Origin of the sequence: Pseudomonas sp. UBA1879 (assembly GCF_002338065.1) — a bacterium.
Taxonomy (GTDB): Bacteria; Pseudomonadota; Gammaproteobacteria; order Pseudomonadales; family Pseudomonadaceae; genus Aquipseudomonas.
In genome coordinates, this window is sequence record NZ_DDHJ01000013.1 from 1 (window position 1) to 57,041 (window position 57,041).

Here is a 57,041-nt window from a genome sequence, read left to right on the forward strand (position 1 = left end):
GGCACGACGGCCGCGAAGCGCGACGTCTGTCAGCCCATACCCGCCTGACACTCTACCGCTTCGGCCCACTGCACATAGCACACCACCACCGGCATTTCATGCTCGGCGCAGAAGTCCAGCCAGCGCAGTTGGTTGTCTTGCAGTCGATCTCCCGGTCCTTTTACCTCGATCATCCGGTAACGGCGTTGGTCGGGGTAGAACTGGATCAGGTCGGGCATGCCCGTGCGGTTGGCTTTGATGTCCTGTAGCAATCGGCGGAACCAGCGTGTGAGGTGCTGTGCAGGTAAACAATGCAGCGCCTGTTCCAATAGCTCAGGGGTCAGGGTGCCCCAGAACACGAAGGGCGATTGCAGACCGAACTTGCTCACGTACGTGGTACGGATGGCGGCCAGGTAGCGCTCATCGTCCAGTTGCGCCAGGCAATCGTCGAACAGGCTCGCCCGGCGCTGATAAAAGTCAGGGCTGTACAGATCACTCGGCGCGCTGTGGAAGGGATGAAAGAACGCCCCCGGAAGCGGCGCGAAGATCGCCGGCCAGCACAGCAGTCCGAACAGCGAATTGACCAGCGCGTTCTCGACGTAGTGCACTTCGCTGCCTTCTTCGGCCAGGTGCTGTTGGATCAGCCGCTCGACGCTCTGGTCCGGCAGCGGAATCACACTCAGATCCAGCCGCGTGACCGCCCGCGTCTTGCGCTTTATCACCCCACCCTGCCCCAGCTTTTTCAATAGCCGTGGCTGAATCCGCGCGACATGCTGGGTTTCCTCGTCGTTCTCCGGCGCGGCGTGAACCTGCTGCAACAACGCCATGGCCTCGGCGTATCGCTCACTGCGTTCCAGCACGCGAATTCTGCGCACCCGCGCACCGGGGTAGCTGGCCTGCGCGTAGACGCTCAGCGCCAGCGGCCATTGCTGCTGACGTTCGGCCTGCTGACCGATCTTGAACAGCAGCTTGGCCCGGCGCATCGACAACCAGGGGTTGCTCGTCTGAATCGCCAACGCTTGAGTGGCGAGTTCTTCCAACTGCTCGGCGGCGTCCAGGGCCTGCCGACAGTTGTGCAAATGCAGGCAAATGTCGATGTCTTCGCGCTGAGTGATCCCGCGCGACTCCAGCGAAAACTCGACCTTTTCGTAGCGATAAATGCCCAGGTCCGCCAGCACGAATTCGGACCATTCCTGATAAAGGTTGCCGAAGTACAGTAAGCGCAACCGGTCGCACAGCGGCATGACCTGCAACGCGAAAATCACCTCGTCGACGCCGGAAAACCACTGATCCAGCGGCTGAACGTGCCCATGAACCGGCAACAAACGCTCCAGCAGATCGGCCTTTTTCTCGCTGGCTTTGACGTTATGGGCTTTGAAACATTGGCTGAGTTCGTCCTTGCGCAACAGGGCGAACAGCATTGCAAGATCCAGATGAGGTTGATCGTCCACCCAGCCACACGCTAACAAGGGCGCAGCGGCCTGGCGCGCATCACCGATCTCGGCATAAGTGAGTTTGCTGGCGCGAAACAGCACGCCTTTGCGCATGACCATTCTCACCAGCAGGGCTTGCGCGGGTTGCGGGAGCTGCGCGAAGTCGTCGATGAAACGCCGCTCTTCGTCGTCCAGCAGATCGTCGTACCGCTGGCCGATCCAGCTCAGCACCTGGCGAAAGTTCTCCAGGTAGTAGAACGGATTGTCGAGGGGAGATGGGCTCACGGCGCGATCACGTAACGGCTGACGGAAAGGCGTCAGGATACTGTTTATCCGTACAGATTCCAGCCCCTGCCCCGCTGGAATTTGCTGCGGCCTGATCAACGGCAGTGAAGCGCGGCGCTACAATCGGGGCCATCGTTTTTTTAAAAAAGGGGCCTGTGATGCCTTCCATTGCCACACCACGGGTGTATCTGGCCGGTTTCGACGTGTTCCGCGCCGATGCAATTGAACATGGGCGTTACCTTAAAACGCTGTGTGAGGCTCAAGGGCTCGAAGGGTTGTATCCGTTCGACAACGACGTCGAACAAGGCCTGCCGCCTCAAGACACCGCCACGCTGATCTGCCACGCCAACATCGCCATGATCAGACGCTGCGACGCCGTGCTGGCCAACCTCAATCCGTTTCGAGGCGTCGAGCCGGATTCGGGCACTGCGTTCGAAGTGGGCATGGCCGTGGCGCTGGGCAAGCCGGTCTGGGCGTATTTCGAGGACGCCCGGACCTTGCGCGAGCAGATTGGGCACGATGCGCAGGGTTTTGACGAGCAGGGATTTCAGGTGGAAAACTTCCAGTTGCCGAAGAACCTGATGCTCGCGTGCACCTGGGCGGGATTCAGCAAGACGGCGGAAGTGGCCGTCGACGCATTGGCAGAACATATCGCAACGTGTCGGCCAAAGGCGTAGGCCTGCGAAAGCCGGCCCTACGCCTCCGGCCAGGATCAACCGCTGAAAGCGGCAAGCCGTCCGATAGAGGGAAACTCACCCCAATGTCGACGACCCGATGTCCAGTTTGTCTGAGTCCTCGAACTCATCCAGCCGTAAATCGCCCAGGTCCAGATCCCCTTCCGGATCGCTGTCTTCATCGGCGTCCGCGTCGTTGAGGGGGGATTGGTCACCGCCGAAATGCGGGTCTTCTTCATTCATGAAAAACGCAATTCGCGTGTGGTCATGTAGCTGTGCCTGCATGGGTGAAGCCTCCTGCGGTCTGGAGAAAAGTGATTGCCATCGAGATCCAAGGCTACTCCCGATCGCCTCGGGATTACACCCAACTGAAAAACGAGCCGCCATCGTCGCGCAGCATCTGCACCATGCCATGGGCCGCGGGCGAGAGGTAACCCTCGCGGCGCAAGATGACGCAAATGGTCCGCGTCATGGTCGTTGCCTCCAGCGGCACTTCACGCAGGTATTGCATGTTCTTGCCATAGTCGAGGGTTTCGCGGGCGATGAAACTCAACAGACTTGTCTGGGCGATCAGCCTTGGCAGCAGGGAAATGGAGTTGGCCTCGATCTGCACCACGGGCAGTGGCAGATGATGACGGGCGAAGGCTTCATCGACCCAGATCCGCGACGATACACCCGACGGCGGCAGCACCCAGCGGTAGCTGCACAGGTCGCTCATCTGGAACGGCGCCTGGAAGATCGGGTGATTGCGACTGGCAATGACCACGGCTTCGTCGGTCAGGATCGGGTACGCCGTGAATTCGTCTTCGACGCTACGCTGGGCGCAGATGATCATGTCCAGATGCCCGGAACGCAGTTGCTCGCGAAGCATGTCGTCCTGACCGATCACCAGCTTCAGGGTGACGTCCGGCGCGCGTTTGAGCAGCGCGTTGGTCAGTTCGGGTAGCAGGTATTCGGCCATCGTCGCCGCGCAGCCCAAGCGGATCTCTCCCACAGCGCCGCTGGCGAAATCCCGCACCTCGCGTTGGGTCTGGGCGATGCTTTGCTGCAACAGCTTGCCTCGTGCCTGCAACAGCTCGCCAACCGGGGTGAGCTTGATCCTGCGGCCGTCACGCTGGAACAGCTTGGTGCCGAACGACTCTTCCAGGCGTTGAATGCTCTTGGTCAGCGCAGGTTGGCTGCGGTTGAGTTTTTCAGCGGCGCGCCCCAAGTGACCGAGCTCGGCAATGGTCTCGAAATACGTCAGGTCCCGCAGGTCCATATATCAACCAAAGTTATCGATTCATGATTATTAGAAAATAGACTTGATCAATGGCGATGTCGATACTGCCGGGCATTGGACGAATTCCATCAGGATAAGGCCCATGCTCTGGAGATCCTCGTTGTCGCGCCCCACCTCGTTGTCCCTTGCCACCCTGCCTGCCTTTGCGCAATGGCTGTTGCTTATCCTCCTGGCTGGCAGCGCCGGTCAAGTTTTCCGCTACTTCCACGTCCCCGCCGCGTTGTTCCTTGGGCCGATGCTGGTGGCGATCGGCTTCGGCGTGTCCGGTGCGTCGATTCGCCTCAATAAACATGTCTTTCGTCTGGGCCAAGGCTCGGTTGGGCTGTTGGTGGCGCATTCGATGACTATGGGTGTGCTGTTGACGGCGATGCAGTCGTGGCACGTCATGGTGTTCGCCACCTTGCTGACCGTTGCCTTGAGCGCAGCCGTGGGGATTGGCCTGGCGCGCTGGGGCGGAATTCAGGGCAGTACGGCGGCGTGGGGTACCTCACCGGGTGCGGCCTCGGCGATGGTGGCCATGTCCGAAGACTACGGCGCTGACTCGCGGGTCGTGGCGACCATGCAGTACGTACGAGTGGTGTGTGTGGTGATGGTCGGCGCGCTGGTCAGTCGGGTGATTGGCGCCGACGCCGGCGGTACCGACGCGCATGCCACCGAGGCCCTGCTGCAAGGGGTGAACCTGCTGAACCTGGGTCTGACCGTGCTGACCATTGTGGTCGGCGTCACCCTCGGCGCTCGGGTGCCGGCCGGGGCGCTGCTGGTCCCCTTGCTGCTGGGCGGCGCGCTGCAGCTGAGCGGCGTGCTGCACATCACCATGCCGAACTGGCTTTTGGCGATTGCCTACGGGGCCATCGGCAGCTACATCGGTCTGCGTTTCGATCGGGTGACCATTGCCTATGTCTGGCGTCGTTTGCCGGCGATGATCCTTGGCGCGCTGTTGTTAATCCTGCTGTGCGCGATCTCGGCGTGGATTATCGCGGAAATGATGGGCAAGGACTTCCTCTCGGTGTACCTCGCGACCAGCCCCGGCGGGCTCGACGCCATGGCCATCATTGCCATCGATACCCACTCGGACGTGGGCTTCGTTCTGGCCATGCAGACCCTGCGCCTGTTCGGCGTGATCGTCACCGGCGCCTACATCGCGCGGCAAGTGATTCGCGTGACCCAGCGGTTGGCGTGAGGGGAGACAGCATCCTGAGAGCCCACCTGCAGGAGTGCGCTTGCCCGCGAACGCGGTGTGTCAGCCACGTTAGCAGCCATTTGGCACATCGCGTTCCCGGGCAAGCACGCTCCTACGGCCTTCGGCCAAAATCAGACGCGTGGAGCACACCGTAATCCGCTTCTGCCAAAGGCGAAACCCCGACCGCGCCACTGTCCACTTGCAGCTTGCAGCTCACCCCTTACCGCTGCTTTTCACCGCTGCTGTTCCGCATCAAACACTTCGCCCCGCCGAATGATCGTGGCTTTGGCCAATAACGCTCCAGGCGCAAGCACAGCGTTGGCGCCGACGCGGCTACGGTCACCGATCAGTGCGCCGAATTTGTCGCAGCCGGTGGCACGCAAGCGGTCGTCGATGCGCACGCGCACTTCCTTGTCGTCGCGCTCGTTGCGGTAATTGCAGACGATGCTCCCGGCTTCCAGATTCACCCCTGCGCCCAGCACCGAATCGCCCACGAAGTTGAAGTGCGCGAGCTTGGTGCCCCCGAACACGAATGAGGTTTTCAGCTCGGCGCCGGGGCCGAAAATGCAGCGTTCACCAACCCAGCAGCCGCCTCGCAGATAAGCGCCGCTGGCCACGAAGCACTCAGGACCAACGATCAATGGCCCTTTGAGCACTGCGCCGTGTTCGATCACCGCCGTTTTGTGAACGGCGATGTCGCCGCGGATTTCGTAGTCTTCGCCCAGCGTCATCAGCAATTCGCGGACGATTTCGGGGGCGCGGGTAACCCATTCCCACGGCATGAGCGAAGCCCAGCGCGCCAGCGCCGACGTGTCGAGGGATTCGATGAAGTCGCCGATGCGGATCATTGCAGCCGCTCCAGGGCCGTCGCCAGGCTCTGGGCCAGCGGCAGAACCGGCAGCAGGGTCGCCTGATACGCGTGATACAGGTCAGGTTTGCCCGGCCAAATGTCAGCGCTCGGCTGATTGTGCGGGTTCAGCTCATGGCGCCAACTGCCATGCTCTCGGTCGATGAACAGGGTCTCGTTGAACTCCCAGAACGTGCGGTACCACCTCTCGTAGGGTTGCTCGCCCGTGCGCTGGAGTAACGCGGCCGACGCAGCGGCGGCTTCGGCATGGGTCCAGTGCAGGCGATGGCGCACCACCGGGCGATTTTGCCAATCCAGCGTGTAAACGATTCCAGGCGCGCCATCGACGTTCCAGCCGTAGCGGCAAGCGTTTTCGAACAGCCGACGGGCGTCTTCCAGCAGCCAGCCCGGAGTGTCCAGCTTGGCGGCCTGACGCGCCGCTTCCAGATGCAATACCAACCGCGCCCATTCGAACGCATGCCCCGGCGTCGTGCCGTACGGGCGGAAGCCGTCATCGGGCTTGTCGACGTTGTAGTCCGGCAGCGGCTGCCATTGCAGGGTGAAATGCTCGATGACCTGATGATCATTCGCCGCAGCGTGCTGGTGAATCACCCGCTCGACGATGCTCAGCGCCCGGTCCAGCCAGCGCGCATCACCGGTGACATCGGCCAGCGCCAAAAAGGCCTCCGTGCTGTGCATGTTGCTGTTGGCGCCGCGGTAGGCTTCTTCATCGCGCCAGTCGCGGGCGAAGGATTCGCGCATGGCGCCCTCTTCGTCGCTCCAGAAATGCTGGGAAATCACCTGAATTGCCTGCTCGAGCAAGGCCTTCGCGCCGGGACGCTGAGCCACCACCGCCGAGGAGGCAGCCAGCGCGACGAAGGCATGCAGGTAAGCGGCTTTGCCCGTGTCGCCGCCTTTATCCAGCGGCTTGTCGAACCAGCCGCCGTGCTCGGCATCCCGCAAAGGCCCGGCCAGCGCCGCGACGCCGTGGTCCACCAGCTCGGCGTAACCCGGGATGCCGTTGATGTGAGCGAGGGCGAAACTGTGGGTCATGCGAGCGGTGTTCATGGTTTCAGCGACCGCATCGGCAGGCAGCCGCCCCTGATCGTCCAGATTGCCGAAGCCCTGGGGCAGCCTGGCAGCCTTAGCGAACGCCAGCAGACGCTTGCCCTCCTGCGCCAGCCATGCGTGGTGTCCCGGGGCGCGCAACCAACTGCTGAAATCGCGATTCACATCATCCATTGCCTTGTCACCTATCTGCTCGGCAGGTTCTGCCCGCCAGGAATTATTAGACGGGGGAGATCATGCAAGCCAACGCCGGGTCAGGCAAGTGAATGAGGTGAATCCTTTAAGCCGGACAGGCAACGCAATCTGCTCGGCAGGACGGCGCCAGCCCCACAGGTTTTGCCTTGGCAGACAGGATCACACGCGAAACCGCGTCACCACCTGATTCAACTCCCCTGCCAGGCGCGACAGCTCGGCGCTCGATGCGCTGATCTGATTCGAACCGGACGACGACTGCAACGACAGATCGCGAATGTTGACGATGTTGCGGTCGACTTCCCGCGCCACTTGAGCCTGTTCCTCGGCAGCGCTGGCGATGACCAGGTTGCGCTCGGAAATCTGGTTGATCGACGCGGTGATCCGGTTCAGCGAGGCCCCCGCGCCCTGGGCGAGCGCCAGGGTTTCCGTGGCCTGCGTGCGGCTCACCAGCATCGAGGCCAGCGCGTCGCTGGAGCCGGCGCGCATGGTCGACACCATTTTGTCGATCTCCAGTGTCGATTGTTGAGTGCGATGAGCCAGCGCCCGCACTTCATCGGCAACCACCGCAAAGCCGCGTCCCGACTCACCGGCGCGGGCCGCTTCGATGGCGGCGTTCAGCGCCAGCAAGTTGGTCTGTTCGGCGATCGAGCGAATGACGTCCAGCACCTTGCCAATGTCCTGAGACTGGTCCGCAAGGTGTTGCACCAATGTCGAGGTGTGTTGCACGTTGCTGGACAGGTTTTCGATCGAATTCACGGTCTCGACCATCCGCGTCTGGCCGTCCTGGGCCGCGTCACTGGACTCGCTGGACGCTTGGGACGTCGACACCGCATTGCGTGCGACTTCCTCGACGGCGGAGGTCATCTCATTGACGGCGGTGGCAGCCTGTTCGATTTCAGCGTTCTGCTGATGCAGGCCGCGATGACTGTCTTCAGTGATCGAATTGAGCTCAGTGGCTGCCGACGCGAGCTGGCCCGCCGAGCTGCCGATCAGGCTCAAGGTGCCGCGCAGGTTGCTTTGCATCAGTTTCAGGGCAGTCTGCAGGCGCGTGACCTCATCTTTGCCCTCGACGTGGATGTCGTGGGTCAGATCGCCCTTGGCGACGAATTCCGCGGCGACCACTGCGTCCTCCAGCGGCCGAATGATGCTGCGAGTCAGCCACAAGGCCAGGATCACAGTCGCCAGCGCCGCGATCAGCACAAACCCCAATACCACGCTGCGCGACTGGCTGTACTGCGATTCGGCCGCCTGCCCTTCCCGTTCGATCTGCTGCGCATAAAAATCCGTCAGGTCGCCCAGCTGCGCGCCGGAGTTATCCACGGCGGTTTTCATGTCCACCAGCAGCAGCGTGTTCAAGGCTTTCGCATCGCCGCTCTCGGCCAGCATGAAGGACTGGCTCAGACCGCGTTGATAGTCGGCCAGAGTGCTGCGAAATTTACCGTACAGGGCTTTCTCTTCGGGGGTGTCGATGAATGCGTCCAGGCTCGACAGCTTGTCGTTCAGCACCTTGATTCGGGCGTCCATCTGACTTTTATAGGTGCCGACGTTCTTCGGGTCGGTGTCCAAGGCCATGCGCAAGGAGATTGTGCGAATGCGCAGCATCGCTTCGCGAATTTCGTTCACCAGCCGCGTGCTCGGCATCCAATTGCTCTCGACCGCGACCTCACTCTGGCGAATGGCAGACATCTGGTTCAAGGCAAACCCGCCCAATAGCGCGACCAGCAGGGAAATCAGGGTGAATCCGAGGCCCGCACGTCGGGCGATGGTGAGATTGCGTAGGTTCATGACCGTAGGCTCATTATTAGATTGGCAGGGGTCGCAAGTCATCGTACGACTACTGCTTATCGACCCAGACCAAGGGTTCTTGACTTGCCCTTTCATGAAAAAAACGAACGCACCTTCGAGAAAAACTTCGAACCTCACGGCGGTGAGCGGTCTAGACCTATGAATCGACCCCAATCAAATCAGAGGCCCGTCATGCACCTTGAAGGTTCCTGCCATTGCGGCGCGGTGGAGTTCAGCCTCACCAGCCCCCATCCTTACCCCTATCAACGCTGCTATTGCTCCATCTGTCGCAAGACCCAGGGCGGAGGCGGCTATGCCATCAACCTTGGCGGCGATGCCAAAAGCTTGAAGGTAAAAGGCAAAAGCAGCATTGCGATCTACCACGCGAAAATGCGCGACGGCGACAAACCCGTGCACATCAGCAGCGCCGAACGGCATTTCTGCAAGCAATGTGGCAGCGCGTTGTGGCTGTTTAGCCCGGAGTGGCCCGAGTTGATTCACCCCTTCGCCTCGGCGATCGACACGCCCCTGCCCATCCCGCCCGAGCACACGCACCTGTTGCTGGACTCCAAGGCGTCGTGGGTGGAAGTCCAGGCCGGGCCGAAGGATCAACAGTTCGAGCAGTACCCAAAAGAGTCGATTGCCGATTGGCACGAGCGCCTGGGCTTGGAGCGATAAAGGTGAAGCCGCTTCGAGTGGCACGCTGCGAGCTACAACTGAAAAGCCTGCGGTCCGCTTCGGCTCGTAGCTCGCAGCCTGGAACTCGACGCTTAAAAATCTGAAACTCTTGATCGGCCCTATCACTCCCAACAAAAAGCCTGGGAGGAACTGAACATGGCAATGCATCGAGTCGCTGGCCTGGCCGATCTTCGTCGAGATCGCGGGATTCAGGTTGACGTGGGCGAGACCAAGGTCGTGCTGGTACGCCATGGCGATGAAGTTCGGGCGTATCAGGCCGAGTGCCCTCACGCCGGTGCGCCGCTGGCCGATGGCGCGGTGTGCAACGGCCACTTGATCTGCCCGTGGCACAAGGCGGCATTCGCCATTTCAGATGGTCATCTCTGTGAGCCACCTGCGCTGAATGGCCTGACGCGTTACCCGCTGCAGCTCATCGAAGGTCAGATCCACGTCGACGATCAGCCTCTGCCCGTCCGGCACGCCAGCCGACCGGACGATGACCGTTGCTTCGTGGTCATCGGCGCCGGGGCAGCGGGAACGGCCGCCGCCTGTGCGTTGCGGGAAAAAGGCTTCAACGGTCGGCTGATGCTGGTCGACCGCGAAGCCGCGCCGGGCTACGACCGGACGGCACTGAGTAAATTCGTGCTGTCAGCGGACATGCGGCCCGACGAAGCCCCGGCCCTCCGTGATGACGCCTTTTACCACGACAACCACATCGAGCGAATTCAGGGCGAGGTCATGAAACTGGATGTCGTCAACAAGCGGCTGATCCTCGCCGATGGCCGCCGCTTCGAGTACGACGCGGCGCTCATCACCACCGGCGGCGAACCCCGCGCACTGCCATTGATCGGCGCCGACCTGCCCCAAGTGCTGACCCTGCGGTCCCGAGACGATGCCAGGAAAATCCTCGCCGCCGCCTCCCCGGGCAAACACGCACTCATCGTCGGTGACAGTTTTATCGGGCTGGAAGCGGCGTCGGCACTTCGCAAGCAGGGGCTCAACGTAACGGTACTGGCGCATCATGAGGTGCCGTTCGCCGATCAGGTGGGTGAGCGAATCGGCAAAGCCCTGCGCACGCTGCATGAACAAAATGGTGTGCTGTTTCGCACCCATGTGGACGTCAGCCGCTTCGAGGGCGACGGCCATGAAGGCAAAAGACAGCTGGAAGCGGCGGTGCTGAATACCGGCGAGCGGCTGCCAGTGGACCTGGCGCTGATCGGCATCGGCGTGACCCCGTCGACCCAGTTCATCGACGGTCTGCAGTTGCAGGAGGACGGTTCGCTGGCCGTGGACGCCGGGATGAAAGCCGGCAAGGACGTGTGGGCGGCAGGCGACATGGCGACCTTCCCGATCGACGGCCAGCCGCAACGCATCGAGCACTGGCGCCTGGCGCAACAACAGGCGCGTATCGCCGCAAGCAACATGCTTGGCGAAGACAAACGCTACACCGACGTGCCGTATTTCTGGACGTTCCATTTCGGCAAACGCCTCGACTATCTCGGCCATGCCGAAACGTGGGACGACATTGTCTATCTGGGCGAGCCAGAGCGCTTCACGTTCCTGGCATTGCTGTGCAAACAAGGGACGGTCGCTGCGGTGGTCGCGTGTGAGCGAGAACGAGAAGTCGCGCTCTTGGCTGAGCGAATGAAACAACCTTTATTCAAGGACGAGGCGCTGATGCTGATCAAACAGATGAGCGAAGCCGAATGACGGCGCCCGCCAAATGCCCCACGGGAGAGTCAACCATGCCTAAAGAATCGAACCGCGAAGATTTGAACCATGACGCTGAAAATGCCGGGAAGGTCGGCGAGCAGCACAAAGACGCCAATCAACAAGGCGAGCAGCCCCGTCACCTTGATCAGCCCGAGGAGCAAGACAAGGACACGGACCGTAACCGGAATAAACCCTGACCAGTGACTGAGGGCGGCGAGCGCCTTGGGTCGAGGGCCAAAGGTGCAGGTTCACGCGGGCGAACCGGTGGCAGTGAATTCATTCACGACGTGGCCTGACGCCGGACGCATGCCGGGTGCCAGATCCATCTTCGCGAATGCCTTCGCTGCCCGGAGAACAGTCACTCGCCAATTCGGTTCACCTACCCACGGCTCGCGGCCTGCTGCCGGTCACAACGGTGGCGGTGATGACGCTTGGTGACAGCCTCCGCGGGCTTCTCAACCTTCAACCACCATGCTTCCCCACGGCTCGGATAATCGATGTAGAACGGCTGGCCCATTTCTGGCGTAGTGATGGAAACGCTGCGATCCCATGCCAGTGCCAGAATCCGGTCGAAGGGCTCGTGCCAGGCGTGCATCGCCAGATCGAACGTGCCGTTGTGGATCGGCAACAGCCATTTGCCCCGCACATCGAGGTGCGCCTGGAGCGTTTCTTCCGGCTGCATATGCACATCTGGCCAGTCGACGTTATAGGCGCCGGTCTCCATCAGTGTCAGATCGAACGGGCCGTATTGCTCGCCGATCAGCTTGAAGCCGTCGTGGTAACCGGTATCGCCACTGAAGAAGATCCGCTGTTCATCGTTGATCATCACCCACGAGCACCAGAGTGTCTGGTTGCCATCGCGCAGGGTGCGCCCGGAAAAGTGCTGGGCGGGAGTGGCCACGAACTGAATGCCGGCAATGTCCGTCGACTGCCACCAGTTCAGTTGACGCACCTTTGCAGCGGGCACGCCCCACTCGATCAACGTGTCCCCCACGCCCAGCGGCGTGATGAAATGCGCGGTCTTGTCCTTGAGCACCTGAATGCTCATGTGATCGAGGTGGTCGTAATGGTTGTGCGAGAGAATCACGGCGTTGAGCGGCGGCAGGTCCTCTAGGCTGATGGGCGGCTGGTGAAAACGCTGCGGGCCAGCCCATTGGATCGGTGAAGCTCGCTCGGCGAACACCGGGTCAGTCAGGAAATAGCGATTGCGCAACTTGAGTAACACCGTCGAATGCCCCAAGCGGTACACCGTATTGTCCGGCGCCGCCAGCAATTGCTGCCGGGACAGCGGCTGAACCGGTATCTCGCCCACTGGACGGGTGTGACGAGGCTTGTTGACCATGGCGTTCCAGAAAATGCGCAGCGTCTTCAAGAACCCGGAGCGCTGCATCGGCTTGTGATTGCGGAAGCGGCCCTCCTCGCGTGAAGGGACCGGCAATGAAGAAGCGGTATCGAGGCGTTTTTCGATCGAGGCCATGAAAAGCTGACTCCATGAAACGGGTGGAGGTTTCGGCAACAGCGGACGCGTTGCAGGATGTTGCATAAGACACGAAGAGATAAGCGAGAGTTTGTAACAGGCTTTTACACTACACAGTGTAGTTTCAAGCTTGCACGAAGCGCAAAGAGAAGTAAACTGTTCGGTGTAATTTTCTGGCTGACGGTCATCTGTCAGCCTCACCTGCCAGAAGCGATGCCATGACTGCGCCCCAGAGACTGACCGACCGAAAACGTGAATCCATTGTCCTGGCTGCGATCGCCGAATTTCGCGACAACGGGTTCGAGGTCACCAGCATGGACCGTATCGCCGCACGGGCCGAGGTCTCTAAACGCACGGTCTATAACCATTTTCCCAGCAAGGAAGAGCTGTTTTCGGAAATGCTTCATCGCCTGTGGAGCTGTGCCGCCCCGCCCTCCGAGATGATCTACCGCCCCGAGGCAACGCTGCGCGACCAACTGCGAGAGATGCTCGACACCAAAATGAAAACCCTGGGCGACAGCAATTTCATTGACCTGGCCCGCGTTGCGATTGGCGCCACCATTCACTCTCCGGAGCGGGCGCAAGTCTGGGTCAATCGTCTGAACGAACGCGAAGAAACCTTCACTGTCTGGGTGCGCGGTGCCCAGCAGGATGGCCGCCTCAAGGCCGTCGAGCCGGGGTTCGCCGCGTCGCAGATTCATGCGCTGCTCAAGGCATTCGCCTTCTGGCCGCAAGTCACCCTCAACGAACCGCTGCTGACGCCCGAGAAACAGGCGTCAGTGGTGGAGTCGGCGCTCGACCTGTTCCTGTGCTGGTATGAAATACCGGCACCTGCCCCTCGCGCTTAACGCGCCCCTGCCGTGACACGCTCAATGATCTGCCGACGGATTTCCAGCCCTGGCGCAGCCTGCTCGATCGCATTGGCCAGCACGTTGGCCGGTGCGGTGTCCGGATGCCCGGCATTGAACGGCGGCGCCGGAGCGTATTCGAGCTGTAGCTGAATGAGCTGGGACTTATCGGCGTCGAAGAGTTCAGCAATCAGGGTCAGCGCAAAGTCGATCCCCGCGGTCACCCCGCCGCCACTCATCAGATTGCCATCGCGGACCACCCGCGCGTGGACGGGGATCGCACCGAATTTTTCCAGTAATCCGTGGGACGCCCAGTGGGTGGTGGCTCGCTTGCCATTCAGCAGCCCGGCCGCGCCCAGCACCAGCGCGCCGGTGCACACCGAGGTCACATAGCGGGCGGCCTGTGCGGTGCGACGTACGAACGCGAGGGTTTCCGCATCTTCCAGCAGCGGGTTGACGCCGACGCCGCCAGGAATGCAGATCACGTCCAGCGGCGGGCAGCTGTCGAAGGTCTGGGTCGGGATCAGACTCAGGCCGGTGCTGGACAGCAGCGGATCGAGGGTTTTCCAGACCAGATGCACGGTGACCCCGGGCATGCTGGCGAAGACTTCATAAGGCGCGGTCAGATCCAGTTGTTGCACGTTGGGAAAGGCCAGCAAGCCGATATGTAAGGTCATGAGGGTACTCCTGATGAGGTGACGTGGACGGATTCACTGTAGCCAGATAGGCTTTGGCGGATACGCCATTAAACCCACATTTTCCGCCAAACCTGACACCGAGCGCTGCCATGACCCTGTCGCCCCGACCTATTCATGTTCTTGCCTTCCCCGACGTGCAACTGCTCGATGTGTCCGGGCCATTGCAGGTGTTCGCTTCCGCCAACGAACACGCCGTGGAGCACGGTTTTGACCTGCCCTATGCGCCCGTGGTCATCGCCAGGCAGGCGGGCAGCGTGGTGTCGTGGGCCGGGTTGGGCCTGCACACGCAGCCATTACCCGAAACATCGTCCGACACGTTGATCGTCGCGGGCGGTCGCGGGGTTCACACGGCGTTGCAGGACCCGACGTTGCTGCAATGGGTGCGCGATCAGGCGGCGACCGCACGACGCGTGGCGTCAGTGTGCACCGGCGCTTTTCTGCTGGCGGAAGCCGGTTTGCTGGACGGGCATCGCGTGGTCACGCACTGGGACAGCTGCGAAGCATTGGCCCAGCGCTACCCGGCGTTGCAGGTCGATCCCGAGCCCATCTTCATTAATGAAGGCGCGCTGTGGACCTCGGCCGGCGTGACGGCGGGCATCGACCTGGCGCTGGCGATGGTCGAGGCGGATCTGGGCCGCAAAGTGGCGCTGGCGGTGGCCCGGGACCTGGTGGTGTTCCTCAAGCGACCGGGGGGGCAATCGCAATTCAGTACCGCGCTGTCGATGCAACAGGCCACCCGCAGTCAGGACAGCCGATTTGGTGACCTGCACGCGTGGATTCTCGATAACCTGGCCAGCGACTTGTCCGTGGCCACCCTCGCCGCGCAAGTGGGCATGAGCGAACGCAGCTTCGTCCGCCACTATCGCGCCCACACCGGTAACTCCCCGGCACGTGCCATCGAACAGCTGCGGGTCGAAGCTGCACGCCGCCTGCTCGGCGACAGCGCTCTGCCGATCAAACGCATTGCCGACCGCTGCGGCTTCGGCACCGAAGAAACGATGCGCCGCAGTTTTTTGCGTGCGGTGTCAGTGACCCCCCAAGCGTATCGGGAGCGGTTTAGCGCAGGGTGAGTGGCCTTACATTTTGAACGGAACAGCGCAGACACCGCGCAGTACGGTGGGAGTGAGCTTGCTCCCTAATGCTGCGGCTCGAACGACAAAAATTTATTGAATTCACCTGGGCCTTCGTAGGCAAGCGCAGTTCCGCAGGGTATCCACTTAGCCCGCTTTACAAACACATAGCGTCCGAAAAGAAATTAACTTTCATAAATTGATATTTTTATCTTGTTTCGTGTAATTTAATTTTCATCACGAACCCAGAGATAACAATAATGCCCGCCTGTGATCGTCGTCTTTCGACCCATGCTGCACCCCTTTTACCCTTCGCAACATTCACTGCCGAGACTGTTTCCATTGCTGAACCGCGGTCGGACTGACCTCCCCGCGCCGTCAGCGTCACCCTCACTTTCTCTGCAAGGAACCGTTGCATGCCTCCCTCTACCGGCCTGTCCCTGTTGATCTACGCCGCTGTGGCGATCATCGCCCTGATCGTGTTGATTGCCCGTTTTCGTCTCAACCCGTTCGTGGTCATCACGCTGGTGTCAGTGGGCTTGGCGCTGGTCGCCGGGATGCCGGCCACGTCGGTGGTCGCCTCTTATGAAGGCGGGGTCGGCAAGACCCTCGGCCACATCGCGCTGGTCGTGGCGCTGGGCACGATGCTCGGCAAAATGATGGCCGAGTCCGGCGGCGCCGAGCAGGTGGCGCGCACGCTGATCGACCGCTTCGGCGAACGAAACGCGCACTGGGCCATGGTCTGCATTGCTTTTCTGGTGGGTCTGCCACTGTTCTTCGAAGTCGGCTTCGTCCTGCTGGTGCCGATCGCCTTTACGGTGGCGCGCCGGGTCGGGGTGTCGATTCTCATGGTCGGCCTGCCAATGGTCGCGGGCCTGTCAGTGGTTCACGCGCTGGTGCCGCCTCACCCTGCCGCGATGCTGGCAGTGCAGGCCTATCAGGCGTCGGTCGGGCAAACCCTGTTCTACGCCATTTTGATCGGCATCCCCACTGCCATCATTGCCGGTCCGGTCTACGCCAAATTCATCGTGCCGCGCATTCAACTGCCTGACGAAAACCCGCTGGCGAAACAGTTTCTGGACCGCGAGCCGCGCGCACAGCTGCCCGGTTTTGCGATCACCATGGCGACCATTCTGCTGCCGGTCTTGCTGATGCTGCTGGGCGGTTGGGCCAATCTGCTGTCGACGCCGGGCAGCGCGTTCAACAGCTTTTTGCTGTTCATCGGCAACTCGGTGATCGCCCTGCTACTGGCCACCTTGCTCAGCTTCTGGACGCTGGGTATTGCGCAAGGCTTCAATCGCGATGCCATCCTCAGATTCACCCAGGAGTGCCTGGCACCGACCGCGAGCATCACCCTGCTGGTCGGCGCCGGCGGCGGCCTGAACCGAATCCTGGTGGACAGCGGCGTGACCAACGAAATCGTCAGCCTGGCTCAGGATTTTCATCTCTCGCCGCTGCTGATGGGCTGGCTGTTTGCGGCGTTGATGCGAATCGCGACCGGTTCGGCGACGGTCGCGATGACTACCGCGTCAGGCATTGTCGCGCCGGTGGCGATGGGCCTGGGCTACCCCCACCCGGAACTGCTGGTGCTGGCGACGGGCGCAGGTTCGGTAATCTTTTCCCACGTCAACGACGGCGGATTCTGGCTGATCAAGGAGTACTTCAACATGACCGTGGCCCAGACCTTCAAGACCTGGACCGTGCTGGAGACGCTGATTTCGCTGATCGCGTTCGCCTTCACCCTTGGCCTGGCGCAGGTGCTGTGAGTGGACATCCTTTATCAGATCCGCGCCCGGCAGGACTCATTCAGCGCCGGAGAAGGTCGCATCGCGAAGGTGATTCTGAGCGACGTGGCGTTCTCGGCCAGTGCCAGCCTCGACGAACTCGCGGCCCGCGCCGACGTCAGCAGTGCCACCCTGTCGCGCTTCGCCCGCTCGGTGGGTTGCAAGGATTTGCGCGACCTGCGCCTGCAGCTGGCCCAGGCCAGCGGCGTCGGCAGCCGTTTTCTCAAGCCTGAACAGGCGCCGGAGCAATCGGCGTTTTTCAGCCAGATCGTCGGCGACATCGAATCGACCCTGCGTCAGCACCTCGCCGGCTTCGACGACGCGCGCTTCAAGGCCGCCGTCGCCCTGCTCGCCCCGGCACGCATGATTCACAGCTTCGGCATGGGCGGCTGTTCCAGCCTGTGCAGCGAGGAATTGCAGACCCGCCTGGTGCGTCTCGGCTACCCCATCGCCGCTTGCCGCGACCCGGTGATGATGCGGTTGATCGCGGCGACCCTTGGCCCCGACCACAGTCTGGTTGTCTGCTCGTTGAGCGGACGCACGCCGGAACTGCTGGAGGCCGTCACCCTGGCCCGCAGCTACGGGGCGAACATCCTGGCGATCACCCTCCCCGATTCGCCGTTGTCGGCGCTGGCCGACGTGCTGTTGCCGCTGCAAATCGCCGAAACCAATTTCATCTACAAACCCACGGCGGCGCGCTACGGCATGCTGCTGACCCTCGACGTGCTGGCGACGGAGTTGGCGCTGACCGCCCCTGATGACAATCAGGAACGCCTGCGCCGCATCAAGCTGGCCCTCGACGATTACCGCGGTGGCGACGACGGCCTGCCGCTTGGAGACTGAACCATGCTTTACGACCTGATCATTCGCGACGCGTTGGTGATTGATGGCAGCGATACGCCGGGCTACCGCGCCGATGTGGCGGTGCACGACGGGCGCATCCAGCGCATTGGCGACCTGAGCGGCGTGTCGGCGAGCGAAGACATCGACGCCGCAGGTCGCGTGCTGGCGCCAGGCTTTATTGACGTGCACACCCACGACGACACCGTGGTGATTCGTCAGCCCGAGATGCTGCCGAAAATCACCCAGGGCGTGACCACGGTGATCGTCGGCAACTGCGGCATCAGCGCTGCTCCGGTCACGCTCGCGGGCGATCCGCCTGATCCGATGAACCTGCTGGGTCCCGCCTCGGCCTTTGCCTACCCGCGTTTCCGCGACTACCGCAACGCCGTGGACCAGGCGCGCCCGGCGGTCAACGTCGCCGCACTGATTGGCCATACCGCCCTGCGCAGCAATCATCTGGACGACTTGTTCCGCACTGCCCGACCGGCCGAGATCAGCGCCATGCGCGCGCAGTTGCGTCAAAGCCTGGAGGACGGCGCGCTGGGCCTATCTTCGGGTCTGGCCTACGCCTCGGCCTATTCGGCGGAGACTGACGAGGTCAAGCAACTCGCCGAAGAACTGACCGCGTTCGGCGCGGTGTACACGACTCACTTGCGCAGCGAATTCGAGCCGGTGCTGGAGGCCATGGACGAAGCCTTCGACATCGGCCGTCACGCCCGATCGCCGGTGGTGATTTCCCACCTCAAGTGCGCGGGCGCAGGCAATTGGGGGCGCAGTCCACAGCTGTTGGCGTCGCTGGAGAACGCGGCGCTGACTCATCCTGTGGGGTGTGATTGCTACCCCTACGCGGCCAGTTCGTCGACGCTGGACCTCAAGCAGGTCACCGACGCCTTCCGCATCACCATCACTTGGTCGACGCCGCACCCGGACCAGAGCGGGCGTGATTTGCAGGACATCGCAGCGGATTGGGGCCTGTCTCTGCTGGACACTGCATGCGCACTGCAACCGGCCGGCGCGGTGTACTACGGGATGGACGAAAACGATGTGCAAAACATCCTGAAACACCCCCTGTCGATGATCGGTTCGGACGGCTTGCCGGAGGACCCGTTTCCCCATCCGCGGCTGTGGGGCGCGTTCCCCCGGGTGCTGGGGCATTTCAGCCGCGATCTCGGCCTGTTTCCGCTGCACCGGGCGATCCACAAGATGACTGGCCTGACCGCCACCCGCTTCGGTCTGCACGAACGCGGCTTCGTGCGCGAAGGCTACTGCGCCGATCTGGTGCTGTTCAACCCGGACACCGTGCGCGACGTCGCCGATTTTAAAGCGCCGAAACGCGCTGCGCAGGGGATCGATGGCGTGTGGGTCAACGGGCAGCTGAGCTATGCCGAAGGCAAGGCGCAGGGTGAGCGGCAGGGACGGTTCTTGCCCCGCAGTGGATCGTTGGCCGCGGGATTTGCCCAGACCTGATCTTCGCGTCAGTCACAGCCGGCCTTCGCGCCCCCCCAGACAGCAACGCCATCCACCTGTGGCAGTGAGCTGGCCCACGAAAGCATCCTGTCAGTCACCCTCTCCGTGACCGTCCCGGCGTATTCGCGAGCAAGCTCACTCCTACAGGTCATCACCCGGTCCGGAAATCGGGGTGGGCTTGATGGATTGAGGTGCCTCAACAATCCACCAGCTTCAAGAGTGACGCAGAACCTGTAGGAGTGAGCTTGCTCGCGATATCAGTTGACCTGTCACTGCTGAGGTGACTGACACGGCCCTTTCGCGAGCAAGCTCACTCCTACAGGTCATTAGCCAGCCCGGAAATCGGGGGGGCTTGATGGATTGAGGTGCCTCAACAATCCACCAGCTTCAGGAGTGACGCAGAACCTGTAGGAGTGAGCTTGCTCGCGAAGGCATCCTGTCAGTCACCCTCTCCGTGCCAGGCTCGGCGCATTCGTGAGCAAGCTCATTCCCTCCGTGATCAACGGCGTCCAAGGATCAGAGACTGATGCCAACGATCACCCCAGGATCACCCCAGGATCACCCCTCGACACTCGCCAAAGCCGATGCTCACCTCTCCCTCTTTGCGGCAGCGGGCCGTAAGGATCACCTCGTCTCCCGCTTCGAGAAATGTCCGTGTTTCGCCGTTGGGCAGTTGCACCGGCTGTTTGCCGCCTGCGGTCATTTCCAGCAGGCTGCCGAACTGCCCCGCGTCTGGCCCTGATAACGTGCCAGTGCCGAACAGGTCCCCCGACTGCAATTGGCAACCGTTGACGCTGTGATGGGCGACCATCTGCGCGAAGGTCCAGTACATGTTCAGCGTATTGCTCAATGCCAGACGATGGGGCGGCAGGCCCTCTCTTTTCATCTGCGCCGTCAACAGCAGCACTTCCAGTTCCAGGTCCAGTGCGCCGTGCTGTTGGTCCTGCGCGTCGAACAGGTATTCCAGCGGCTGCGGATCGCCATCAGGGCGTTTGGGCTGCGCAGTGCGGAACGGCGCCAGCGCCTCGGCCGTCACCACCCACGGAGAGAGAGTGGTGCCAAAGCTCTTCGAGAGAAACGGGCCCAGCGGCTGGTATTCCCATGCTTGCAGATCCCGCGCCGACCAGTCGTTGAGCAGGCAGAAACCGGCAATATGCTCGCTGGCCGCAGCGATGCCAATCGGCTCTCCGACCTCGTTGCCCTGCCCGATCCACACCCCCAGCTCCAGCTCGTAGTCCAGACGCTTGCTGGGCCCGAACGAGGGCGCTTCAGCCCCCGGCGCGAGGGTCTGGCCGTTCGGCCGCTTGATCGGCGTCCCCGATACGCACACTGTGGAGGCACGGCCGTGATAAGCGATCGGCACGTATTTGTAGTTCGGCAGCAGCGGATTGTCCGGACGGAACAGCTTGCCGACGTTCGTCGCGTGATGAATGCCGACGTAGAAATCGGTGTAGTCGCCGATCCGGGCAGGCAAGTGCATCTGAACGTCGTTCATCGGCACCAGCAGCCCGTCGCCGAGCCCTTGCAAACGCTCGCGCTGCGGGCTGTGTTCATCCAGCAAGCCGAACAGCGCCTCTCGCAATGCCTTGCGCGATACGGCCCCCAGCGCGAAGAACGTGTTGAGCTGACCCAGACTGGCGGCCTCGGCAGCCTCGCGAGCCGCGCCGTTGAACAGCTCTGCGTCGAGCGCGGCACGCAGGTCGAAAATACGATCGCCAATCGCAACGCCCCCGCGTCGCGCGCCGCCCGCCCGACTGAACACACCGAGAGGCAGGTTCTGCAGTGGGAAATCCGGATGATCGTTGGCAGAGGTCACCCAACTGCGCGAGAAATGGAAAGTGCTCATCGTTGGCGGTCCGTTTCGAAAGAGGTAAAGGTTCGAGCGATGCCACTCCAGCAGGCATCGTAGTCGCTTTGCAATTGCGGGCACTCCAGCGCGTGACGGCTGGGGCGCAACGGTTTGGCGGTCTCGAACATGAAGGCCATGGTCTGCTCGACCTTGTGCGGCTTGAGGTCAGCTGCCATGGCTTTTTCAGCGGTGGCATTGTCCGGACCGTGGGCGCTCATGCAGTTGTGCAGTGAGACGCCGCCGGGCATGAAACCTTCGGCCTTGGCGTCGTAGGCGCCGTCGATCAAGCCCATGAATTCGTTCATCAGATTGCGGTGGAACCACGGTGGGCGAAAGGTGTTTTCGGCCACCAGCCAGCGTGGCGGGAAAATCACGAAATCGATGTTCGCCTGACCGTGAGTCGCGCTCGGCGATGTCAGCACCGTGAAGATGGACGGATCCGGGTGGTCGTAACTGATGGTGCCCATCGTGTTGAACAGCCGAAGGTCATATTTGTACGGCACATTGTTGCCGTGCCACGCCACCACGTCGAACGGTGTGTGGTCGAGAGTGGTTTCCCACAATTCCCCAAGAAACTTCTGCACCAGAACAGTGGGCTGCACACTGTTTTCGAAATGCGCGACAGGCGCCTGAAAATCCCGAGGGTTGGCCAGACCATTGCTGCCAATCGGCCCAAGGTCGGGCAAGCGCAGCGAGCTGCCGTGGTTCTCACAGAGGTACCCCCGCGCCTCTCCATCGAGCAGCTGCACACTGAATTTCAGGCCCCGGGGAATGACCGCGATCTCTTGCGGCGCGATGTCCAGCAGGCCCAGCTCAGTGGTCAGGCGCAAACGGCCTTGCTGCGGCACGATCAGCCACTCGCCGTCGGCGCTGAAGAATGCCCGCTGCATGGACTGATTGGCGGTATAGAGATAAACGCTGACGCCCTCGGCCTGATCGGCGGCGGTGGTGCAGGCGAACGCGATAAGCCCGTCGATGAAATCGGTGGGCTCGGTAGGCATGTCAAAGGCGTTCCAACGCAGACGATTGGGGTTGATCGGCCCCAACTGACCACCGCCCGTGATCTGCCGCTCAAGGCGCTGAAATCGAGGGTGCGCGGCAGACGGCGAAATGCGATAGAGCCAGGTACGACGGGCCTCCGCGCGGGGGACAGTGAACGCCGTGCCAGAGAACTGTTCAGCGTAGAGCCCGAGGGGGTGTCGTTGTGGAGAGTTCTGGCCTGCCGGCAATCCACCGGGCATGGCTTCACTGCTGAATTGATTGCCGAAACCGGTTTGGTAGCTCAACGCCTTGGATGCAGGTGGGGTGGACATCACGACCTCTTGTTTTTATGCGCATCGACTTGCAGGAGCGCGCTCGCTTGCGATGGCGTCAAGCCGTTACCTGATGCACAACTTGACACTCCGTTGTCGCCGGCAAGCGCTCCTACACATGACAAACCTGAAAAGTACGTAAACGAATTACGCATAACGTAATTTGAGTTTACGGAACGGTCAAGCTATAAAGCAGCCTTTCCAGCGTTGGCGCCTTGACCCATGACAGATGATTCCGCACTTCCTGTAATACCGCGCCCGCAGAAAGTGCAATCCGCGGAAGTGGGGGTCGGCATTCTCAAAGCCTTGGCCGAACTGGCCCCCGCCACCTCACTGTCAAAGCTCGCTGAACACGTCGCCATGCCTGCCAGTAAGGTCCATCGCTACTTGCAGGCCTTGGTCGACAGTGGCTTCGCCGAGCAAGACCCGGTCACCCATCACTACCGTCTCGGACGGTCCGCCCTGCAGGTGGGTCTGGCGGCGCTGAGCCAGCTGGATGTGTTGAAAACCAGCGCGCCCGAGCTGATCGCGCTGCGCGACGAACTCAATGAAACCTGCTTCCTGGCGGTGTGGGGCAACAAGGGTCCGACCGTGGTTTACGTCGAGCAGTCCTTGGGCGCGGTGACCCTGGTGACGCAGATCGGCTCGGTGCTGCCCTTGCTCAGCTCTTCCACTGGACGGGTGTTCGACGCGTTTCTGCCAAGCGCCGAAACCGCCGCGTTGCGCGACGCCGAATCGGCGCACCTGCAGGCAAAACAGCTGAAGGAGATCGACCGACACCTCAATGACATCCGCAGCACCGGCGTGTACCTGATCCATGGCCTGCTCATGGAGGGGGTGAACGCGGTGTCGTCGCCTGTGTTCGCCATGGGTAACAAGCTGGCAGGCGTGATCACCGTGGTCGGCTCGGCGTCCGTTTTTACCGATGAACGTCAAGCCGAAGCGGCGCGCAATGTGCGGGACACTGCGCAGATCATCAGCGAGCGGATGGGTGGGGAGATCCCTGCCATCTGATCAATGGACTGTGGGAACGCGTCCGCGATGCCGGTGTGCCTGCGACGCAGGCGAAACCGACCTACCGCCCCACGACAACGCGCGCGCCTACAGATGAGGCGCGGCGCTCGCCTTTCTTAATCGGCGGTCAACACGCCACGCCGCAGTTGATCGCGTTCGATGGATTCGAACAGCGCCTTGAAATTGCCCTCGCCGAAGCCGTCATCGCCCTTGCGCTGGATGAATTCGAAGAACACCGGCCCCATCAGGGTTTCCGAGAAAATCTGCAGCAACAAGCGCTGACTGCCACCGTCCGAGGTGCCGTCCAGCAAAATCCCACGCGCCTTCAGCTCGTGTTCCGGCTCGCCATGACCTGGCAAACGGCCTTCGAGCATTTCGTAGTACGTGTCCGGCGGCGCCGTCATGAACCGCATGCCCAAGGCTTTGAGCCGATCCCACGTGTCGATGAGGTCTTCGGTAAAGAACGCGACGTGCTGAATGCCTTCGCCGTTGAACTGCATCAGAAATTCTTCGATCTGCCCGGCGCCCTTGGACGACTCTTCGTTGAGGGGGATGCGAATCATGCCGTCCGGCGCAGTCATTGCCTTCGAGGTGAGCCCGGTGTACTCGCCTTTGATATCGAAATAGCGGATCTCACGGAAGTTGAACAATTTTTCATAGAAATTCGCCCAGTACGCCATCCGACCGCGATAGACGTTATGGGTCAGGTGATCGATGAACTGCAACCCGGCCCCTACCGGATGGCGGTCGACGCCATCGATGAACACAAAATCGATGTCGTAAATGGACGTGCCCTCGCCAAAGCGGTCGATCAGGTACAGCGGCGCGCCGCCAATGCCTTTGATCGCAGGCAGTCGCAACTCCATCGGCCCGGTGCCGATCTCAATCGGTTGAGCGCCCAGCTCCAGTGCGCGTTTGTAGGCCTGCTGCGAGTCCTTCACCCGGAACGCCATGCCGCACACCGAAGGACCATGCTCGGCCGCGAAGTAGGACGCTTCGCTGTGAGGTTCGTTGTTGAGGATGATATTGATCGACCCTTGGCGATACAGCGCCACGTTCTTGGAACGGTGATGGGCGACTTTGGTGAAACCCATCATCTGGAACACGGGTTCGAGGGTGTTGGGGGTTGGCGAGGCGAATTCGATGAATTCGAAGCCCATCAGGCCCATCGGGTTTTCGTAGAGGTCAGTCACGGTCTTGCTCCTGCTAAAAAGTGAAATGCACAGCGGCGAAGATCACTGTTCAGCGGGTGGCGCGCAGGGAATGCCCCGCACGCTGCGGGCGAGGAAGTCGCCGAAGATCAATTGCAGACCGAAGATTTTCATGTAGGAAAGGTTACTCCGGCTTGTCAGATTGCGCATCAGGATGCGCTTTTTTAAAGGCCGGGTGCGGCGACGCCAACGCCTCGACCCGACAGATGCGCGGGAAGGCGCTGAGGTCGACGTTGAAACGGCGAGCCGCATACAGTTGAGGCAGCAGATACACATCAGCCAACCCAACGGCGCCAAAGCAGAACCCTTCGTCGCCAATCAGCACTTCCACAACCCTGAAGCCTTCGGCAATCCAGTGACCGATCCATGCGTTCACATCGCCTTCGTCATGGCCGAGGCCGCGCAGACGATTGAGAACGGCGACGTTGTGCAGCGGGTGAATGTCGCAGCCAATCAGCGCCGCCACTTCACGATGCCGGGCACGTTGGAACAGGTCTTCGGGCAGCAACGCAGGCTGCGGGAAACGCTCTTCGAGGTATTCGATGATGGCGGGTGACTGAATGATCACCTCGCCCTCTTCCAGACGCAGCGCCGGCACGCGGCCTTGGGGATTGACCGCCAGATAGTCGGCCTTGCGATGCTCGCCGCCGTCGCGGATCAGGTTGATGGGCATGGCATTGACCTCAACCCCCTTCAGCGCCAGCGCGATGCGCACCCGGTAGCTGGAGGTCGAGCGATAATAGGTGTAGAGATCCACGGAAAGACCCTGCTTCTTGTTATTTTCGTAAGCGGCTTACGCAATGCGTAACAAACTGAAGTATTCATCACGCGGAGTCAAGCTTGACCGCCGTGTCTGTAGCAACGGGCCTCTAGCGCTCACTCGCCCACCGTCACGCCCAGCCCTCCAATCGCAATGTCGCCCTCACTAAGCGCTGCTCTTCGTTCTCAATCTCTCGCAGGTTCTCGCAAATACTCTGGATGTGCGCCACGGCAGCCTTGCGCGCCTGCTCCGGCAAGCGTCCCGTCACGGCGTTGTAGAGCCGCGCGTGATGCCGGTCGATCTGGCGTTTCTGTTCATGTCGGTGATAGAGATTGTTGACCGAGGCAAACACGGTATTGAGCAACAGGTCCGTCAACGACCGTAACGTCTGCACCAGCACCGGGTTGTGGGACGCTTCGCAGATGGCGAGGTGAAACGCGTGATCAAGCCGCGCATGTTCGGAGGCAGACAGCACGTGATCGTGGGCGGCAACCAGGGCGTCGTAGGCACGGGTGATGAGGACGAAATCGGCGTCAGTGCCGCGCAGCGCGGCCAATCGCGCCGATTCCCCTTCCAGCAGGCTGCGCACTTCGAACAGGTCGTACAGGGTGCGGGGTTGCGAGGCGAACAGGTGCATCATCGGCGACGTGGCCGTGACGCCCAGCCCGCCCATCTGCGCGACAAACGAGCCCTGCCCGTGGCGGGTGTCGATGATGCCCCTGGCTCGTAACAGTTTGAGCCCTTCTCGCAACGCGGTGCGTGATACGCCGAGCTTTTCGGTCAGACGACGTTCGGAGGGCAGCAATTGCCCGACCTTGAGCACGCCGTCGACGATCAGCCGCTCGATGCGCTCGCTGACCACGTCGGCGACTTGTTGCGGACGGGTTGTACCGACGTTTTCCATTGATGTGGCTCCGTGCAAGGGACTCAGTCGCGCTGCCATTCCGTGGGAAATTCCATGCTCGCTGGCAAACCGCATTCGCCAGCAAGCCGGCTCCTACAGAGATTACCCGCCCGTCATAACTGGTATGACCAGCTTTTGATACAAGCAGGCATGGCATCCAAAGCCGCACAGATCATTGATTTGTCGGATTTTTTCCATACCCGCCTGTGCAAATGCCGAAAAAAACTGGTTCGACCAGTGCGTTCTGCCATGGACAGTAAGCCTCGTCAGGCCAATGATGCAACTCAGCCGTAGAACGTTCCAGCTGTGAACGGGCCTTAATCAATAAGAACAAAACAGGGTGGCGAACCCCCATGAATATTCTGTACGACGAACGCGTCGACGGCGCGCTGCCTGCCATCGACAAGGCCCAATTGCTGCAAGCCTTGCAAGCACGCCTGCCGGACCTGGACATCCTCCACCGCGAGGAAGAACTGCGCCCCTACGAATGCGATGGCCTATCTGCCTACCGCACCACACCGATGCTGGTGGTGCTGCCCGAGAGGGTCGAGCAGGTGCAGGCGCTGCTCAAGGTCTGCCACGAACGCGGTGTGCCGGTGGTCGCGCGCGGTGCCGGTACGGGACTGTCAGGCGGCGCGCTACCGCTGGAAAAAGGCGTGTTGCTGGTGATGGCGCGTTTCAACAAAATTTTGCACATCGACCCCGCTGGCCGCTTCGCCCGTGTGCAACCCGGCGTGCGCAACCTGGCGATTTCCCAGGCCGCAGCGCCGTATGACCTTTATTACGCCCCCGACCCATCCTCGCAAATCGCTTGCTCCATTGGCGGCAACGTCGCAGAGAACGCCGGTGGTGTGCACTGCCTCAAATACGGCCTGACCGTGCACAACCTGCTGAAAGTCGACATTCTGACCGTCGAGGGCGAGCGCATGGTGCTGGGCTCCGACGCGCTAGACAGCCCCGGTTTCGATCTGCTGGCATTGTTCACCGGCTCCGAAGGCATGCTGGGCATCATCACCGAGGTCACGGTCAAACTGCTGCCCAAGCCGCAAGTGGCGCGGGTGCTGCTGGCGGCGTTCGATTCGGTGGAGAAAGCCGGTCGCGCCGTGGCCGACATCATTGCTGAAGGGATCATTCCCGGCGGCCTGGAGATGATGGACAACCTCGCCATTCGCGCTGCTGAAGATTTCATTCACGCCGGCTACCCGGTGGAGGCCGAAGCGATTCTGCTGTGCGAGCTGGATGGCGTCGAAGCCGACGTGCACGCCGATTGTGATCGCGTGCGCGCCGTGCTGGAAAAGGCTGGCGCTACCGAAGTGCGTCAGGCCAAAGATGAGGCGGAGCGCGTGCGCTTCTGGGCCGGTCGCAAAAACGCCTTCCCTGCCGTGGGTCGGCTGTCACCGGATTACTACTGCATGGACGGCACTATTCCGCGTCGGGAATTGCCCGGCGTGTTGAAGGGCATTTCCGCGCTGTCCGAAGAATACGACCTGCGCGTCGCCAACGTTTTCCACGCAGGCGACGGCAACATGCACCCGCTGATCCTGTTCGACGCGAACCAGCCCGGCGAACTGGACAGGGCCGAAGGCTTGGGCGGGAAGATCCTCGAATTGTGCGTGAAGGTCGGCGGCAGCATCACCGGCGAACATGGCGTGGGGCGCGAGAAAATCAATCAGATGTGCGCGCAGTTCAACAGCGACGAACTGACCCTGTTTCATTCAATCAAGGCCGCGTTCGATCCCGGCGGCACGCTCAACCCCGGCAAAAACATTCCCACGCTGCATCGCTGTGCCGAATTCGGCGCGATGCATGTGCACATGGGCAAGCTGCCCTTCCCTGAACTGGAGCGTTTCTGATGGGCGCCGAACGTCAACCTCAACCCATGGCGCAGGATCGCGATGCCGTCGACGGGATGCTGGAACAGGTCAATGAGGCCATCCACGTGGGCCTGCCCTTGCGCATTCAGGGCGCCAACAGCAAGGCGTTTCTAGGCCGTGAAGTGGCCGGGGAAGTGCTCGATACGCGGCTCCATCGCGGCATCGTCAGTTACGACCCGACCGAATTGGTGATCACCGCCCGCGCTGGCACGCCGGTGTCGGAGCTGAATGCCGCGCTTGAGGCGGCAGGCCAGATGCTGCCGTGTGAGCCACCGACCTACAGCGACGGCGGCGTGAGCGACGCAACGGTGGGCGGGATGATTGCCGCAGGGCTGTCAGGGCCGCGTCGGCCGTGGTCTGGTTCGGTGCGGGATTTCGTCCTCGGCACTCGGGTCATTACTGGCCTGGGCAAGCATCTGAAATTCGGCGGCGAGGTGATGAAAAACGTCGCCGGTTACGACCTGTCACGCCTGATGGCGGGCAGCTTCGGCTGCCTTGGCGTGATCACCGAGGTCTCGCTGAAAGTCCTGCCCAAGCCTCGGTTGTGCACCAGCATCGCGCTGGAAATCGACAGTGTCCGCGCCCTCGCCCGCCTGGCCGAATGGGGCCAGCAGCCGTTGCCGATCAGCGCGGCGAGCCATGATGGTCGTGTGCTTCGGCTGCGCCTTGAAGGTGGCGAAGGCTCGGTGGCGGCGGCCCATGATCGTCTCGGCGGCGAGTCCATCGACCCGGCGTATTGGGGCGCGCTGAACGATCACCGACTGGATTTCTTCACCGACGGCCGCCCGCTGTGGCGCCTGTCGTTGCCGACTAGTACCGGGGCGCTCGACCTACCGGGGGATCAATTGATCGACTGGGGCGGCGCGCAACGCTGGCTGAAATCCGACGCGCCGGGCAGTGACATCCGCGCCCTCGTCAGCGCCGTCGGCGGCCACGCGACCTGTTACAGCCACGGTCTGTCCGACAGCCCGTTCCAGCCGTTGGCAGAACCCCTTTTGCGCTATCACCGCCAGCTCAAGGCGCAACTCGATCCGCACGAAATCTTCAATCCGGGCCGAATGTACGCGGAGATCTGACCATGCAGACCACCCTGAGCGAACACGCGAAAAACCTGCCCCGCGCTGAAGAAGCAGAAAGCATTCTGCGCAGTTGCGTGCATTGCGGTTTCTGCAATGCCACCTGCCCGACCTATCAATTGCTGGGCGACGAGCTGGACGGCCCTCGAGGCCGGATTTACCTGATCAAGCAGGTGCTGGAAGGCCAGGACGTCACTGAAAAGACCCAGCTGCACCTCGACCGCTGCCTGTCCTGCCGCAACTGCGAGACCACATGCCCCTCCGGCGTGCAGTACCACAACCTGCTGGACATCGGCCGGGCCGTGGTCGATGCCGCTGTGCCGCGTCCGATGGGCCAGCGCGTGGTGCGTGAAAGCCTGCGCGCCGTGGTGCCCAACGCCGGGCTGTTCAAAACCCTGACTCAAATGGGCAACGCGTTTCGGCCGCTGCTGCCCGGTGCCTTGAAGGACAAACTTCCCGGCCAGATCCGGCCAGCCGGGGCTCGGCCCACTCGGCAACACGCGCGCCAGGTGTTGATTCTCGAAGGCTGCGTGCAACCGGGTCTGTCGCCCAACACCAATGCAGCGACGGCGCGGGTGCTGGATCGCTTGGGCATCAGCGTCAAATCCATTGCTGAAGCCGGTTGTTGCGGCGCCGTGGATTACCACCTGAACGCGCAGGAACAGGGGCTTGAACGCGCTCGCCGTAACATCGATGCCTGGTGGCCCAGCGTGCAGGCCGGCGCTGAGGCCATCGTGCAAACCGCAAGCGGGTGCGGGGCGTTCGTCAAGGATTACGGGCATATGCTGCGCGACGACCCGGCGTATGCCGACAAGGCGGCGAAGGTCAGCGCGTTGACCAAAGACCTGGTGGAAGTGATGCGCGCCGAGCCGCTGGAAAAACTCGGCGCCTGTACCAGCACGAAACTGGCGTTCCACTGTCCCTGCACCCTGCAGCACGCGCAGAAACTCGGCGGTGCGGTGGAGTCGGTGCTGACCCGGCTGGGCTTCAATTTGACCGCAGTGCCTGACGCGCACCTGTGCTGCGGCTCGGCGGGCACATATTCGATCACCCAGCCGGTGCTGTCGAAGCAACTGCGCGACAACAAGATGAATGCGCTGGAAAGCGGCAACCCGGAGGTCATCGCCACCGCTAACATCGGCTGCCAGACCCACTTGGCCAGTGCGGGTCGCACACCGGTCAAACACTGGATCGAACTTATCGAAGACGCCTTGCATCCCAATTGATCGCAGGCCGTCTCAGATCACTCATCACACACCCAAGGAGCGCTGCATGAAAACCAAAGCCGTACTGACCCAGACCGAGGTGACCCAGATCCTTGCCGCTGCCCGCGCCGAAGCACAGACCAACGGTTGGGCGGTGTCAATCGCTGTGACCGATGACGGCGGCCATCTGCTGGGCTTCGAACGCCTGGACGGCTGTGCACCGATCGGTGGCTACATCGCCATCGAAAAAGCCCGCACCTCGGCGCTGGGCCGCCGGGAGTCCAAGGGCTACGAAGAGATGGTCAACGGCGGGCGCACCGCGTTCGTCACTGCGCCACTGCTGACGTCGCTGGAAGGCGGCGTGCCAGTGATCGTCGGCGGCGAAACCGTCGGTGCGGTGGGTGTGTCAGGGGTGAAGGCCGATCAGGACGCCCAGGTGGCCAGGGCGGGTGTGGCAGCCGTGAATGCGGGTTAAGAACCTGCCACGCTGCGCCTTCTGTGGGAGCCGGCTTGCTGGCGAATACAGTTTGCCTGCGTCCAACAGGGGACTGACACACCGCCTTCGCCAGCAAGCCGGCTCCCAAGCCCTTGGGGCAGAAACAGAACAGCGTAGATTCATTCAGACATTTTTAACGAGGAGCCCGAGATGACCGAATTCGTCAACAGCCACAGCCTCAAAGTGGCCGCCAATCTGAAACGCTTCGTCGACGAAGAGGTGCTTCCCGAGACCGGTTTGAGCTCGGAGGTGTTTTGGGCGGATTTCGATTCGCTGGTCAACGCGTTGGCGCCGATCAACCGTGAGTTGTTGATCGAGCGCGACCGTCTGCAGACGCAGCTCGACAAGTGGCATAAGTCCAACCCCGGCCCGGTCACCGACATGCCCGCGTACATCGCTTTTCTCGATTCCATTGGCTACCTGCAACCCGTACCCGATATCGTCCAGGCGACCACCCGCAATGTCGACATCGAAGTCAGCGAACAGGCCGGTCCGCAGCTGGTGGTGCCTGCGGCCAACGCCCGCTACGCGCTCAACGCCGCCAATGCGCGTTGGGGTTCGCTGTACGACGCGTTGTACGGCACCGATGCCATTTCCAGCGCCAACGGCGCAGAGATCAAGGCCGGTTACAACCCGTTGCGCGGCGCCAAGGTCATCGCCTTCGCCCGTGCACTGCTCGACCAGGCTGCCCCGCTCGCCGCGGGTTCCCACGTCGATGCCACAGCGTATGCCGTGGACAGCGGCACGCTGATCGTGACGCTGGCCGACGGCAGTCAGACGCCGCTGCTGCAGTCGGAAAAATACGTCGGCTATCAAGGCGACGTCGCCCAGCCATCGGCAATCCTGTTGAAGAACCACGGCCTGCACATCGAAATCCAGCTTGACCCCACCAGTGCCATCGGTAGCACCGATCCGGCCGGCATCAAGGATTTGCTGATGGAAGCCGCGTTGTCGACCATCATCGATTGCGAAGACTCGGTGGCCGCCGTCGATGCCGACGACAAGCTGGTGATCTACCGCAATTGGCTGGGTCTGATGAAAGGCGACCTGACCGAAGAACTGGTCAAGGGGGGCAAGACCCTTACCCGACGCCTGAACCCTGACCGCGACTACACCACTGCCGATGGCAGCCCGATTACCCTGCCCGGACGGTCATTGCTGTTCATTCGCAACGTCGGCCACCTGATGACCAACCCGGCCATTCTGTACGACGGCAACAGGGAAATCCCCGAAGGCATCCTCGACGGCGTGATCACCAGTCTGATCGCTCTGCATGACCTGCACGCGCGGGCCAACTCGCGAGCGGGCAGCGTCTATATCGTCAAGCCAAAGATGCATGGCCCGGCAGAGGTGGCGTTCGCCGATCAGTTGTTCGGACGCATCGAGGACATGCTGAAGATCCCGCGCAACACGTTGAAGATGGGGATCATGGACGAAGAGCGGCGCACCAGCGTCAACCTCAAGGCCTGCATCAACGCGGCCTCGGCCAGGGTCGCGTTCATCAACACCGGCTTTCTGGACCGCACGGGCGATGAGATGCACACGTCGATGGAAGCCGGGCCGATGCTGCGCAAAGGCGACATGAAAGCCACGCCGTGGATCAGGGCCTACGAGCGCAACAACGTGCTGGTCGGACTGGCCTGCGGCTTGCGCGGTCGGGCGCAGATCGGCAAGGGCATGTGGGCGATGCCGGACCTGATGGCCGACATGCTGGAGCAGAAAATCGGCCACCCGCAAGCCGGGGCGACCACCGCGTGGGTACCCTCGCCCACCGCAGCGACCCTGCACGCGCTGCATTACCACAAGGTCGATGTGAAGGCGGTGCAGCAATCGTTGGAGAAGGTCGACCTCGACAGCGAGAGCGAGCAAATCCTGCTGGATTTGCTGAGCGTGCCCGTCGCTGCTGATCCAAAGTGGACCGAAGATCAGATCAAGGAGGAAGTCGAAAACAACGCACAGGGCCTTTTGGGCTACGTGGTGCGTTGGGTCGAGCAAGGCGTGGGCTGTTCGAAAGTGCCGGACATTCACAACGTCGGCCTGATGGAAGACCGCGCCACCCTGCGCATCTCCAGCCAGCACATGGCCAACTGGCTGCACCACGGCGTGATTCATGAGCATGAGGCAATGGAAACCCTCAAACGCATGGCCAAGGTGGTGGACAAACAGAACGCCGGGGATCGGCACTACACGCCAATGACCGAGAACTTCGAGAAGTCGGTTGCCTTCAAGGCCGCTTGCGCGCTGGTGTTCAAAGGCCACGAGCAACCGAGCGGGTACACCGAGCCGTTGCTGCATGAATTCCGCCTGGCGTTCAAGAAGCAAGAGTGATCCTCTGCAGCTGAAACACGGTTTTAGTGCAAGGTGATGATCATCGGTTGAAATGCGATTCACTGTGGGAGCCGGCTTGCTGGCGAACAGGTCATGTCAGACAACGCAGGGAGTTTGAACCCGCGCGTTCGCCAGCAAGCCGGCTCCTACAACTCACCTGATGCAGCCTTTACGTACTTTCCCGCACCACCAATTCGAATCCCAGGTCCACCTGTTCCTCCTGCACATTGCCGTCCAGCAGCCCCAGCAGCAGTTGCGCGGCGCGCTGACCGACCTGTTCGCGGGGGGTGCGGATCGAGGTGAGGCGCGGGACCATATGGGCAGACCCCGGCAGATCGTTGAAACCGATCAGCGACACCTGCTGCGGAACCTTGATACCTCGACGCAACGCTTCCAAAGTCGCGCCCTGCGCCAGGTCGTCGTTACAGAAAAAGATCCCGTCGACGTCCGGATGCGCATCCATCAATTGCGCGAACAGCTCCCCCCCCAGCCCGATCGATGACGGCAGCGGCGTGGACATCTGCAACGCTTCGTCGTACAGCCCTTCGGCTTCAAGCGCTGCGCGAAAACCGGTGCCGCGCTGAATCACCCGTGGGTCCAGCTGCGCCGACACGTAGGCCAGACGCCGACGCCCGCGACTCAGAAGGTGTCTGGCCGCTTCGGCGCCCGCCTGCTGCTGAGAAAACCCCACGCAGGGTTCGCCGCGCTCGGGGTCCAGTTCCATCATGTGCACACAAGGCACGCCACTGGCTGCGAGCAATTGTTGCGCGGCCTGGCTGCGATCGAATCCGGTCAACAAGATGCCCCGAGGGCGGTTGGCCAAATGGCTGCGCAGCAGGTTTTCTTCCTCGGCGGGCGAGTAGTGATAGTTGCCGATCACCACTTCCAGGCCACGGGGGCGCAATACGGTTTGAATTGCTTCGAGGGTTTCGATGAACAACTGGTTGGACAGGGAAGGCACCAGCACGACCACCGATTGACTTTGCGAGGACGCCAATGCCCGGGCGGCAGGGTTAGCCACATAGCCTAGACTCAGCGCAGCCGCTTGCACTTTTTCCACCAGTCCCGGGGCCACCGTCGCCACGCCGCGCAGGGCGCGGGACGCCGTGATGGGCGAGACAGCGGCCAGTTTGGCGACTTCATTCAAGGTAGGACGGCCGGTGGAACGGGAACCAATGCGTGTCATGCGTTGCCAACTGATTGCAAGTGAAAGCGAAGGGGTTGCGATTGTCTCGGATGGGCTCTAAGGTAGCGCTATCTCACGGAGGCCCGCAACTCTTTGACCCACGCGTCAACGGGACGAATGCATCTCATGGATCAGCGAGATACCCATAACAATGACTACACCCGGAAACAGCCTTGCCGGACTTGCACACCTACCGGCAAAGACAGCGCTGTCTTCGGGACGAGGTTCTTATGACTACTGCTCCAAACGCTATCTCCGCCCTCGTGATCATGGGTGTTTCAGGCTGCGGCAAAAGCGCCGTGGGTGCTGAAATCGCCAAACACAGCGGCGGTCGCCTCATCGAAGGCGACGCCTTTCATCCCAAAGCGAACATCGAAAAGATGAGCGCTGGCCACCCCCTCAATGACGAAGACCGCGCTGGCTGGCTGACCCGTCTTGGCGAAGAAGTGGCCGACGCATTGCGCAATGGTGAGAAACCGATCCTGACCTGTTCTTCCCTCAAGCTGATTTACCGAGACCGCCTGCGCGCCGCCGTGCCAGGGCTGGGCTTCGTTTTTCTGGAATTGAGCAAAGAACTGGCGACCGAACGCTGCTCACAGCGTCCGGGGCATTTCATGCCGGCCAGCCTGGTGGACAGCCAGTTCGCAACCCTCGAACCCCCGTACGGTGAAGACCGCACGTTGGTGGTGGACGCTTCGAAATCGATCGAGACCATCGGTATCGAAGCCGCCGCCTGGTGGAAGGCATCACACACCCCATCTGCCACCGCTCTCACCGGCTCCTGATCAGCGATCCGGCGTGAGCGACAAAGATAGCGCTGTCTTTTCAGCACACACGGCAGTGAACGACAGCGCAGAGCAGTAGCTCCAAAAAAACAAAATACAACGGAGAGACACCCCATGTTTGGTATGACTCAAGAGACGTATCTGTTGGTCGATGCGTTGGTGACCATCATTGGCCTCGTGCTATTGATCACCAAGTTCAAAGTCCACCCTTTTATTGCACTGACCATTGCCGCCGGTTTTCTCGGGTTGACCTCCGGGATGCCGGTCGACAAAGTCATGAAATCGTTCCAGGACGGCTTCGGCGGCGTCCTCGGTTTCGTCGGCATCATCCTTGGCCTCGGCACCATGCTCGGCAAGTTGATGGCTGACTCCGGCGGTGCCGACCAGATCGCCCAGACGCTGATCCGCCGCTTTGGCAAGGAGCGCGTGCACTGGGCGATGATGTTTTCGGCGTTCCTCGTCGGCATCCCGCTGTTTTTCGAAATTGGCTTTGTGCTGCTGATCCCGCTGGTGTTCATCGTTGCCCGTCGCAGCGGCGTGTCCATCGTCAAAATCGGTATCCCGCTGTTGGCCGGCCTGTCTGCGGTGCACGGTCTGGTGCCGCCGCATCCGGGCCCGCTGTTGGCCATCGGCATCTTCAACGCCGATATCGGCAAGACCATTTTCTACGGTCTGATCGTGGCGTTCCCGACGGCCATCATTGCCGGTCCGATCTTTGGCAAGTGGATCGCCAATCGCATCCCCGGCAACCCGAACAAGGAGCTGATGGACCAGATCGCCAAGGAGTCGACCAACGACAACCTGCCGAGCTTCGGCATCACGCTGGTGACCATTCTGCTGCCGGTGTTTCTGATGCTGCTGAAGACGTTCGCAGACGTTGCACTGCCGAACGGCCACATCTTCCGCATCTGGATGGACTTCATCGGTCACCCGATCGCTGCCCTGCTCTTCGCCCTGCTGCTGGCGTTCTACACCTTCGGTTCGGCCCGTGGCTTCAGCCGCGAGCAGATCATCAAGTTGCTCGACCAGAGTCTGGCGCCCGTGGCAGCCATCGTGCTGATCGTCGGTGCCGGTGGTGGCTTCAAGCAGATGCTTGTGGACAGCGGCGTGGGTAACCTGATTGGCCACATGGCGGTGCAGGCGCAGATCTCGCCGATCCTGCTGGCCTGGCTGGTGGCCGCAGTGATTCGCGTGGCCACCGGTTCCGCCACCGTGGCGACCATCACCGGCGCCGGCATCGTCGCGCCGGTCGTGGCGCTGGTGCCGGGCGTCAACCGCGAGCTGCTGGTGCTGGCCACCGGCGCAGGCTCGCTGATCCTGTCCCACGTGAACGACGCCGGCTTCTGGCTGGTGAAGCAATACTTCAACATGACCGTGGTCGAGACGCTGAAGACCTGGACCGTGATGGAAACCATTCTGTCGGTGGTAGGCATCATCTTCATCATGCTGTTCTCGCTGGTGGTCTGATTCGCTGACTGCTGCCCCCCATGCCCACCCTCGCGGTGGGCATGTCGTTTATGCGCTTTCTGCACCTTCCCCCTTCGATCGATACGCCAGCCGCCCTTAGCATCCCCTCGAACGGTTGGGCCGACGCTTTTTCTTGTCATCTGTTATCACTTTGCCGTCACGTAATTCGGAAGTCTCCTACACTCCTTTAGGACATCGCGCACAGGCTGAATGAAGAAAAATTTCATCGCCGTCCGGCACGAGTTCTTTGCATTAAATGCGAAAGGAGTGTGCAATAGGCGCCGCTCTGGATCTGGCTATCACCCTCATAGCCAATCAGTAGGGGATTTGTCGCACAAAAGCAGGCAAAAATTCATGTGCCGGTTGGCCTCAGGACACCCAACCAATGACAAGAAGATGAACCTGGGGAATTAAAAACGTGCCAACGGCGTCATATTGATGAACGCATTTGGATGCACTCGGCAATAACCACCACCCAAGGCTAACGCCAGCCTCCTGGTAGAGGCGCTTCAAGAGGCCATCAAGGAAAAGATTATGTTGATACTCACCCGCAAAGTCGGCGAAAGCATAAACATTGGTGACGAAATCACCGTGACCATTCTGGGCGTTCAGGGCCTTCAGGTCAGACTCGGCATCAACGCGCCGAAGAACGTCTCGGTACACCGTGAAGAGATCTACAAACGTATTCAAGCCGAGATCGCGCCCAATCAAGAGCCGCAGTGAGCCCCCCGGTTCATCGTCTTAGCGAGTCATCTGCCGCTACCCAGTGGCAGACACAATCAACGGCGCAAGCCCCGGCGCCGTTTTTTTTCGCCTGGAGTCTGGATCCATCGCCTGTGGGCCCGTAAGAGACACAAAAAAAAACGGCAGGCCACCTATTAGGAGACCTGCCGTACCGACGACTCAGCGCCGGGCGGATCAGTGCAGCGACGAAACCTGTTGGACGATCCTGTCCTTGGCCAGCAAGCGTTTTTCCTTGAGCGTCTTCAGCTGATCGTCCGAGAGCTCTCCCGACGCCCCCTCCGCTTCAACGATATCGGCGTCCAGCGTTTCATAGTCGACCACCAGTTGATTGAGCTTGGCATCCCTGCTCCGATGCTTGCTCAGTTCGTCTTTGGTGATGTTCAAATCGGCATACAAATCGTGCTTGACCGGCATGGTGCGCTGCTCCTCTGTTTGCGGATGTTGAAGTATTGAGGGTAGCTCACGGCAAAGGTTCGACGTTTTGTCGGACAGCGCGTTCGCGGAGCCCGAGGAATTTCAGCATGCACAAACCTGTACAAGCCGCTAGGGTAGGAACCGCAACCTTTCATAACAATCAAGGATTGACACATGCCGCTGCCTTTCACCCGATCCGCCCTCGCCCGCACCCTGGCCCTGAGCCTTGCCTTCGCTGTGGCTGCCCCAGCCCTCGCCGAGCCCCATAAGCAGGTGCAGGCCGATGCCGAACAGTACAAAGATGAAGCGCTGAAACTGTTGGAGCGTCTGGTCAACATCGACACGGGCTCCGGCTACGAGCCAGGTCTGACTCAGGTGCGGGAAATTGCCGTCGATGAGCTGAAGAAACTGGGCGCGACCATCGAGACCATTCCCAACACTGCCCCTGACAAAAGCAGCCACGTGGTCGCCACGCTCAAAGGCACCGGCAAGGCGAAGATCCTGCTGATGGCGCACATGGACACCGTATTCAAGGAGGGCTCGGCAGCGGCACGACCGTTCCACATCAAGGACGGTCGCGCCTACGGGCCGGGTGTAATGGACGACAAAGGCGGGATCGTCGCTGGTCTGTATGCGCTGAAAATTCTGAAGAACCTGGACTTCAAGGACTACGCGCAAATCACTTTTCTGCTCGACGCCAGCGAAGAAACCGGGTCAAAAGGCGCCACCGAGTTGATTCAGAAAGTCGCCAAGCAGCACGACGTGACCTTGAACCTGGAACCCGGTCGTCCCGCCGACGGGCTTGTGGTATGGCGCAAAGGCAGCGCGACGGCAGTGGTCGACGTCAAAGGCAAAGCGTCCCACGCGGGTGTGGCGCCGGAGATTGGGCGCAATGCGGCAATGGAAGCAGCGCATCAGATCCTGCAGTTGGGCCAACTGGGGGACGCGCAAAAGAAAACCACGATCAACTTCACCGTGCTCAACGCCGGGGATCGCGTGAACGTCATTCCGGATCAGGCCACCGCCAAGGCCGACGTGCGCGCGGCAGTCCCCGAAGAATTCGACCGTATTGAAAAAGATCTGGCGCGGCTCTCGGCCAACAAGCTGATTGCGGACACCGAAGTGACCACCCGCCTGGAGCGCGGTCTGCCGCCGATGCCGCAGACCGCCGAATCGGACAAGCTGGTCGACATGGCCCAAGGCATCTACGGCGAAATCGGTCGCAAGCTCACCATCGAGGGCAGCGGTGGTGCGGCGGATGCCAGCCTGTCGGCGGGAGTGGGCGTGCCCACGCTGGACGGTTTCGGGATCGTCGGCGGCAACATCCACACGCCTGAGGAATACGCTGAAGTGGACAGCGTATCGCCGCGGATTTACCTGCTGACCCGGATGATCATGGAGCTGGCGAAGGCCGGGTGATCGATCACCACGGGTCGAAAACGTAGCGAACTCAGAACGTCTGTCACCCCTCTTCGCGTACCCGACGTGCCTCATAGGCTTTGAGGTTCAGGTAGACGAAATCCAGGGGCGACAGGCCTTTCTGTGCCGGGGTACCGCGCCGGGCGCGCATATCGCCAATCAGGTGGTCGACCTCGATGGTCGCGCCGCGCTCGAGGTCCCGCAGCATCGATGCCGTCATCTTCGAGCCGGGAGCCGTGAGCAGCGTCTGGAAGCGCTGGCGCACTTCATCCCGAATCCCGTGATTGGCCTGTGCAGCCACGCCCGCGCATTCCGCCAGCAGCTCAAGGACAAATGACTCGCCTCCGCTGGCGATCACATCGCCGATGCTGGCCCGCGTCGAACCCGTCACGCCCGCCAGAGTGGTGATGAAACACCATTTTTCCCACATCTCCTGGATGATTTGCTCACTCAACGTCGCGACGAATCCTGCGTTGGACAATGCCTCCTCAACCTTGACGATTCTTGGCGTGCGCGCCCCACTCCGCTCGCCGAAGGTGATCTGGTGCAGCTCGTTCAAATGCAGAATCTTGCCCGAGGCGTCGAGATCCACCGAAATGAAGCCCAGCCCGCCCAGTACGTTGTCCGGGTTGAAGCGCTCGGCCAGACGGTCGAGGTGCGACATGCCGTTGAGCATCGGCAGAATCAACGTGTCCGGTCCGACAGCGGCCGCGAAAGCATCCATGGCGGCGTCAAGGTCATAGGCCTTGCAACTGAGCAGCACCAAATCGAAAGTCGTGTCGAGCATCGACGTCATCACATGGGGCGGCGACGGGTAATCGATGTCGCCACACGGACTGCGAACAATCAGACCGTCCTGATCGAGCGCTTCGGCCCGGCCCGGTCGCACCAGAAATGTCACGTCGCGCCCAGCTTCCAGCAATCGTCCGCCGAAGTAACCCCCAATCGCACCTGCACCCACGATCAAAATACGCATGTTCTGTCGATTCCTGGTTGAGACGCTCGGAGTATTCAAACATCCGAGCATAGACGAAGGGATTCGACTCTACCCAAAAGCTTGATGATGACCAACATATTGCAGGCAAAAAAAATCCCGGACCGCGCGGGGGCGGTCCGGGATATTCATCGCGGCATCAGGTTTGCGCGTTTGCCAGCACCGGCCACAGGAACGGATGACGCTGCTCGTCGCGACTGGCGACTTGCTTGCGGCTGAGGCTGACCGGTTGCAGGACCGGCTGTTGCAGACGCTGAAGCACGGCGTCGATGACGGCCCCGCTGGCATCGTGGTGGAACTGCCAGACCCCATAAATGCGCCCATCGAACGAGGCTTCACTGCCCAGACGCGGATCCACCCCCAGCCCGGCACCCAGGCCAAACAGGTGCAAGCCGTAGAGCCGCTGGCCGTGGCTGTCGAGTGGGCAACCGGACGGATCGGAATCCAGTCCCCCTTTGACTTCCATCAGCCTGATGGCGCCGCCGCCCGCGTAATTCAGCGTCGGCAGCAAGGGCTGGTACCCGGTGCACTGCACCACCACGTCAGACTCCGCCAGTGCGTCGCGAGCGCTTTCGTAGTGGCCCTCGGGGCCGTTCTGGGTTTGCAGCAATTGCACGCGCACCCCGGTCTTGCCGATGTGCCCGTTGCTCAGCGCTTCACGCCCGACGTCCAGCGCACGATAGCGCAGACCGCCGGAGCGATTGACCCGACCGGACACCGGGCAAACGTCTTTCAGCGGATCGAACGGGTAACCGGCTTCGATCGCGGCTTGCGCCGTTTCATAAAACAGGCGAATGGGCGACCGGTGCACCAGGGTCACCTCTTTCAAACCGGCGAACTCCAACGCGTCCGCCAGGTTCTCCAACACCGAAAACGCGCTGTGCGAACCGCCCACTACACTGACCCGGCCCTTGCGAGCCAGGGTCGGGGCGAAATAATCGCGCAGTTGCACGCCGTTCATGCGCAACAGCACATCGGCGCTCAGCACCCGGGACGATGGCGGCACGGCAAGGCCCTGATCGGCCAGGCTGTCGAGCAGGTGCTGGGGGTCTTGGCGACCGCCCAGGTTGAGGACGACCGCACGGCAACGAATGCGCCGGGAGCGCCCTTCCGACTCGACCCAGACTTGGTATTCGTCATCGTGGCTCACCACTTCCGTGATGGTGGTGCTGGTCCACAACTTGACGCCGTAGTGCTCGACGATGAAGTCGAGCACCAGCGTCGAGGCTTCCGCCAGCAATTCGGCGACATCCGCCAATTGCGGGGCGCTTTGTGCCTGCCGACGGATGCGCCAGTAGGCTGGCGAATGTTCGAGCGGTTCGAACACATCTCGCAAGGCCGGATCGCGAAGGCAGTCGAGGAACACGTCGCCCACCGAGTTGGCCGTGATCCGGTAATCACCCAACCGTCCCGTGCCCGGCGTCGGGCTCGCATCGACAATGATCAGGCCTTCCTTGGCGAGTTCCGGCATCGCACCGCTTTTCAATGCGTTGAAAAGCAGCCCCATGCCAGCAGGTCCGGCCCCCCCTACTACACAACCGCAAACGGTTTCCAGATGATCTCCATACATAATCTTGACTCCGAACTTAGTCGATGCTTTGAGCGCAGTCCGAAAACTGAACCCTTAAGAACAGGCCTGATTCATCGCCCGTCCTGACGTGACTTCCATTTATGTCGAACTGGATAATGACTTCACAAAAGTTGCTAACAGACATGGGCCGTGACTGCCATCACACGTGGCGGCATGGACAAACGCTAAAACCCCGTTCAGCCTGATTGTGGGATCGGCAAAGCAGTCAGCGTGGGTCTGGGACGCCAATGGCTACACCTGGCCAACTGGCACTTCCATAACGTCAGGCTGATCAGGCAATTAACTAAGCTGAAAGGGGATTTTCCAGAGACGCTACCGCCCTGTCGCCGGGCGTCCTGAATGCCGTATCTGAAAAGGTCAGCTTGGGTAGCGCGCTGGCAGTAACCTGCCAATGACTATCAAAACTGTAAAGCGATAGTTTCAAAAAAGCCGATAAGTGTCAAATTTCCGAGAAAATCGTGAAAATCGCGTTTATATAGTTTAAGTCATTGATTTTTATGGAATCTATTTTTTGACGGCAAAAGAATGTCGCTGATCGTATGGCCAATATGTTTTTAAAATCGATATCCGTTCATAAATTGATAAAACGGAGAAAGAGGACATTAACGGTATACGACCAAGTCCAACTAAGCAGGCGATATTTTGTCGTCATAGATACGTGCATGTTTATCGCGATGCCAAGAACTCTATATAAAAAGTCGCGGCGCCGGAAAGGCAATTAAATGACGCCGGTTTTCCCCCATCAACGCAATGGCACCTTCACTGACGCCACTCTCTGGACCCGATGAACGGCGCCCATTTTACGCAACGAGAACAGAACTATTTCACGCAGATCCCGCTCCATTGTCAGGCTTACGCTTACTTTTGAATGGGCATAGAGGTCGTCGCCATGAATGCTGAGAAAACCCTTCGGTCCAGCATTGCCGAAATCGATTATTCACGGGATACCCTGTTCGGTCCTATTCCCATGCAGGCGACTTGCCGAGTTCGGCTGGCAACCATTGAGCATGACGGGCACGCTTTGCGCGAACTGACCATTATCGGTGATGTACCGGACTACTTGAGCAAATCGTCGATCATTCGCGTGGCAATGGACGGCCGCATCGAGGCAGGGCCGGTGCGCGATCATTACGCCACCGAGGACAGCGGCGAAGCCCAATTCCGCTTGTTGTTCGAAAACGAGCACCGCCGGCGTGCCCATTGAGTGCGTCGACTCCTGAGTGGTGCGACGCAGAATTAGCGGTTTGAGGGGATCGGGCGAACATCCGACTCGGCATGCAATTGCTGGCGGCGTTGCATCAGCGCACGGCTTAGCGAACCTTGTGCCTGTGACGGATCATGCTCAGCCGGGACAAGATTGGCCGAATCAATCTCCACTTGCTGACCGTATCGCAACCCTTCCAGCTTCGGGGCGGCCTCCAGGATCGGATCAGGCGGCAACAGGCGTTGACGCTCCAACTCCGTCATCGGCGGCTGAAACGACGCATTGCGCGCTTCCAGACGTTGCAGCATGAGCAGGATGGCCGCCACACAGACCGCTGCGATGCTCAACAATGCGCCGATGCCGATCATCACCTTGCGTCGGCGAAGCACTTTCCAGACAGTCGCCATCTGAGCGGTTCTCTGGGCACTTTCGGGCTGGGACTCAGCCATGCACTCCCCTCTAGCGTAAAATCAAATCCGGATCGGCAATGTGCCGATGCTGGCGGCCTAAGATAAAAGGTAAACGGTCGCATTTCCACTGGCTTTTAAAGCGCCGCCTGTGTCGGCCTCCCCGCGCTGGCTATCTGGCCAAAAAAACGCCCAAGACAAGAACATTGTCGTGGGCGTCATAGTGGCTATTGGCGCATTGCCGCTGCGTTCAACTGGCCAGCGCGTGCTTGTGCATAGATTGCGCGTCTTGCAAATCAGCGCGCAACTTAGCGATCAAAAGACTCAGCGCACGGCTGGTATCGAGCTTATCGAGCCTGATACCACTGACCAATAGCTCCTGCCGTTTGGTGACGGGATCAATGACTTCAACGGTCATGATGTCGTCAACCACCGTGCAGTTGCAGGCGCCGGGCGAAAATCCACTCTCTATGATGTTGCGCAATTCAAGGTTTGAAAGCGTGCATGCGATCATCGGCGATACCCTCCTGAGGCGGTCCCTGTCCCCTGTGTACAGTCACTCGCCTGACTCACTGTCGAGAACTACCCGTCGCCCTGTTTCGTCCTCATTCATCGCGTGAAACCCGTGTTGCGGGCGATTGGTTCCGTTATACCCCTCGCCCCAAAGTGAAGCAATTGCCTGCAAACGAGCGCCCAAAGTTGGGCTTAGAGTGTGATGACGTCGAAAAAACGTTTCATCATCGCCAAATGATCGAATAATCCGCCATGGGGTGTGATGCCTTGCTTTTTGATGCAGCAAAACGGCGCCTGAATGCCCTCGTTAGTTACCTTCCATTCGTCGGCGCGCCTCCTACGGACCGACGAACGACATGCAATGCGATCAGGCGTGAGACAAACGAAGATGAACAAGGGCAACTCGGTTGCCGCGTTTATCTTGCCGCTCTTCAATGGCGAAAGGCTTGAAGCCCAATTTGGGATAAAACAGCAGACCCGGCACGTTGTGGTTGAAGCACGACGCGGTCAATTCTTTAGCCTCGTGCTTACCGAATGCCAACTCCATCATGCAGCCGATCATGTAGCGGCCAACACCTTTTGAACGGGCATGGGGCGCGATGATCACGTTACCCATGGAGCAGCGGCCGCGAAAATCGTATTTGGAAAAATTAGCGAAGCCGACGACCTCACCGTGGAGCTCGATCACCGTATTGTCCGAGCGCTGCTCAATGGCGTCAGTCAGCTGTTTCGGGGTCAGCGGAAAGACCGCCTTGGGGAACATGTAGAAAAGCTCGTCAACACTCTGAGGCATGTCACAAATAGCCGGAATGTCTTTTTCTTCCAGGGGGCGATGGAGAAACATGTCGGATAACCTCTTGAAGAATCTGGAGCTGAGCGGCAACTATAAGCCAAACACTGGCATCAAGACATCACCGAAGAGATGCTGGATTGCACGGTTGCGTTATTCCGATGAAGCGCATCGGCACGGGGTTGAATGTCTAGGACCGTCTCCCAATAAAAATGTGCCCGATTGTTTCGCCTAGATCGCGAGTTACGCGAGGATCTACCCGCAACCCACTGATGGCTGTGAACTAATTGCAACCGGGCAGAACGCCCGCGTGATTGAGCCGCTTCATGCAAATTGCATGAACGTCAGACTTTTAAACATTTCTAACACATTGATTTATAAGGCTTATATTGGGCTTGAGGGGTGGCATATCCCCTGCAACAGTCTCCGGCGAAGTACCACATTATTCGCATGGAGCAACACAAGATGAACGTCACGCCTGATTCATATCCTGCCGCCGTAGAAGAGTCCTCCTCCGTCTCAGGGGTTTCCTGGGGCGCCATTTTTGCCGGTGCTGCTGGCGCCGCCGCGCTATCACTGATTCTCGTCCTGCTTGGTTCGGGCCTGGGTTTCTCGGCCATGTCGCCGTGGGCTAACGACGGCGCGAGTGCCAAAACCCTCGGGATCTCAACCGTGGTCTGGCTGGCCTTCACACAGATCGTCGCCTCGGGTCTCGGCGGTTACCTGGCGGGCCGTCTGCGCGTGAAGTGGTCGAACATGCATGGCGATGAAGTGTATTTCCGCGACACCGCCCATGGTTTCCTGTCCTGGGCAGTGGCCACCCTGGTCGCCGCGGTACTGATCGTCAGTTCGGTGAGCGGTCTGGTTGGCAGTGGCGTCAAAGCCGGCGCCAGTGCAGTGGCCGGTGTTGCCGGTACCGCCGCTGTCGCAGCCGGTTCGGCTGCCAGCAATACCAGCAGTGACCAGTACGGCTATTTCGTCGACAGCCTGTTCCGTGACGACCGCCCTGCAGCGGTGAGCGATGACGCCGCACGTGGTGTCGTGGTACGCATTTTCACCAAGACCCTGGCGAATGACGGCCAGTTGGCACCTGAAGACCGCAACTACCTGGCGCAACTGGTCGCTCAACGCACCAACCTGAGTCAAGCTGATGCCCAGGCGCGTGTCGACCAAGTTTACGGCCAAGCCAAACAAGCTGTCGCCGATGCCAAGCTGAAAGCGCAACAGGCCGCAGAAACCGCGGCGAAAGTTGCAGCTGCCAGTGCCCTGTGGACCTTCGTAGCGCTGCTGTGCGGTGCCTTCATCGCCAGCCTCGCAGCCATCTGGGGCGGCCGTCGTCGTGACGCTGTGACCTACGTTGAAACCCGCGCCTACGCGCCTACTGCCAACTCTATCCGCTGATCAAGGAGATACATCATGCGCTCATTACTTCTGTGGTTCCTGGGTGTACCTATTCCGGTGATCATCCTGATTGCATTGTTCATGCATTGATCGAGTCGTAGACAATCCGCGCAGAGCCCCTTTAAAACACCGGCCTGCGCGGATTTTTTTCGCCTGGAGCAAAGCGCGCCTACCTCAAACGTCGGTCATGCCCGCTTTCATGTAGTCCACGAGTGTCTGCTGCACAGTGGTCAACAGCCGATGGCCGCTGATCAGCGCCAATTCCGTAGGAGGCACCGGTGCAAAGCCTTCCTCCTCGCGTAGCAGCCGATGATCGTCGCGCATCGCCGAGGCTGGCAACAGGCTGATACCCAGCCCCGCCGACACTGCCGCCTGAATCCCCACCAGACTTTGACTGGCGAACGCCACCCGCCAGCGCCGAGCAGAGGCTTCGAGTGCGTGCACGATGCGGTTGCGATAAATGCAGCCTTGGGGATAGACGACGAGGGGCACGGGGTCATCGAGGGTCAGCACGTCGCGCCCGACCACCCAGTTCACCTGCTCCGGCCAATTGGCGAGCGCCCCGTCCTGCCTGGGTGACCGCTCACGCTTGACCAGCGCCAGGTCGATGTCCTTGCTTTCCAGCCGCGCGTGCAGCTCGACGCTCAGTCCGTTCACCGTGTCCAGCCGGATGTGCGGATGCGCGTGGGCGAAACCTGAAAGCAAGGTCATCAAGCGCTGCACGTCAAAATCCTCCGGGACGCCGAGTTTGACCACCCCCGCCCCGTCGCTGCCACACAGCACGCTGTGGGCTTCCAGCGCCAGCGACACCAGACGCCGGGCGTAGCCAATCAGGCGCTCGCCGTCTTCCGTGAGTTCGATGTGCTTGCTCGCGCGCTGGCGCAGTAACAGTGGGCGACCCAACTGCGCCTCCAGTTTGTGGATCTGCTGGCTGACCGTGGACTGCGTGCGATTGACCCGTTCGCCGGCTTTAGTAAATCCACCCGAGTCGATCACAGAGACAAAGGTGCGGAGTAATTCGAGGTCAAACATGGCGGGCCTCTGACATTTGATTAACGAATTATTTGTACAACCTAATTTAATTTTACGATGCACACCACGGCTTTTAGAGTGCCTAACACCTACTCGCACACGGAGCCGATCATGACCGCGTCCCCTTCACGTCCACGCTGGCTGACCTTCGATTGCTACGGCACGCTGATCCAATGGGACGAAGGCCTGCTTCGCTACGTTCGCCAACTGCTCGAACGCAAAGGCCAGGCGACACTGCCCACCGACGCGTTCATCGCGGTGTACGACCGCCACGAACACCGTCTGGAACAAACCGCGCCTTATCGCTCGTTCGCGGACATTTCACGCCAGTCGATGGCGCTCACGCTCGATGAACTCGGCTTGCCTTGCGAACCTGAGGACGCCGAAGGGCTGATTCGACGCATCAGCCAGATGCCGCCGTTTCCAGAGGTGCTGGCGACGTTGACGTGGCTGAAGGAGCAAGGCTTTCAGCTGTGCATCGTGTCCAACACCGACGACGCCATCATCGCAGGCAACGTCGCGCAGCTAGGGGGCCACATTGACCGGGTGATCACTGCGCAACAGGCCCAGGCGTATAAGCCTGATCACCGGCTGTTTCTGCATGCCTATCAGCAGTTGGGCGTGGGAATGGATGAGGTGCTGCATATCTGCGCCAGCCCGCATCTGGACCTCGAAGCGGCCAAGGGCATGGGCTTTCGGTGCGTGTGGATCGACCGTGGAACCCGACGCAAGCCGTTGCCCGACTACACACCCGATGCGACGCTGCCGGACCTGTCTCAGGTGCCGGACTATATCCGCAGCAAGGGCTGGGCGAACGAATAGGGAAACGAGGCATCCGCTGGCGTTTGCGGAGGGAGCAGCAGTGCCGTGCGCCCAACCCCGACACCCCGTCAGCTCAGGGAGCGCCATATCCCTCACAGCACAGGGTTACGAACAGTACGGCGTGTCCAAGAGGTGACGCAATAGCATGTCGATCCGGTGATTTCAAAGCCGCGACAACGAAAAAGGCCCCCGAAGATTCAAGGAATCGACGAGGGCCAAGGCACTGCGCTCACAGTTCGGTTACAGGCTCAGCGAGCCCTCAAGGCATGCCCAGCCAGTTCGGCAAGGCCAGGGAAATGAATGGCACGTAGGTCACCAGAATCAGGAACAACAACAGGATAGACAACCACGGCAGCGCCGCACGAATGGTCTGCCCCAGCGTCAGGCCAGTCACCGCCGAAGTCACGAACAGGTTCAGACCCACAGGCGGATGCACCAGGCCAATCTCCATGTTCACCACCATCACGATCCCCAGGTGAATCGGGTCGATCCCCAGCTTCGTTGCGATCGGGAAGAAGATCGGTGCCAGGATCAGCACGATGGCCGACGGCTCCATGAAACTGCCCGCCACCAGCAACACGACGTTGACCATGATCAGGAAGCCGATGGGTGTCAGGCCCTCGGAAATAACCCAGTTGGTGATCTGCTGAGGGATTTGCTCGGTGGTCAACACATGGGCGAACAGCATGGCGTTGGCGATGATGAACATCAGCATCACCGACAGGCGACCCGATTCCAGCAGCACTTTCGGGCAGTCTTTGAAGCTCATGTCCTTGTACACGAACAGCGCGATGAACGCCGAGTACACCGCTGCCACGGCGGCGGCCTCGGTCGGGGTGAACATGCCGCTGTAGATACCGCCAAGGATGATCACCAACAGCAGCAGGCCCCAGAACGCCCGTTGCGCCGTGTGCAGCCATTGGCGGAACGACACGCGGGGTTGCGCGGGCAGTTTCTTGACCCGGGCGACGATGTAGATCACCACCATCAGGATCAGGCCAAGCAGAATCCCCGGCACCACCCCGGCGATGAACAGTTTGCCCACCGAGGTTTCGGTCGCCGCCGAGTACACCACCATCACGATGGACGGGGGAATCAGAATGCCCAACGTACCGGCGTTACAGATGATCCCCGCGCCGAATTCTTTCGGATAACCCGAGCGCACCATCCCCGCCACGGCAATCGAGCCGACGGCCGCTACGGTGGCCGGCGACGAGCCCGACAACGCGGCGAACAGCATGCACGCCAGCACTGCCGCGATCGCCAGACCGCCACGGATGTGGCCGACGCAGGCGTTGGCGAAATCGATCAGCCGCTGCGCAACGCCCCCGGTGGTCATGAACGCGCCGGACAGCAGGAAAAACGGAATCGCCAGAAAGGTGTAGCTGTCGGAGGTTTCGAACAGCTTGATCGCCAGCGAACTCAGCGAATCCTGGCTGAACAGCAGAATCGACACTGCGCCGGACAAACCCAGCGAAATCGCAATGGGCACACCGAGGAACATGAACACAAACAGCAGGAGGAACAGACAGAGAACGGTCATCAGTGTGGCTCCTCGTTGGGGTTGGCCAGCTTGCTCGCTTCCGCCGCTTCATCGGCCAGACCCAGCCCGGTCTGACGATGGGTCCAGATGCGATAGAGGATTTCCAGATAACGGGCAAACACCAGGGCAAAACCGAGGGGCACGATGACGGTGATGTAGGCCACCTTCACACCGTAGCGGTCCAGATCTTCGGCCCCGATACCGGCAACGAACAACGCCGAGACCCACTTGTAGCTGGCCACCAGAAACAGACCGGCGTACGCCAGGCAGCACGCGCAGGCCAGCATCGCCAGGATGCGCTGCACCGGTTTGCTGGTTTTCTTCACCAGCGCATCGACACCCAAATGCCCGGCAGTGCGGACCCCGTAGGAAATACCAAAGAAGATCAGCCAGCCGAACAGCGCCTTGGTCAGCGCCACGCTCCATGTCATGCCCTGGGCGTAGCCCATCAGGTGGTCGCCGATCCCGGCAAAAAAGTCGCTGCTGACCGCCCATTGATCGCTCAGGCTATAGAACAGCGTGTAAATGTTGTTGAGCGCCACGTAAACGAACGTCACGAGGGTCATGGCAGCCAGCAGAAAGGCGATGAAGCCCTCCTCCAGATGCTCCCAGAGTCGCGTCAGCGATTGCATAAGAATTCTCCGCACATAGAGAGAGCGGCCACCCGTTCTCCAGACTGAAGCGAGTGGCCACGCAGGCGTTACGGCCTGTATCGATCAAACCGTGATGCGAGGGCTCAAGGCGCCTTGTTCGAGTCGTCGGCGGCCTTGATCAAGTCGGCACCGATTTCCTCGGAGAACTTGTCCCAGACCGGCTTCATGGCTTCGCGCCATTTGGCCCGCTGCTCAGGCGTGAGGGTCACGATCTCGCTGGTCTTGGCATCGATGATTTTTTGCTTGGCGGTCTGGTTCAGGGCTTCGGCCTGTTTGTTCACCTCGACGGTGACCTGATCCATGATCTTTTGCAGCTCGTCACGCACATCAGGCGGCAGGCCGTTCCAGAACTTGGAGTTAGTGATGACCATGTAGTCGATCAGGCCGTGGTTGGACTCGGTGAAAAACGGCTGCACCTCATTGACCTTCTGGCTTTCGTAGTTCGACCAAGTGTTCTCGGTGCCGTTGACGGTGCCGGTCTGCAGGCCCTGGTAGACCTCGGCGAAGCTCATTTTGCGCGGGTTGGCATGCAGCGCGACGAACTGCGCTTCCAGCACGCTCGATGCCTGGACGCGGAATTTCAGACCGCGGGCGTCTTTGGGCTCGACCATTTTCTTGTTCGCCGACAGCTGCTTCAGGCCGTTGTGCCAGTAGGCCAGGCCGTGAATGCCTTTGTCATCCATGGAGGTCAGCAATGCCTTGCCTTGCGGGCCTTGCTGGAAGCGATCGACAGCCGCCAGATCGTTGAACAGGAACGGCAGGTCGAAAATCTGCACTTTCTTGGTGTATTGCTCGAACTTGGCCAGGGACGGCGCAAGCATTTGCACATCACCGAGCAACAAGGCTTCCATTTCCTTGCCGTCACCGAACAACGAGGAGTTCGGGTAAACCTCGACTTTGACCTTGTCTTTCAAGGCAGGGTCGGCGGCGACCATTTTCTGGAACATCAAGGCGCCCTGGCCCTTCGGCGTGTTTTCCGCCACCACATGAGCGAACTTGATGACGACGGGGTCAGCGTGTGCCATACCGGCCACGGACACTGCAGCGGCGCAGAACAGCGCTTTGGTCAGCTTCAACATCGATATCACCTTTTTATTTTTGTAGGAGCTTTATTGTGTTTTGAGCAGTCGGTGGATCATGAGCGTTGTGCTATCTAACAGTGCCCAACCTCGAGTGTTTCGAGAATCAGCTTTTATGTAAGCCAGCGTTCGGCATACGTGAACACCAGCGAATTTGCCTCCCGGCTTCCAACCGCAGGCCAGACGCCTCGCATAAGGACGTTAGCTGGCTGAAGAGAAAGCGCCACTCTTCGCATCCCTAACACGCTCCAGTGAGAGCCGGCTCAGCCCGCGGCCAGCGCCAACAATCGCTGCGCACGCAGCAACACCGGCGCATCGACCATCTGCCCGTCAAGCTGAAACGCCCCTGCTCCACCGGCCGCCGCGCTGGCGTCCACCACACCCTTGGCCCAGGCCACATCCTCGGCACTGGGGGCAAGCGCAGCATGAATCACCGGCACCTGTTTGGGGTGGATGCACAGCGCGCCGCCGTAGCCCATGTCATAAGCGTGACGGATGACCCGGTGCAGGCCCTCGGGATCGCCGATGGCCGGGTGCACGCCGTCCAGCGGCGGCAGCAGATCGGCCCCCCGGGAATGCAATTGCACCGACATGCGCGCCTGATCGAGAAACAGTTGGGCGGCATGGGTACCGGTGTTGAGATTCAGGTCCAGCGCCAGGTCGAGTCCGCCGAACGACAGACGCTCGACCCCCGGGGCCTGGGCGATGGCCGCAAGGGCCAACAGCCCCTTGGCGCTTTCGATGATGGGCAGCACCGGCTTACCGGTGGCGTGGACGGCGGCCACATGGGCGGCGCTTTCTACCTTCGGCAGCAAGACGCCGGCCACGCCTGCATGCTGTTTGCAAAACGCCAGATCGGCCGCATGTTCTGCGTGATCCGGCGCATTGACCCGCACCCAGACCGCCGTCTGCGGGTTGGCGTCCAGAAATACCCCGAGGTTATCCCGCGCCTCGCGTTTGAGGCGCTCTTCCACGGCGTCTTCGAAATCGACGATCACCGCATCGGCCCCGGCGGCCAACGCCTTGGCAAAACGCTCGGGTCGGCTGCCGGGCACGAACAGCGCGGAGCGGATGATGGTATGGGGCATGGTGTATTCCTTTCAAATAACGTTCGGCAGGCGCGATCTATCGTGGGAGCCGGCTTGCTGGCGAATGCGGTGGGTCAGTAACGTAGATGTCGATTGACACACCGCTTTCGCCAGCAAGCCGGCTCCCACAGTGGAACCGTGTCCGGCGTGAGATCGCAGCCAGACGGCGACTCACACCACCCCGGCCTTGACCATCCGCGCCTGATCGTCGGCGCTGAAACCCAGCTCGTCGAGAATGCTCGCCGTGTGCTGTCCCAGCCCCGGCACGCCGTCCATCCGAGGGGTGAAGGCGGCGTTGCGGCCCGGTGGCAGCAGCGACGGCAGCGGGCCGGACGGGCTGTCGACTTCACGCCAACTGTCGCGCGCCTTGAGTTGCGGGTGATCCCACACGCCTTGCATGTCGTTGACCCGGGCATTGGCGATCTGCGCGTCCTCGAGGCGCGCAACGACTTCGTCCAGGCTCAACGCGGCGAAACCGTCGACGATGATCTGCCGCAGCACCTCACGGTTTTCCGAGCGCTTGAAGTTGGCCGAGAAGCGCTCGTCAGTCGCCAGCGCCTTATCCAACAACACCTTCTCGCAGAACAGCGCCCACTCGCGCTCGTTTTGCAGCCCGAGCATGATTGTGCCGCCACCCCCGGTCGGGAACGGCCCGTATGGGTAGATCGTCGAGTGCGACGCCCCGGCCCGGGGCGGCTGCGGCGCGCCGTTGTAGGCGTAGTACATCGGGTAGCCCATCCACTCCACCAGGCTTTCGAGCATGCTGACGTCGATGCGGCTGCCCTCCCCGGTCTTGTCCCGCAGCATCAAGGCCGAAAGGATGCCGGTGTAGGCGTACATGCCGGCGGCAATGTCGGCGATGGAGCAACCGGCCTTGGCCATGTCGTTCTCACCGGGGCCGCCGGTCACCGATAGAAAGCCCCCCTCGCTCTGGATCAGCAGGTCGTAGGCTTTCTTCTTTTCATAGGGGCCGCCTTCGCCGTAACCGGAAATGTCGCAGACGATCAAACGCGGGAAGCGCTCGTGCAGCGCGTCGAACGACAGGCCCATGCGTGCGGCGGCACCGGGGGCGAGGTTCTGCACCAATACGTCGGCCTGGCCCAGCAGCGATTCGAGAATGTCGCCCGCTTCGTCCTGTTTCAGGTCGAGGGTCAGGCTTTCCTTGGAGCGGTTGGTCCACACGAAATGCGAGGCCAGGCCGTCGACGCGCTGGTCATAGCCACGGGCGAAATCGCCGACGCCAGGGCGTTCGACCTTGATCACGCGAGCGCCGAGGTCAGCCAGTTGACGCGTACAGAACGGCGCCGCGATGGCGTGTTCCAGGCTGATGACGGTGATGCCGTCCAGAGGACGGGGGTTGCTTTGAGTCATAGTTTTCCACCTCTCACGCATCCCTGTAGGAGTGAGCTTGCTCGCGATGCGCTATGTCAGTCACTACCTCTGGCACAGACATACCGCTATCGCGAGCAAGCTCACTCCTACAGGTTCGGCGCATGCCTTAAATCAGATCGCTCAGCGACTGCGCATCACGCAGCTGCCAGACCCGTTCGATCAACGCCTTGCCCTGCTCCACCGAGCGGGCGCCGGAGAACGCCAGCAGGCGCTGTACCTTGTCTTCCAGTTCAGGTCGCGACAGGGTGTTGCCAGGATCGCCTTTCGGGTCGTCAATGGCGGCGGTCAGGGTGCGGCCGTCGGTGGTGGTGACGATCACGCGCCCTAGCCAGCGCGCCGGGTACGCGCCATCCACCTCGGGATCGAGTTCCATCGTCACCTTCTCGCGGAAGGCCGCGACGTCGGCATCGGTCAACGCCAGGTCGCGGAATTCGATCAGTTGCGCACTGCCGTGCACGGCAATCAGCCCCAACACCGCGCCCATGGAAAACTTGGCCTGATGCACGGTCTGCGGCACGTCAACCCTGCCCAGCACGTCAATGGCGCCCTGATGAACGCGGGTTACGACCTTGGCGATCTGGTCATGGCGCAGGCCTTCGCGCTGCATCAAATGCAACAGCGCATCGGCGGCCGGATGGGTGTGTCGGCACGAGGCGTGGAATTTGAACGAGGTCTCGACCAAGGCCCAGCGGGTGCCGAGGCGGTCGGACAGTTTCGAGGCATCGCTGTCGCTGGACATCCCCGCCGCCATGCCCTGGTCGCCTTCGAGAATGTTGCGCGCGCCGGTCAGGCCGTCTTCGGTCAGGTACGCCGAGAGCACGCCATCGGCCGCTGCCTTGGCGGTGTGCAGCTGTTTCGAGTCCGCCGCGTCGCGCAGGAACTCCCACAGACCTGCCGCTTGCGTGCCTGCCGTGCCCAGCAAATTGATGAACTGCTCTTGATTGAAGTTGAGCAACTTGCCCACCCCCACAGCGGCCGCGAGGGTGCCGACCGTGGCGGTGGTGTGGAAGATGCGATAGTGCGAACGGCCCATGAATTCGCCGATGCGAATCCCGGCTTCGTACCCGGCCACCGACGCCAGCAGCAGGTCCTGGCCGGATTTGTCGAGGTCTTGCGCCGCCGCCAGCACAGCGGAGAACACCACTGTGGCCGGGTGCAGCACTGAGCTGTTGTGCAGGTCATCCTGCTCGACCAAGTGCGACGCCGCGCCATTGACCAGCGCCGCGAAGTACGCCGAAGTGCCGCGGCCGTTGACCAGGATTTTCGCCTTGCCGCTGGCAGGCCCCACACGCTGGGCGTAACGCTCGAACACCGGAATCGGTCGCGCCCCTTTGCTGGCCAGCGCCGAGCCGATCCAGTCAAGGAACAGGTCCTCGGTGCGATCCAGCACGTGGCCGGGGATCTGCTCGTATTTCAGCTCGGCGAGAAACGCCGCTAATGCCTGGGTATGACTCATCTCGGTGTCCTCAGAAGCTGCGTGGCAGTTCGAGCAAATGCTCGGCAACGTAGGAAAGAATCAGGTTGGTGGAGATCGGCGCGACTTGGTACAGGCGGGTCTCGCGGAATTTGCGCTCCACGTCATATTCATTGGCGAAGCCGAAGCCGCCGTGGGTTTGCAGGCAGGCGTTGGCCGCTTCCCACGACGCCTTGGCCGCGAGGTACTTGGCCATGTTGGCCGCGGCACCTGCGTTCTTGCCGCTGTCGTATTCCTCGCAGGCGCGCCAGCGCATCAAATCAGCGGCTTCGATCTCGATGTGGGCTTCGGCAATTGGGAATTGCACGCCCTGGTTCTGGCCGATCGGGCGCCCGAAGACCACGCGGTCGCGGGCATAGGCGGCGGATTTTTCAGTGAACCAGCGGCCGTCGCCGATGCACTCGGCGGCGATCAGCGTGCGCTCGGCGTTGAGGCCGTCGAGGATGTACTTGAAGCCCTTGCCCTCTTCGCCGATCAGGCTGTCAGCGGGCAGCTCGAGGTTGTCGAAGAACAGCTCGTTGGTCTCATGGTTGACCATGTTGGCGATGGGCTGAACGGTCAGGCCCTTGCCGATGGCCTCGCGCAAATCGACGAGGAAAATCGACATGCCTTCGGATTTTTTCTTCACCTCGGCCAGCGGCGTGGTGCGCGCCAGGAGGATCATCAGGTCGGAATGCTGAACCCGCGAGATCCACACCTTCTGGCCGTTGATCACGTACTTGTCGCCCTGCTTCACGGCAGTGGTCTTGATCTTGGTGGTGTCGGTGCCGGTGGTCGGCTCGGTCACGCCCATCGATTGCAGGCGCAGTTCGCCGCTGGCGAGTTTCGGCAGGTAGTAGCTTTTCTGCGCATCGCTGCCGTGACGCAACAAGGTGAACATGTTGTACATCTGGCCGTGCACGGTGCCGGAGTTGCCGCCACAGGCGTTGACTTCTTCGAGAATCACCGAGGCCTCGGCCAGGCCCAGGCCCGAGCCGCCGTATTCGGTGGGGATCATCGCCGACAGCCAGCCCGCGTCGGTCAGTGCCTTGACGAAGGCTTCCGGAAAGCCCTTCTCTTCATCGATCTTGCGCCAGTATTCAGCCGGAAATTCGGCGCACAGGGCGCGCACGCCTTCGCGGATGGCATTGAGGTCTTCGTTATCGTATGGACTCATGATCTGTGCTCACATCGGGCAGCGGCGCGATGGCCGGCGTCTATAAAAGAAGAGATTCGGTCGAGGGCGGCTAGTCAAAAACCACTTCAGCGCTCTGGGCCACGCCCGCTTCGTTACCCGCCCACAGCTGGGCCTTGCCCGGCGCAGTGATGCGGCCACCCACGCGGAAAGGGGTCGGCACATTCAGCGGACGCACGCCGCGATAGGCGAAATGCCGCACGTGCTTGTCAGGGTTAGCGCGAATGAACGCGCGCAGGTTGAACGTGGCGATCATCGGCCCGTGCACCACCAGGCCCGGATAGCCTTCGGTTGCGGTGACGTAGGGGTAGTCGTAGTGGATGCGGTGACCGTTGAAGGTCACGGCGGAATAGCGGAACAACAGGGTCGGAGTCGGCTCGATGATCTCGCTCCAGTCGCCCTGCTCCGGCGCTTCGCCGCTGCTGAGCTTCGGCGGATTGGGCTCGCGGTAGACGATGTCCTGCTCCTCGCGCACGCACAGCTCGCCATCCTGCGAGTAGTCATGACGCAGGGTGACGAACAGCAGCGAGCCG

52 protein-coding genes and 1 pseudogene (1 of these 53 running past the window's edge) are annotated in these 57,041 nt (G+C 61.1%); 23 read left to right on the forward strand and 30 right to left on the reverse strand.

Features of this window, described 5'->3' with window-relative positions; translation table 11 throughout:
* Window positions 1-29: 29 nt before the first annotated feature.
* On the reverse strand, window positions 30-1,697 hold the full coding sequence (locus tag B3N48_RS11960; protein ID WP_296183869.1) for a VRR-NUC domain-containing protein: 1,668 nt from the start codon (window positions 1,695-1,697) through the stop codon (window positions 30-32).
* Between the two features lie 167 nt (window positions 1,698-1,864).
* On the opposite strand from B3N48_RS11960, the gene B3N48_RS11965 reads away from it, so the two are divergent.
* Window positions 1,865-2,374 carry a nucleoside 2-deoxyribosyltransferase gene (locus B3N48_RS11965; protein ID WP_296184469.1) on the forward strand — a complete coding sequence of 170 codons (510 nt, stop codon included), beginning with the start codon at window positions 1,865-1,867 and terminating at the stop codon, window positions 2,372-2,374.
* 75 nt (window positions 2,375-2,449) lie between these two features.
* Here B3N48_RS11965 and B3N48_RS11970 read toward each other — a convergent pair whose 3' ends face one another.
* The gene (locus tag B3N48_RS11970) at window positions 2,450-2,656 is read right to left on the reverse strand and encodes a hypothetical protein (protein ID WP_296183870.1); all 207 of its coding nucleotides are present in this window, start codon (window positions 2,654-2,656) and stop codon (window positions 2,450-2,452) included.
* A gap of 73 nt (window positions 2,657-2,729) precedes the next feature.
* Entirely contained in the window at window positions 2,730-3,632 is a 903-nt protein-coding gene (locus B3N48_RS11975) for a LysR family transcriptional regulator (RefSeq protein ID WP_296183872.1), read from the reverse strand.
* A 121-nt stretch (window positions 3,633-3,753) separates the two neighbouring features.
* On the opposite strand from B3N48_RS11975, the gene B3N48_RS11980 reads away from it, so the two are divergent.
* Window positions 3,754-4,833, forward strand: a complete 1,080-nt coding sequence (locus B3N48_RS11980) for an AbrB family transcriptional regulator (RefSeq protein WP_296184470.1) — start codon at window positions 3,754-3,756, stop codon at window positions 4,831-4,833.
* 233 nt (window positions 4,834-5,066) lie between these two features.
* Here the strand turns inward: B3N48_RS11980 and B3N48_RS11985 are convergent, their stop codons facing one another.
* The 4 genes and pseudogenes from B3N48_RS11985 to B3N48_RS26880 all read right to left on the reverse strand — a co-directional run.
* A complete protein-coding gene (locus B3N48_RS11985; RefSeq protein ID WP_296183874.1) occupies window positions 5,067-5,681 on the reverse strand; it encodes an LpxA family transferase in 615 nt (204 codons plus the stop codon).
* Window positions 5,678-6,922, reverse strand: a complete 1,245-nt coding sequence (locus B3N48_RS11990) for an AGE family epimerase/isomerase (RefSeq protein ID WP_296183875.1) — start codon at window positions 6,920-6,922, stop codon at window positions 5,678-5,680. The genes B3N48_RS11985 and B3N48_RS11990 overlap by 4 nt, the downstream gene beginning before the upstream one ends.
* Before the next feature lie 180 nt (window positions 6,923-7,102).
* Window positions 7,103-7,966 (reverse strand): methyl-accepting chemotaxis protein, encoded by an 864-nt coding sequence (locus B3N48_RS26875; RefSeq protein ID WP_414704231.1) that lies wholly within the window; start codon window positions 7,964-7,966, stop codon window positions 7,103-7,105.
* A pseudogene (locus B3N48_RS26880) lies at window positions 7,961-8,824 on the reverse strand (MCP four helix bundle domain-containing protein); the annotation flags it as partial. The gene B3N48_RS26875 and the pseudogene B3N48_RS26880, both read right to left, overlap by 6 nt.
* Window positions 8,825-8,920: 96 nt before the next feature.
* Here B3N48_RS26880 and B3N48_RS12000 point away from each other — a divergent pair.
* The 3 genes from B3N48_RS12000 (at window position 8,921) to B3N48_RS12010 (ending at window position 11,316) form a co-directional block, all read left to right on the forward strand.
* Window positions 8,921-9,406: a GFA family protein gene (locus B3N48_RS12000; protein WP_296183877.1), complete on the forward strand. Its 486-nt coding sequence runs from the start codon at window positions 8,921-8,923 to the stop codon at window positions 9,404-9,406.
* Window positions 9,407-9,562: 156 nt separating this feature from the next.
* The gene (locus B3N48_RS12005; protein ID WP_296183878.1) at window positions 9,563-11,116 is read left to right on the forward strand and encodes an FAD-dependent oxidoreductase; all 1,554 of its coding nucleotides are present in this window, start codon (window positions 9,563-9,565) and stop codon (window positions 11,114-11,116) included.
* A 35-nt stretch (window positions 11,117-11,151) separates the two neighbouring features.
* Complete coding sequence (locus B3N48_RS12010; RefSeq protein WP_296183880.1) at window positions 11,152-11,316, forward strand: hypothetical protein; 165 nt, start codon at window positions 11,152-11,154, stop codon at window positions 11,314-11,316.
* A 182-nt stretch (window positions 11,317-11,498) separates the two neighbouring features.
* Here the strand turns inward: B3N48_RS12010 and B3N48_RS12015 are convergent, their stop codons facing one another.
* Entirely contained in the window at window positions 11,499-12,596 is a 1,098-nt protein-coding gene (locus tag B3N48_RS12015) for an MBL fold metallo-hydrolase (RefSeq protein WP_296183881.1), read from the reverse strand.
* A gap of 218 nt (window positions 12,597-12,814) precedes the next feature.
* Here B3N48_RS12015 and B3N48_RS12020 point away from each other — a divergent pair, with 218 nt between their 5' ends.
* Entirely contained in the window at window positions 12,815-13,444 is a 630-nt protein-coding gene (locus B3N48_RS12020) for a TetR/AcrR family transcriptional regulator (protein WP_296183883.1), read from the forward strand.
* Here the strand turns inward: B3N48_RS12020 and B3N48_RS12025 are convergent.
* A complete protein-coding gene (locus B3N48_RS12025) occupies window positions 13,441-14,121 on the reverse strand; it encodes a DJ-1/PfpI family protein (protein ID WP_296183885.1) in 681 nt (226 codons plus the stop codon). The genes B3N48_RS12020 and B3N48_RS12025 overlap by 4 nt on opposite strands.
* A 110-nt stretch (window positions 14,122-14,231) precedes the next feature.
* Here B3N48_RS12025 and B3N48_RS12030 point away from each other — a divergent pair, with 110 nt between their 5' ends.
* From B3N48_RS12030 to B3N48_RS12045, 4 genes are all read left to right on the forward strand, one after another.
* Complete coding sequence (locus tag B3N48_RS12030) at window positions 14,232-15,212, forward strand: GlxA family transcriptional regulator (protein ID WP_296183886.1); 981 nt, start codon at window positions 14,232-14,234, stop codon at window positions 15,210-15,212.
* 416 nt (window positions 15,213-15,628) lie between these two features.
* Window positions 15,629-16,978 (forward strand): gluconate:H+ symporter, encoded by a 1,350-nt coding sequence (locus tag B3N48_RS12035; RefSeq protein WP_296183888.1) that lies wholly within the window; start codon window positions 15,629-15,631, stop codon window positions 16,976-16,978.
* Window positions 16,979-17,839, forward strand: a complete 861-nt coding sequence (locus B3N48_RS12040) for a MurR/RpiR family transcriptional regulator (RefSeq protein WP_296183891.1) — start codon at window positions 16,979-16,981, stop codon at window positions 17,837-17,839.
* Between the two features lie 3 nt (window positions 17,840-17,842).
* Window positions 17,843-19,306, forward strand: a complete 1,464-nt coding sequence (locus B3N48_RS12045; protein ID WP_296183892.1) for an N-acyl-D-amino-acid deacylase family protein — start codon at window positions 17,843-17,845, stop codon at window positions 19,304-19,306.
* 547 nt (window positions 19,307-19,853) lie between these two features.
* Here B3N48_RS12045 and fahA read toward each other — a convergent pair.
* Both fahA and hmgA read right to left on the reverse strand, forming a co-directional pair.
* Window positions 19,854-21,152 (reverse strand): fumarylacetoacetase, encoded by a 1,299-nt coding sequence (gene fahA / locus B3N48_RS12050; protein ID WP_296183893.1) that lies wholly within the window; start codon window positions 21,150-21,152, stop codon window positions 19,854-19,856.
* Entirely contained in the window at window positions 21,149-22,468 is a 1,320-nt protein-coding gene (hmgA, locus tag B3N48_RS12055; RefSeq protein WP_296183894.1) for a homogentisate 1,2-dioxygenase, read from the reverse strand. The genes fahA and hmgA overlap by 4 nt, the downstream gene beginning before the upstream one ends.
* A 222-nt stretch (window positions 22,469-22,690) precedes the next feature.
* Between hmgA and B3N48_RS12060 the strand changes: the two genes are divergently transcribed.
* The gene (locus B3N48_RS12060) at window positions 22,691-23,482 is read left to right on the forward strand and encodes an IclR family transcriptional regulator (protein ID WP_296183896.1); all 792 of its coding nucleotides are present in this window, start codon (window positions 22,691-22,693) and stop codon (window positions 23,480-23,482) included.
* Between the two features lie 116 nt (window positions 23,483-23,598).
* Here the strand turns inward: B3N48_RS12060 and hppD are convergent, their stop codons facing one another.
* The 3 genes from hppD to glcC form a co-directional block, all read right to left on the reverse strand.
* A complete protein-coding gene (hppD, locus tag B3N48_RS12065) occupies window positions 23,599-24,675 on the reverse strand; it encodes a 4-hydroxyphenylpyruvate dioxygenase (protein WP_296183897.1) in 1,077 nt (358 codons plus the stop codon).
* 142 nt (window positions 24,676-24,817) lie between these two features.
* Entirely contained in the window at window positions 24,818-25,450 is a 633-nt protein-coding gene (maiA, locus tag B3N48_RS12070) for a maleylacetoacetate isomerase (protein ID WP_296183899.1), read from the reverse strand.
* 133 nt (window positions 25,451-25,583) lie between these two features.
* A complete protein-coding gene (gene glcC, locus B3N48_RS12075) occupies window positions 25,584-26,357 on the reverse strand; it encodes a transcriptional regulator GlcC (protein ID WP_296183901.1) in 774 nt (257 codons plus the stop codon).
* Between the two features lie 353 nt (window positions 26,358-26,710).
* On the opposite strand from glcC, the gene glcD reads away from it, so the two are divergent.
* The 5 genes from glcD (at window position 26,711) to B3N48_RS12100 (ending at window position 33,336) form a co-directional block, all read left to right on the forward strand.
* Window positions 26,711-28,210 (forward strand): glycolate oxidase subunit GlcD, encoded by a 1,500-nt coding sequence (gene glcD / locus B3N48_RS12080; protein WP_296183903.1) that lies wholly within the window; start codon window positions 26,711-26,713, stop codon window positions 28,208-28,210.
* A 26-nt stretch (window positions 28,211-28,236) separates the two neighbouring features.
* Complete coding sequence (gene glcE, locus B3N48_RS12085) at window positions 28,237-29,307, forward strand: glycolate oxidase subunit GlcE (protein ID WP_296184471.1); 1,071 nt, start codon at window positions 28,237-28,239, stop codon at window positions 29,305-29,307.
* 2 nt (window positions 29,308-29,309) lie between these two features.
* Complete coding sequence (glcF, locus tag B3N48_RS12090) at window positions 29,310-30,533, forward strand: glycolate oxidase subunit GlcF (protein WP_296183904.1); 1,224 nt, start codon at window positions 29,310-29,312, stop codon at window positions 30,531-30,533.
* Between the two features lie 46 nt (window positions 30,534-30,579).
* Window positions 30,580-30,987: a heme-binding protein gene (locus B3N48_RS12095; protein WP_296183906.1), complete on the forward strand. Its 408-nt coding sequence runs from the start codon at window positions 30,580-30,582 to the stop codon at window positions 30,985-30,987.
* Between the two features lie 171 nt (window positions 30,988-31,158).
* Window positions 31,159-33,336 (forward strand): malate synthase G, encoded by a 2,178-nt coding sequence (locus tag B3N48_RS12100; protein ID WP_296183908.1) that lies wholly within the window; start codon window positions 31,159-31,161, stop codon window positions 33,334-33,336.
* A 169-nt stretch (window positions 33,337-33,505) separates the two neighbouring features.
* On the opposite strand, the gene B3N48_RS12105 is transcribed toward B3N48_RS12100, so the two are convergent.
* Window positions 33,506-34,522: a LacI family DNA-binding transcriptional regulator gene (locus B3N48_RS12105; protein ID WP_296183910.1), complete on the reverse strand. Its 1,017-nt coding sequence runs from the start codon at window positions 34,520-34,522 to the stop codon at window positions 33,506-33,508.
* Between the two features lie 269 nt (window positions 34,523-34,791).
* Between B3N48_RS12105 and B3N48_RS12110 the strand changes: the two genes are divergently transcribed.
* The 3 genes from B3N48_RS12110 to csrA all read left to right on the forward strand — a co-directional run bounded on the left by B3N48_RS12110 (window position 34,792) and on the right by csrA (window position 37,497).
* Window positions 34,792-35,307, forward strand: a complete 516-nt coding sequence (locus B3N48_RS12110; RefSeq protein ID WP_296184472.1) for a gluconokinase — start codon at window positions 34,792-34,794, stop codon at window positions 35,305-35,307.
* Between the two features lie 114 nt (window positions 35,308-35,421).
* Complete coding sequence (locus B3N48_RS12115) at window positions 35,422-36,774, forward strand: GntP family permease (protein ID WP_296183911.1); 1,353 nt, start codon at window positions 35,422-35,424, stop codon at window positions 36,772-36,774.
* A gap of 534 nt (window positions 36,775-37,308) precedes the next feature.
* Window positions 37,309-37,497, forward strand: coding sequence for a carbon storage regulator CsrA (csrA, locus tag B3N48_RS12120; RefSeq protein ID WP_062380972.1), 189 nt, complete (start codon window positions 37,309-37,311; stop codon window positions 37,495-37,497).
* A 195-nt stretch (window positions 37,498-37,692) separates the two neighbouring features.
* On the opposite strand, the gene B3N48_RS12125 is transcribed toward csrA, so the two are convergent.
* Complete coding sequence (locus B3N48_RS12125; protein ID WP_296183913.1) at window positions 37,693-37,932, reverse strand: YdcH family protein; 240 nt, start codon at window positions 37,930-37,932, stop codon at window positions 37,693-37,695.
* A 174-nt stretch (window positions 37,933-38,106) separates the two neighbouring features.
* On the opposite strand from B3N48_RS12125, the gene B3N48_RS12130 reads away from it, so the two are divergent.
* Complete coding sequence (locus B3N48_RS12130; protein WP_296183914.1) at window positions 38,107-39,351, forward strand: M20/M25/M40 family metallo-hydrolase; 1,245 nt, start codon at window positions 38,107-38,109, stop codon at window positions 39,349-39,351.
* Between the two features lie 43 nt (window positions 39,352-39,394).
* Here B3N48_RS12130 and B3N48_RS12135 read toward each other — a convergent pair whose 3' ends face one another.
* Window positions 39,395-40,327, reverse strand: coding sequence for a ketopantoate reductase family protein (locus tag B3N48_RS12135; protein ID WP_296183916.1), 933 nt, complete (start codon window positions 40,325-40,327; stop codon window positions 39,395-39,397).
* A 157-nt stretch (window positions 40,328-40,484) separates the two neighbouring features.
* Window positions 40,485-41,915: a pyridine nucleotide-disulfide oxidoreductase gene (locus tag B3N48_RS12140; protein ID WP_296183918.1), complete on the reverse strand. Its 1,431-nt coding sequence runs from the start codon at window positions 41,913-41,915 to the stop codon at window positions 40,485-40,487.
* A gap of 910 nt (window positions 41,916-42,825) precedes the next feature.
* On the opposite strand from B3N48_RS12140, the gene B3N48_RS12145 reads away from it, so the two are divergent.
* Entirely contained in the window at window positions 42,826-43,140 is a 315-nt protein-coding gene (locus B3N48_RS12145; RefSeq protein WP_296183919.1) for a hypothetical protein, read from the forward strand.
* Window positions 43,141-43,172: 32 nt separating this feature from the next.
* Here B3N48_RS12145 and B3N48_RS12150 read toward each other — a convergent pair whose 3' ends face one another.
* The 3 genes from B3N48_RS12150 to B3N48_RS12160 form a co-directional block, all read right to left on the reverse strand.
* Window positions 43,173-43,589, reverse strand: a complete 417-nt coding sequence (locus B3N48_RS12150) for a hypothetical protein (RefSeq protein WP_296183921.1) — start codon at window positions 43,587-43,589, stop codon at window positions 43,173-43,175.
* Window positions 43,590-43,797: 208 nt separating this feature from the next.
* Window positions 43,798-44,061, reverse strand: a complete 264-nt coding sequence (locus tag B3N48_RS12155; RefSeq protein ID WP_296183922.1) for a DUF1652 domain-containing protein — start codon at window positions 44,059-44,061, stop codon at window positions 43,798-43,800.
* Between the two features lie 366 nt (window positions 44,062-44,427).
* Window positions 44,428-44,904 (reverse strand): GNAT family N-acetyltransferase, encoded by a 477-nt coding sequence (locus tag B3N48_RS12160; RefSeq protein ID WP_296183923.1) that lies wholly within the window; start codon window positions 44,902-44,904, stop codon window positions 44,428-44,430.
* A gap of 411 nt (window positions 44,905-45,315) precedes the next feature.
* Between B3N48_RS12160 and B3N48_RS12165 the strand changes: the two genes are divergently transcribed.
* A complete protein-coding gene (locus B3N48_RS12165; protein WP_296183925.1) occupies window positions 45,316-46,251 on the forward strand; it encodes a hypothetical protein in 936 nt (311 codons plus the stop codon).
* 174 nt (window positions 46,252-46,425) lie between these two features.
* Here the strand turns inward: B3N48_RS12165 and B3N48_RS12170 are convergent, their stop codons facing one another.
* The gene (locus tag B3N48_RS12170) at window positions 46,426-47,283 is read right to left on the reverse strand and encodes a LysR substrate-binding domain-containing protein (RefSeq protein ID WP_296183928.1); all 858 of its coding nucleotides are present in this window, start codon (window positions 47,281-47,283) and stop codon (window positions 46,426-46,428) included.
* 111 nt (window positions 47,284-47,394) lie between these two features.
* On the opposite strand from B3N48_RS12170, the gene B3N48_RS12175 reads away from it, so the two are divergent.
* Complete coding sequence (locus B3N48_RS12175; RefSeq protein ID WP_296183930.1) at window positions 47,395-48,105, forward strand: haloacid dehalogenase type II; 711 nt, start codon at window positions 47,395-47,397, stop codon at window positions 48,103-48,105.
* A 259-nt stretch (window positions 48,106-48,364) separates the two neighbouring features.
* Here the strand turns inward: B3N48_RS12175 and dctM are convergent, their stop codons facing one another.
* The 8 genes from dctM to B3N48_RS12215 form a co-directional block, all read right to left on the reverse strand.
* The gene (gene dctM, locus B3N48_RS12180; RefSeq protein WP_296183932.1) at window positions 48,365-49,648 is read right to left on the reverse strand and encodes a C4-dicarboxylate TRAP transporter large permease protein DctM; all 1,284 of its coding nucleotides are present in this window, start codon (window positions 49,646-49,648) and stop codon (window positions 48,365-48,367) included.
* Window positions 49,648-50,280 (reverse strand): TRAP transporter small permease, encoded by a 633-nt coding sequence (locus B3N48_RS12185; protein WP_296183933.1) that lies wholly within the window; start codon window positions 50,278-50,280, stop codon window positions 49,648-49,650. The genes dctM and B3N48_RS12185 overlap by 1 nt, the downstream gene beginning before the upstream one ends.
* A gap of 104 nt (window positions 50,281-50,384) precedes the next feature.
* Window positions 50,385-51,380 carry a TRAP transporter substrate-binding protein gene (locus B3N48_RS12190; RefSeq protein ID WP_296183935.1) on the reverse strand — a complete coding sequence of 332 codons (996 nt, stop codon included), beginning with the start codon at window positions 51,378-51,380 and terminating at the stop codon, window positions 50,385-50,387.
* Between the two features lie 263 nt (window positions 51,381-51,643).
* On the reverse strand, window positions 51,644-52,468 hold the full coding sequence (locus tag B3N48_RS12195; RefSeq protein ID WP_296183937.1) for an HpcH/HpaI aldolase/citrate lyase family protein: 825 nt from the start codon (window positions 52,466-52,468) through the stop codon (window positions 51,644-51,646).
* A gap of 171 nt (window positions 52,469-52,639) precedes the next feature.
* On the reverse strand, window positions 52,640-53,839 hold the full coding sequence (locus tag B3N48_RS12200; RefSeq protein ID WP_296183939.1) for a CaiB/BaiF CoA transferase family protein: 1,200 nt from the start codon (window positions 53,837-53,839) through the stop codon (window positions 52,640-52,642).
* 127 nt (window positions 53,840-53,966) lie between these two features.
* Complete coding sequence (locus B3N48_RS12205) at window positions 53,967-55,316, reverse strand: MmgE/PrpD family protein (RefSeq protein ID WP_296183940.1); 1,350 nt, start codon at window positions 55,314-55,316, stop codon at window positions 53,967-53,969.
* 10 nt (window positions 55,317-55,326) lie between these two features.
* On the reverse strand, window positions 55,327-56,490 hold the full coding sequence (locus B3N48_RS12210; RefSeq protein WP_296183942.1) for an acyl-CoA dehydrogenase family protein: 1,164 nt from the start codon (window positions 56,488-56,490) through the stop codon (window positions 55,327-55,329).
* A 70-nt stretch (window positions 56,491-56,560) separates the two neighbouring features.
* On the reverse strand, window positions 56,561-57,041 hold the 3' portion of the coding sequence (locus tag B3N48_RS12215; RefSeq protein WP_296183943.1) for an FAS1-like dehydratase domain-containing protein. Its footprint extends 359 nt past the window's final position; the window shows 481 of its 840 coding nt (coding positions 360-840); its start codon lies off the right edge, out of view; its stop codon occupies window positions 56,561-56,563.

Excerpts from the sequence above, each read along its gene's own strand:
- B3N48_RS11970 (WP_296183870.1), bottom strand. The coding sequence starts at position 2,656 with ATGCAGGCACAGCTACATGACCACACGCGAATTGCGTTTTTCATGAAT.
- B3N48_RS11975 (WP_296183872.1), bottom strand. The coding sequence starts at position 3,632 with ATGGACCTGCGGGACCTGACGTATTTCGAGACCATTGCCGAGCTCGGT.
- B3N48_RS11985 (WP_296183874.1), bottom strand. The coding sequence starts at position 5,681 with ATGATCCGCATCGGCGACTTCATCGAATCCCTCGACACGTCGGCGCTG.
- B3N48_RS11990 (WP_296183875.1), bottom strand. The coding sequence starts at position 6,922 with ATGGATGATGTGAATCGCGATTTCAGCAGTTGGTTGCGCGCCCCGGGA.
- B3N48_RS26875 (WP_414704231.1), bottom strand. The coding sequence starts at position 7,966 with ATGCAAAGCAACCTGCGCGGCACCTTGAGCCTGATCGGCAGCTCGGCG.
- B3N48_RS12000 (WP_296183877.1), top strand. The coding sequence starts at position 8,921 with ATGCACCTTGAAGGTTCCTGCCATTGCGGCGCGGTGGAGTTCAGCCTC.
- B3N48_RS12005 (WP_296183878.1), top strand. The coding sequence starts at position 9,563 with ATGGCAATGCATCGAGTCGCTGGCCTGGCCGATCTTCGTCGAGATCGC.
- B3N48_RS12010 (WP_296183880.1), top strand. The coding sequence starts at position 11,152 with ATGCCTAAAGAATCGAACCGCGAAGATTTGAACCATGACGCTGAAAAT.
- B3N48_RS12015 (WP_296183881.1), bottom strand. The coding sequence starts at position 12,596 with ATGGCCTCGATCGAAAAACGCCTCGATACCGCTTCTTCATTGCCGGTC.
- B3N48_RS12020 (WP_296183883.1), top strand. The coding sequence starts at position 12,815 with ATGACTGCGCCCCAGAGACTGACCGACCGAAAACGTGAATCCATTGTC.
- B3N48_RS12025 (WP_296183885.1), bottom strand. The coding sequence starts at position 14,121 with ATGACCTTACATATCGGCTTGCTGGCCTTTCCCAACGTGCAACAACTG.
- B3N48_RS12030 (WP_296183886.1), top strand. The coding sequence starts at position 14,232 with ATGACCCTGTCGCCCCGACCTATTCATGTTCTTGCCTTCCCCGACGTG.
- B3N48_RS12035 (WP_296183888.1), top strand. The coding sequence starts at position 15,629 with ATGCCTCCCTCTACCGGCCTGTCCCTGTTGATCTACGCCGCTGTGGCG.
- B3N48_RS12045 (WP_296183892.1), top strand. The coding sequence starts at position 17,843 with ATGCTTTACGACCTGATCATTCGCGACGCGTTGGTGATTGATGGCAGC.
- fahA (WP_296183893.1), bottom strand. The coding sequence starts at position 21,152 with ATGAGCACTTTCCATTTCTCGCGCAGTTGGGTGACCTCTGCCAACGAT.
- hmgA (WP_296183894.1), bottom strand. The coding sequence starts at position 22,468 with ATGTCCACCCCACCTGCATCCAAGGCGTTGAGCTACCAAACCGGTTTC.
- B3N48_RS12060 (WP_296183896.1), top strand. The coding sequence starts at position 22,691 with ATGACAGATGATTCCGCACTTCCTGTAATACCGCGCCCGCAGAAAGTG.
- glcC (WP_296183901.1), bottom strand. The coding sequence starts at position 26,357 with ATGGAAAACGTCGGTACAACCCGTCCGCAACAAGTCGCCGACGTGGTC.
- glcD (WP_296183903.1), top strand. The coding sequence starts at position 26,711 with ATGAATATTCTGTACGACGAACGCGTCGACGGCGCGCTGCCTGCCATC.
- glcE (WP_296184471.1), top strand. The coding sequence starts at position 28,237 with ATGGCGCAGGATCGCGATGCCGTCGACGGGATGCTGGAACAGGTCAAT.
- glcF (WP_296183904.1), top strand. The coding sequence starts at position 29,310 with ATGCAGACCACCCTGAGCGAACACGCGAAAAACCTGCCCCGCGCTGAA.
- B3N48_RS12095 (WP_296183906.1), top strand. The coding sequence starts at position 30,580 with ATGAAAACCAAAGCCGTACTGACCCAGACCGAGGTGACCCAGATCCTT.
- B3N48_RS12100 (WP_296183908.1), top strand. The coding sequence starts at position 31,159 with ATGACCGAATTCGTCAACAGCCACAGCCTCAAAGTGGCCGCCAATCTG.
- B3N48_RS12105 (WP_296183910.1), bottom strand. The coding sequence starts at position 34,522 with ATGACACGCATTGGTTCCCGTTCCACCGGCCGTCCTACCTTGAATGAA.
- B3N48_RS12110 (WP_296184472.1), top strand. The coding sequence starts at position 34,792 with ATGGGTGTTTCAGGCTGCGGCAAAAGCGCCGTGGGTGCTGAAATCGCC.
- B3N48_RS12115 (WP_296183911.1), top strand. The coding sequence starts at position 35,422 with ATGTTTGGTATGACTCAAGAGACGTATCTGTTGGTCGATGCGTTGGTG.
- csrA (WP_062380972.1), top strand. The coding sequence starts at position 37,309 with ATGTTGATACTCACCCGCAAAGTCGGCGAAAGCATAAACATTGGTGAC.
- B3N48_RS12125 (WP_296183913.1), bottom strand. The coding sequence starts at position 37,932 with ATGCCGGTCAAGCACGATTTGTATGCCGATTTGAACATCACCAAAGAC.
- B3N48_RS12130 (WP_296183914.1), top strand. The coding sequence starts at position 38,107 with ATGCCGCTGCCTTTCACCCGATCCGCCCTCGCCCGCACCCTGGCCCTG.
- B3N48_RS12135 (WP_296183916.1), bottom strand. The coding sequence starts at position 40,327 with ATGCGTATTTTGATCGTGGGTGCAGGTGCGATTGGGGGTTACTTCGGC.
- B3N48_RS12140 (WP_296183918.1), bottom strand. The coding sequence starts at position 41,915 with ATGTATGGAGATCATCTGGAAACCGTTTGCGGTTGTGTAGTAGGGGGG.
- B3N48_RS12145 (WP_296183919.1), top strand. The coding sequence starts at position 42,826 with ATGAATGCTGAGAAAACCCTTCGGTCCAGCATTGCCGAAATCGATTAT.
- B3N48_RS12150 (WP_296183921.1), bottom strand. The coding sequence starts at position 43,589 with ATGGCTGAGTCCCAGCCCGAAAGTGCCCAGAGAACCGCTCAGATGGCG.
- B3N48_RS12155 (WP_296183922.1), bottom strand. The coding sequence starts at position 44,061 with ATGATCGCATGCACGCTTTCAAACCTTGAATTGCGCAACATCATAGAG.
- B3N48_RS12160 (WP_296183923.1), bottom strand. The coding sequence starts at position 44,904 with ATGTTTCTCCATCGCCCCCTGGAAGAAAAAGACATTCCGGCTATTTGT.
- B3N48_RS12165 (WP_296183925.1), top strand. The coding sequence starts at position 45,316 with ATGAACGTCACGCCTGATTCATATCCTGCCGCCGTAGAAGAGTCCTCC.
- B3N48_RS12170 (WP_296183928.1), bottom strand. The coding sequence starts at position 47,283 with ATGTTTGACCTCGAATTACTCCGCACCTTTGTCTCTGTGATCGACTCG.
- B3N48_RS12175 (WP_296183930.1), top strand. The coding sequence starts at position 47,395 with ATGACCGCGTCCCCTTCACGTCCACGCTGGCTGACCTTCGATTGCTAC.
- dctM (WP_296183932.1), bottom strand. The coding sequence starts at position 49,648 with ATGACCGTTCTCTGTCTGTTCCTCCTGCTGTTTGTGTTCATGTTCCTC.
- B3N48_RS12185 (WP_296183933.1), bottom strand. The coding sequence starts at position 50,280 with ATGCAATCGCTGACGCGACTCTGGGAGCATCTGGAGGAGGGCTTCATC.
- B3N48_RS12190 (WP_296183935.1), bottom strand. The coding sequence starts at position 51,380 with ATGTTGAAGCTGACCAAAGCGCTGTTCTGCGCCGCTGCAGTGTCCGTG.
- B3N48_RS12195 (WP_296183937.1), bottom strand. The coding sequence starts at position 52,468 with ATGCCCCATACCATCATCCGCTCCGCGCTGTTCGTGCCCGGCAGCCGA.
- B3N48_RS12200 (WP_296183939.1), bottom strand. The coding sequence starts at position 53,839 with ATGACTCAAAGCAACCCCCGTCCTCTGGACGGCATCACCGTCATCAGC.
- B3N48_RS12205 (WP_296183940.1), bottom strand. The coding sequence starts at position 55,316 with ATGAGTCATACCCAGGCATTAGCGGCGTTTCTCGCCGAGCTGAAATAC.
- B3N48_RS12210 (WP_296183942.1), bottom strand. The coding sequence starts at position 56,490 with ATGAGTCCATACGATAACGAAGACCTCAATGCCATCCGCGAAGGCGTG.